This window comes from Burkholderia crassaminum (assembly GCF_964265005.1).
Lineage (GTDB): Bacteria > Pseudomonadota > Gammaproteobacteria > Burkholderiales > Burkholderiaceae > Burkholderia.
The window spans coordinates 1,316,933-1,374,603 of the sequence record NZ_OZ183799.1 but is presented as its reverse complement, the minus strand read 5'-3'; the positions used below and the strand labels follow the sequence as shown (position 1 = coordinate 1,374,603).

Genomic DNA, 57,671 nt, shown 5'->3' with positions numbered 1-57,671 from the left:
CACGCCGCCGAAATAGCCGACGTCCTGCCCGAACACGACCACGTCGCTGTCGCGCCCGAGCATCACGTCCATCGCCGAGCGCAGCGCCTGGATCATCGTCATCGGCTGCGTTGCCGTGCCTGTCTCATGTTGCGCCATGATCATGCTCCCAGTTCCTGGCGCTGACGGCGCAGGTGCGCGGGCAGCTCCTTGTAGACGTCGTCGAACATCGAAGCCGGCGACGGAATCCGGTCGTCGGCCAGCGTGCCGAATTTTTCCGCTTCCTTCTGCGCGGCGATCACCTCGGCCTCGAGCTCGGCCGTCAACGCTTCATGCGCGCTGTCCGACCAGATGCCCTTGACGATCAGGTGGCGCTTGAAGCGTTCGACCGGATCGCCGAGCGGGAAATGGGACCAGTCGTCGCTCGGCCGGTACTTGGTCGGATCGTCCGACGTCGAGTGCGCGCCCGCGCGATAGGTCACCCACTCGATCAGCGTCGGGCCGAGATTGCGGCGCGCGCGTTCGGCCGCCCAGCTCGACGCCGCGTAGATCGCGAGGAAGTCGTTGCCGTCGACGCGCAGCGACGCGATCCCGCAGCCGACGCCGCGCCCCGCGAACGTCGTGCCTTCACCGCCCGCGATGGCCTGGAACGTCGAGATCGCCCACTGGTTGTTGACGACGTTCAGCACGACCGGCGCGCGGTACACGTGCGCGAACGTGAGCGCGGTGTGGAAATCGGATTCGGCCGTCGCGCCGTCGCCGATCCATGCGGACGCGATCTTCGTGTCGCCCTTGATCGCCGACGCCATCGCCCAGCCGACCGCCTGGATGAACTGCGTCGCGAGGTTGCCGGAAATGGAGAAGAAGCCCGCGTCGCGGTCCGAGTACATCACGGGGAGCTGGCGGCCTTTGAGCGGGTCGCCTTCGTTCGACATCAGCTGGCAGATCATGCGCTCGAGCGGCACGTCGCGCGCGATCAGGATGCTCTGCTGGCGGTAGGTCGGGAAGCACATGTCGCCGTCGCGCAGCGCCATCGCATGCGCGGTGCCGATCGCCTCTTCGCCGAGGCTCAACATGTAGAAGGAGATTTTCTTCTGGCGCTGCGCGATCATCATGCGCGCGTCGAAGATGCGGGTCTTGAGCATCGCGCGCAGGCCGGCGATCAGCCGCGCATCGTCGAGATCCGGTGCCCACGGGCCGACGGCCTTGCCGCTGTCGTCGAGCACGCGCACGAGGCTGCGGGCGAGATCGGCGGTGTCCGCCGCGGCAACGTCGATGGGCGGGCGGCGAACCGCGCCGGCCGGCGATAGATGCAGATAGGAAAAGTCCGTCTTGCAGCCCGGGCGCCCGGTGGGCTCCGGCACATGCAGACGCAATGGCTCTGACAGGCTCATCGTGTCGTCTCCACGCTCGATTGTGTCTCACGCTGATTAGGAACGCGCGACCGGTTGCCGGCCTGCGCGCGAGCTGGCGTGCGGATAGGCACGTCAACCTTGGAAATTTATGCCCTGTGGCGGCGGACGTCGATGACCAAGGCGCTCGATTGCGGTGAGCAGATTTGCCATGATGGGTGCGGGAGGGCCGCCAGGCGGGCACCGGCCGGTGCTCCGGCGTTGCCGTGCCGGTGCGAACCGGGGCCTGACGGGAAATCGCGGATGCCGCCATGGCCGCTGCCGGGCGAGGGCCGGCATGCCGTGTCCGGTCGGGTGGCAGTCGATATCAGGGGGATGTCGGGCACGGACAAGCGCGGCCCATCGATGTGACCCATTCGATCACCGTGCGAATGCGCAGCGCGGCGAGTCGGCCTCGCGCGCTTGCCGGGAGATGCGTCCCCGCATCCCCCGGGCACCTTCGAGCGTCAGTGGCTTTGCCCGGGCGTGAATACGCCGCGAAAGCGCATCTTCCCGGACGCGAGGCGGTCATAGGCTTCAGTCGCCTGGTCCAGCGAGAACGTCTCGACGATCGGTTTGACCTTGCCTTTGGCGGCGAGGTCCAGCACTTCGCTCAGGTAGCGCAAGCCGCCGTGCGTGGAGCCGACGACCTGCTGGCGCATCATGTGAAACGGCTTGCGCTGCGACGCGATCGAGAACGGCTTGCTGAAGTCGAGCCCGCACAGGATTACCCGGCCGTCGACTCGTACGCCCATCATTGCCTCCTCTGCAGTACTGAACTCATTGGTTGTGACCATCAGGACATCCGCGCCGCCCAGGTCGCGAAGCTCCGCACCGTTTGCGACGACCCGGTCCGCGCCCAGCCCGATGGCGAGGTCGCGCTTGTCGGCCGAATGCGTGATCGCGATGGTCTCGAAGCCGCACGCGCGGGACAGTTGCAGCGCCACGTGCCCCAGTCCGCCGATGCCGAGCACGGCAACCTTCTCGTGCGGTTGCGGCGCCGCGTCGCGCAAGCCGCTCCACGTCGTGTAACCCGCGCACATCATCGGCGCGGCATCGACATAGGCCAGCGCATCGGGCAACAGCACCGTGCCCTCGGCCGCAACGGCGATGTACTCCGCGTGCCCGCCCTGCGACGCGAATCCGGTGGTCCGCGGCGCATCGCAGTTCACGGCAGTCTGGCCGGAAAGCGGACGATGCTCGCGACAGTACGGACAGCGCCCGCACGCGGACTGCACCCACGTCGTGCCGATCCGGTCGCCCACCCTGCGCGCATGCACGCCCGCGCCCACTTCGACGATTTCGCCGACCACTTCGTGGCCGGGTGTCTGCGGGTAAATGTCGCCGCCGAAACCTTGCGTGGCCCAGACGTCCGTGTAGCACATCCCGGACGCGTGAACCTTCACCAGCACCTGCCCCGACCCGGCTACCGGTACCGGCACTTCCTGCACTTCCCAGGGCCGATTGGCACCGGTCATCACGATCGCCTTCATCTTCATTGCCTGCTCCTTGTTCAACCGAACGCAGGGCCTAGTCTAGAAAAGGCGCATTATCATGACAATCTCGCCAATCTTTACGTGACGATGAATTCCACTCATCAATTGAAAACCGGCGATCTCTTCTCGCTCAACGTGTTCCTCGCTGCGGCCACGCACCTGAGCTTTCGCGCGGCATCGGTCGAGCTCGACGTCACGCCGTCGGCAGTCAGTCATTCGATCAAGAGCCTCGAGCAGCGCCTGGGCGTTCGTCTGTTCAATCGCACCACGCGCAGCGTGTCGCTGACCGACGCCGGCGAACGGCTCGTCGACAAGCTCCGTCCGGCGATCTCGTCGGTTGCGGAGGCGATGCTCGCCGTCGACGGGATGCGCGACACGCCCAGCGGCACCGTGCGCATCAACGCCAGCGAAGGGGCGATCCGCCTCGTGCTGAAACCGGTGCTCGCGCGCTTCCTGCGCGACTACCCGCAGGTCCACCTCGACATCGTGACGGACGGCAAGCTCGGCGACATCGTCGCCGGTGGATTCGACGCGGGGATTCGGCTGGCCGAAGCCGTGCCGCAGGACATGATCGCGGTGCGCGTGTCCGATCCGGTGCGGTTCGCCGCCGTCGCCTCACCCGCCTATTTCGCCGCGCATGGCCGCCCCGACGTACCGCAGGATCTGGATCGGCATGACTGCATCCGCTTTCGCTTCGATAGCGGTGCGATCTACCGCTGGGAGTTCGAGCGCCGCGGTGTCGTCGAAACGGTGAATGTCAGCGGCCCGCTCACGCTGACCGACCAGCCGCTGATGGTCGATGCGGCGATCGACGGCATCGGGATTGCGTTCGTGCCCGATCATCTGGTTCGCGATGCACTCGAAGACGGACGGCTCGAACGCGTGTTGGCCGATTGGTGCCCGGTCATGCCGGGGCTGTGCCTGTACTACCCCGGTCATCGCCATGTTTCGGGCGGGCTGCGGGCGCTGATCGACATGGTGCGGATTCACTCGCCCGATGCCAATCGAGCGGCGTCGCAACCGGCGCAGCGCCGCAAAAGCAGGAAACCCGCGAGCGACTGATTTTCCGCGGGCTTTCGGACCGTCGCCGAATCACACGGCAAGCCATCTGCGGCGCGTGCTGATTCAGTGCGTTCCGCCAGCATCCAGCGATTCACACGCATGGCGCCGCAGCATCCAGATGTGAGCCCTTGCGCCGCCCTGCTTGCATCGCATGCTGACGAATGGCTGCAATGAACAGCACGCATACCTAACGATGACCGACATCCAGCATGTAGCCTTCCCCGCGAATGGTGCGAATCAGTCGCGGCTCCTTGATGTCCTCGCGCAACTTCTGACGCAAGCGTGATATCTGGACATCGATGCTGCGGTCGAACGTGTCGATCGACTTGCCGCGAGCGGTATCCATCAGGTATTCGCGGCTGAGTACACGCCCCGGCGCGTCGAGGAACGCGTTGAGCAGGCGAAATTCCGCATTCGACAACGGAATGACCGTGTTGTCGGCAGCAATCAGGTGGCGGCCGATCTGGTGCAGCCGCCAGCCGGCGAAGCGGCTTTCCTCCTGCGCCCTCGTCCGGCCTTGCGTTTGCGCGCGCACGCGGCGCAGGATCGTCTGGATGCGCGCGACCAGTTCACGCGGCTCGAACGGCTTGACGATATAGTCGTCGGCGCCCAGTTCCAGCCCGACGATCCGGTCGGTCATCTCGCCGCGCGCGGTCAGGATGATCAACGGAATCTCCGACGTCGCACGAATCTCGCGGCAGAGATTGAGGCCGTCGTCGTCCGGCAGCATCAGGTCGAGCACCACGAGATCGAAGCCCCCCTCCCCGAGCGCGAGATGCATTTCCGCGCCGGTGCCGGCTTGCGCGGTCGTCATGCCGAAGTCTGCAAGGCAGTCGCACAACAGGCTGCGAATCTGCGAGTCGTCGTCGACGACGAGAATACGAATCGCTTTGTTCACGGCGTCTTGTCTCCGATGTTGCGGCGGTGAGATGTGCCCCACACTCATTATTGCCCGTCAATATAAGGGCTTTTTGCACGAATTGTTGCAGCGTTGAAATAATTGCGCCTGCACCTTGCCCCACAAGGTCATCCGGAGAAATCGGGACGCCTGATGAGCGTTCACGTCATGGATAACCCGCCCGGTATTTTCCCGAAGAGACGCTCGTGTGCATCGTCCGCTTTCGCCGCCCCGTCTCGTTTCGCGCGTCCTGTCACCACATTGCCTAACCGGAAAGCCTTTGTATCAGTGCAGATACAAAGCCGATATGAAACAGAAATGCCCGGGTCTTAACGTGGCTCCCAGGTCATATCGAGGCAGGAGACACGCGGGACATGAACTACGCACAACCCAAGCCACCTGTCCGGCGCATTGGCGGCATCGCCTTCGTGGTCGGATTGCATGCGGTGATCGTCTACGCATTGCTCACCGGTCTCGCGACGAAAGTCGTGGACGTGATTCGTCAGCCGATCGAGACGCGAATCATCGAAGAGATCAAGCCGCCGCCCCCTCCACCACCCCCGCCGAAGCAAATCGCACCGCCACCGCCGAAGCACGTCGCGCCACCGCCGCCGTTCGTGCCGCCCCCGGAAGTGCGCATCCCGGCACCGCCGTCGCCGAACGCGATCGCCGCGCAGTCGACCACACCTGCGCCGTCGGCACCCGTCGCGCCGCCAGCACCGCCCGCCGCTGCCGCGCCCGTGTCGACGAGCGTCGGCGTGGTGTGTCCCAACTCGACGCAGGTCCGCGCCGCCATTCGCTATCCGCGTGAAGCGCTCAAGGACAACCTGACCGGCGACGTCGTCGTGACGTTCGTGGTCGGCACCGACGGCAACGTCAAGGACCTGAGCGTGACCCAGTCAGCCGCGCCTGTTCTCGACAGGGCTGCGGAAAACGCCGTGCGGCAGTTCCACTGCGTCGCACAGGGCGAGGAAGTCCGCGTGCAGGTGCCCTTCTCTTTCAAGCTCGATTGAGGCTGCCCTCGACAGTCGTTCCTTTTCTACTTGCCAACGCATTTCAGGAGACGTTCATGATCAACCGTACCCGCAAGGCCGCCCTGGTGACGGCTCTGTTCCTCGCGGCCAGCGCCGCCCACGCCGCCACCGATACGGTGACGAATCCCTACGGCCTCGATGCGCTCTGGAAAGGCGGGGATTTCATCGCACGCGGCACGTTGCTCATTCTGGTCGTCATGTCGATGGGCAGCTGGTACATCATCGTCGCGAAACTGCTCGAGCAAACGCGCGTGCTGCGCCGCGCGAAGGCGGCGGAGACGGGTTTCTGGAAAGCGGGCAGTCTCAGCGAAGGCACGCGTCAACTGGATGCCGGCAGCCCGTTCCGCTTCATCGCCGAAGCAGGTCTCGCGGCATTCGACCATCACGAAGGCGCGCTGGTCGAACAGGTCGACCTCAACGACTGGGTTGCGGCGGCCGTCGAGCGGGCGACCACGTCGGTCTCGAGCCGCTTGCAGGACGGCCTCGCGTTTCTCGGCACCGTCGGTTCGACCGCGCCGTTCATTGGCCTGTTCGGCACGGTGTGGGGCATCTATCACGCGCTGACTGCGATCGGCATCGCGGGCCAGGCCTCCATCGACAAGGTCGCGGGGCCGGTCGGCGAAGCGCTGATCATGACCGCGATCGGTCTGGCTGTCGCGGTGCCCGCCGTGCTCGGCTACAACTGGCTCGTGCGCCGCAACAAGGCGGTGATGGAGCGCGTGCGCGGGTTTTCGACGGAATTGCACATCGTCATCCTGACCGGCACGACCACGGCCGGGGCCGCCGCCGCGACCAAGGCCGCTGCCCTCACTCGCGTGGGGTGAACCATGGCCATGACCGTAGGGCCCCGCGACGGCGACGATCACGACGAGACCATGTCGTCCATCAACACGACGCCACTGGTCGACGTGATGCTGGTGCTGCTGATCATCTTCCTCATCACGATTCCGGTGGTATCGCACACCGTGCCGGTCACGCTGCCCAAGGAAGCCGTGCAGCCGCTGCAAACGACTCCGCAGAACGTGATTCTCGCCGTGACGAAAGAGGGGGACGTGTTCTGGGACGAACGGCGCGTACCTGACGCGGCAACGCTCGTCGAGAAACTCAAGGCGGTTGCCGTGCAATCGCCGCAACCCGAAGTCCACATCCGCGGCGATCTCGACGCGCGCTACGCCGCGATCGGCCGGGTCGTGTATGCGTGCCAGCGGGCGGGCATCGTCAAGGTCGACTTCATCACCGAACCGCCACCGCGCCAATGATCCCGCCACACCGACAAGGAGACCCGAGATGGCAATGACGATGCCCACCGGCAACGCCGACGAAGCCGACGTGATGATCGAGATCAACACCACACCGCTCATCGACGTGATGCTGGTCCTGCTCATCATGCTGATCCTCACCATTCCCGTTCAGACGAACGCGGTCAAGCTGGACATGCCGACCGGCGCGCCGCCGTCGCAACCGCAGACACCGCCGGTGGTGCAGATCGATATCGCGGCCGACGGCACCATCGCATGGAATGGCGAGCGACTGAGTTCGCGCGAGCAACTGGAAACGCGATTGCACGACGTCGCGGCCAACCCCGCGCCAACGGAACTGCATTTGCGGCCCGACAAGGCGGCGCCTTACCGCGCCGTCGCCATGGTCATGGCATCCGCACAGCGGCTCGGCGCGAACCGCATCGGGCTCGTGGGCAACGAGCAATTCATGCAGTAACCGCCTTCTCATCACGGAGCCCTCATGTTCGACTCCAACCCCGACTTGCTCGCCCCCGTGGCGGCCCAAAGCCCGCCATCGGATTCACCCGCCGGACCACTCGCGTGGTTCGGCCTGGCGATTCTCGTGATCGTGGCGTTCTTTGCCTTCGTCGACCGTCAGATGCTGATCCTGCTGACGGAGCCCATCCGCCACGATTTCGGGCTGACCGATACTCAAATCGGCCTGATGCAAGGCGCAGGCATCGCCCTGTTCGCGGGCGTGGCTTCGTTGCCGATCGGCTGGGTCGCCGATCGCGTGGATCGCCGTGTGGTGCTGGTCGCGTGTGTCCTCGTCTGGAGCGCTGCCACCGCGATCTGCGGCATGACCACCCACTTCTGGCAATTGTTCATCGCCACCGTCGGGCTGGGGATCGGCGAAGCCGGACTGGTGCCGGTGATCTACGGCCTGATTCCCGACCTCTTCCCGGCGCGCCAGCGCGTGCTCGCCAATGCGATCTTCGCGCTCGCCAACCTGTTGGGCGCAGGTGCGGGGATGGCGCTCGGCGGCGCACTGATGCACGGCATTGCGGCGGTGCACGGCGCGTTGCCAGCCGGGCTCGCCGATCTCGCGCCGTGGCGGCTCGCGTTTTTTGCCGTTGCCCTGCCTGCCCCCGTGTTGGCCGTGCTGGTTCTCCTCATTCGCCCCGGAAAGCACGGCGACACGGAAGCATCCGCCGCGCGTGACCGGACTTCCGCGCCGTTGCCGTCCGCACCGGTCTACTTCCGGCGCGAAGCCGTCATGATGCTCAAGTTCTTCGGTGCCATCGGACTGGTCAACCTGTCGTTCGGCGGTGTCGCGACGTGGATGCCGGTCGTGGCGGTGCGAACCTTCGGCGCCACGCCGGCTGAAGCCGGTGGCGGCATGGGCGTGGCGGCGATGGCCGGTGGTATCGCGGGTTGCGTGCTCGGTGGACTCGTTGCCGGCCGCATGAGAGCGCGCTTCGGCGTGCTCGCGCCACTGCGTGTCTGCGAATGCGGCGCGCTGGTCGCCGGCGGCCTGTCGTTCCTCTATCTGGCCGTGGGCTCGCTTACGCCGGTCTACGCGCTCTTCGGCGCACAGCTCGCCTGCATGGTCGCAGGCATGGTGCTGTTTCCCACCATCATGCAGACCATCTGCCCTGCCCACCTGCGCTCGCGTGTGGCGGCGATCGGCGCGCTGACGTCGATCGTCGTGCAATCCGGCAGCCCCGTGTTCATCGGTTTCATGTCGGATCGTCTGCACGCGTTCAACCAGGGCTTGCTGTGGTCGATCGTCTGCGTCGCGGCGTTCGGCTTCTTTGCCGCCTGCATGTTGATGCGTGCGGCCGGCCGTGGTGTCCGCGAGGCAATCGAACGCTATGCGTAACACTCTTCTTCCGCGCTCTCCCATGTCACCCCGCACGCTCTCACTCTCGCTGCGCATCGAACGGTGGCCGTTGGCTGCCCCGTTCCACATCACCGGCCACGTCATCGACGCCGCTCGCCTCGTGAGCGTTACCGTCGACGACGGCCACCACGCCGGCAACGGCGAAGCATCCGGGGTCTTTTACCTGGGTGAAACGCCTGAATCCATCGCCGCGCAAATCGAGCACGTCCGACCATCGATAGAAGCCGGAGCCACACGCGCGCAGTTGCTCGACGTATTGCCGCCCGGCGGCGCGCGCAACGCGGTCGACGCGGCGTTGTGGGCGCTCGAATCACAACGGCAAGCCATGCCTGTCTGGCGCATGGCGGGCCTCTCCGCGCCACGCCCGTTGCGGACCACGATGACGATCGGCGTGGATACGCCGAATGCAATGGCCGGGGCCGCACGGAGACTGCCCCACGCCAGGGCGCTGAAGGTCAAGCTGGACGGTAGCGCCGCCGACGCCGCACGCCTCGCGGCAATCCGTGAGGTACGCCCGGCCGTCACGCTCGCCGTCGACGCGAATCAGGGCTGGTCGCGCGCGCACTTCGACGCGATGCTCCCCGTGCTGCAACAGCTTGATGTCGGCATGCTCGAACAGCCGTTTGCGATCGGTGCGGACGCCTGTCTCGAACATATCGATTGTCCGATCCCCCTCGCGGCCGACGAATCGTTTCAGGATCTCGGCGACCTGTCCGCCGTCGCGCGCCGCTACGACATCGTCAACCTCAAGCTCGACAAATGCGGCGGCCTGACGCGCGCGTTCGACCTCGCCGCGCGTGTACGCGAAGCCGGCCTGTCCGTGATGGTCGGTTGCATGGCCGGCACCTCGCTGGCGATCGCCCCCGCGTTCCTGCTCGGGCAACAGTGCGATCACGTCGATCTCGACGGACCGATCTTCCTCGCCCGCGATCGCGCGCCGGGCGTCGCCTACATCGACGGCCTGCTGCACTGCGCGCCCCACATCTGGGGCCACGCGGACGTCACGGCTTCCTCTCGCTGAGCGATCGACATGACATCGGATTCAACCACCACGACGAAACTCGACGCGCTGTTCGCGTGTTATCGCCACGCCGATGCACCCGGATTGATCGCCGGCATCGTCCATCACGGGCACCTGCTGTATCGGCGCGGTTTCGGCATGGCCAGCCTCGAACACGGCATCGCCAACACGCCGGCCACCCGCATGCGCATCGGCTCGGTCAGCAAGCATTTCACCTGCCTCGCCGTGCTGCTCCTGTGCGAGCGCGGCGCGCTCGACGCCGACGCCCCCATCGGGGCGTATCTGCCGGAGCTACCGTCGGCCGCAGGCCGGCCGACACTGCGGCAGTTGATGTCGCATCGCGGCGGGCAGCGATGCGCACTGGACCTCGCACTACTGACGCAGGGTCTCGCCATGTCGCCGCCTGGCGCGTTCCTGGCTTCGCAGCAACGTCAACGCGACGAAAATTTTCCGCCGGGGGAACGCATGATGTATTCGAACGGCGGCTATCACCTGCTGTCGCTCGCCGTCGAACGTGCGAGCGGGATGACGTTCGACGCATTCCTCACGACACAAATCTTCAACCCCATGCGCATGCACGACACCGCGTGCGTGCCCAACGACATGACGATCGAGCGCCGCATCGCGACGATGCATGTTCCTGACGGCATGGGCGGATACCGGCGCGGGATCTTTCCGACGTGGGCGCTGCTGGGTGAAGGCTCGATCGTCTCGACCGTCGACGACATGCTCAGATGGACCGCGCACCTGCGATGCAGCGACAAGATCGTCGGCAACGCCGACACCTGGCGCCAGATGCTGGCGTTGCCCGTATTCTCCAGCGGTCTGCGCAGCCAATACTCGCTCGGTCTGACGCAGAGCAGCTATCGCGGTGTCGAGCTGATGCACCATTCCGGTGGTGTGGTCGGCGGGACTTGCCAGATGCTGATGTCGGCCGCGCACGGGCTTGACATCGTATTGCTCAGCAACGGCGCGCTCGGCGCACCGCTCGAACTGTCGAAGCGTGTGGTCGACATCGTGCTGGCAGGTGAGTTGCGCGGCGATGGCCCGCCTGCCGCAGCGCGCGCCGCCGATCATGCGGCGCGCCTCGGCAGCTACCGGTCGCCCGGCACCGGCGCCGTGTATGCACTGGAAGATCACGAAGGTGCGCTGGTGTTGGCGGGCCCCCTTTGCCCCAGACGCTCGATGACGCTCTACGACAGCACCGATGAACTGAACGACGTCGAGCTCGAAGCGAGCGGCGACGGCCTGTTGGCGCTGCGGTGGGGATCGTCTTGCACGCCGAGCGATCTCTCCAGCCTGCGCATCGTGCATTGCGGCCATGTCGAAACGTTCGCGCGTCTAGGCGAAGCGCCCGCGATGACGCCGCATCTCGTCGCCTCGATGTCCGGCACATTCGCAAGCCACGACGCCCACGCCCACGCGATCATTCGGCTCGACAACGAAGCGCTCGTACTTCGCCTGCGCGGCGCGGTGGGCCATTGCGACTACCGCCTCACGCCGCTGGCCCACGATGCTTTCGAACTGGTGCCGATCGATCCAGTGAACATCACGACCGGAATGCTTACGTTGACGCGCGACGCAACGCGCGCCGACATCACCGGCTTTCGCGTCGATACCGCGCGTACCCGGCATCTGGCCTTCACACGGGTACACACCGATGCCTGATGCTGGCCGGCGCCGAACAGCGCCGGCACGTATTCACCGCGACGACGCAAACGGATTCGACACGCGCGGCCAGTAGTCGAGATCACGATGACGATAGTCCAGCTCGGCGAAGCTCATCGTGAGCGCACCTGGCGCGGCGATATGAAAGACGGCCTTCGAACGCGGCGCGAAATCGGTTTGAAAATGCTGCGTCGATTTCACGACCACCAGCTTCTTGTCGGCAAAGTCGATGCCAAGGCCAGTGAACGCGTCCACGCCGAGCACCTGGGTTCGAACGGATATCAGCGCGATGTCGAGCCCGTTGTCCGCTTCCACCCACACGGCCCGGCCCAGCGGTTGCTCGAGACCCATGATGCTTTGCGTATGCCGCTCGACCACGTTGCGCACGGTGACGCGCAGGTCCACCGGTTCTCCGGAGTACACACTGCACTTACCGCCGATGCGCAGATCCAGCGTGGCTCCGACACCCGCGTCCTTGCAGATCTGAATGGCGCCGAGATCCCAGAAGCACCCGATCGCCACATTGGCAATCCGTCGCTCGACCACGCGACGCAGAATGAACGTGCTGTCGCACGGCGCGCCGCCGCCGGGATTGTCCGCGACATCCGCCAGGATGACCGGGCCACCGTCGACCGCCAGCGCTCGATCCAGTCCGGCATCGATATCGAGCCATGCAGGGCGTGTCGCGTCGCGCAGCTCCCAGAACTCGCGTGCCAGTTGCGCCGCCAGCGCCTCGGCCCTGGCGGGATCGCTGTCCGTCACCACCCAGAGTTTCGCGCCGGCTTCCGGCACGTCGCCCCACGGGAACCCGTGGCCGAGCGACACCGACAGCACACCGTCACGCCCTTCGAACGACTGCATGCGCCGGACGAACCCCGCCATCGGTTCGCTGGTGGTGTGCCACGCACCGACCATCCGGCAGTCGAACACGCCGGTCGTCGGACGGATGCGTCCGGCAGCCATGTCGAGCGTCAGCCGATAGGCGTCGCGCGCCCGATCGACGGCGTCGATATGCGGATACTCCTTGTAAGCGATCAGGACATCGGCCGACGCCTTCATCAATTGCGTGAAATGGCAGTGCGGGTCGAGCGTGACCGAGATGGGAACGTCGGGGCCGACAATCGCGCGAACGCCGGCGAGCAGATCACCTTCACAATCGTCGTAGCCCTCTGCCACCATCGCGCCGTGCAGCAAAAGAATCACGGCATCCAGCGGCAATGCCGCCTTGATGCCATCGAGGATCTCGTCCCTCAGGGATTCGTAGACCGCGCGAATCGTGCGGCCGGACGGCTGGGCTTCGGCACACAGACCTTCGACGATGTCGTGACCGTCACCCTCCGCGAGGCGCCGCACTTCCGCGAGCACGTGCCCCACGCCGTCGGGCTCGCGCACACTCGCGTCGCCATGAAAAATCGTGAACTCTTCGAAGCCGCCCCATCCGGTCGGGCACGGGGCAAAGGTATTGGTTTCCGTCGAAAGCTGAGCCGTATATATCTTCATGACGAGGTCTGCCGAGTCGGGTTGAAGGACGTGAAACGACTATAAGCACGCGCTATTTCCGCTTTGTGAGCAATCTGTATCAAGCGTGAAACAGAGCAGCGCCAACGGTCGATCCGTCCGCCCGCCCTATCGACGCGGTAACGTGACCTGCGCCACCAGCCCGCCTTCCGGACCGTTGCGCAATACCAGCTCCCCGCCGTGACGCTTCACGACGTCGTTCGCGATGGCAAGGCCAAGCCCCGTCCCGCCCGTGTTCCGGTTGCGAGAACTCTCCACCCGGTAGAACGGCTCCAGGGCCCGCTCCAGTTGCGCCTCCGGGATGCCCGGTCCGTGATCGGCAATCTGGATCCGCACACACGACGCCGCGTCGATCAGGTGGATGTGCGCGTCTTCACCGTACCGAATCGCGTTGGCAACCAGATTCGTCAGGCAGCGTTTGAGGCCGAGCGGTTGAGCCGAGATCGGCGGCACCTCCCCGCTGATCGTCACCTTTTGGCCGTGTTCGGCCGCATCTTCCGCGATGGCATCCACCAGTGCATTGATATCGACCGGACTGAACGCCTCAACCACTTCTTCATTGCGCAAAAACGACAGGGTGGCCTCCAGAAGCTGCGTCATCTCGTCGATATCGTCTCGGAGCCGATCACTCAATTCGGCATCCTGAGCGGACCGAAGGCGCAGCTTCATGCGCGTCAGGGGGGTGCGCAGATCGTGCGACACGGCGGCGAGAAAGCGGTTGCGCTCACTCATTTGCCGCCGCAACGACGCCTGCATCGTGTTGAACACGCTGGCGGCCTGACGCGCCTCGACAGGGCCGATTTCCCTGATGGGCGGCGCATCGATATTCCTCGACAGTTCAGCGGCCCCTACGGCCAGCGTGCGAAACGGGGCGGCCAGCATGCGTGCGCCGATCCAGGACGAGATCAGTGCCGGCATCACCTGGATCATCACCGCGGCGCACCACTGCAACGATGCGCTCATCCCGGGAGGCGGTTTGAAGGGAGCGGTGCTGTAGAGCTTGAAGAGCAGCAGGCCGGCGCTGATCTGCATCACGAGGATGATCGAGATCATCACGAAGAACAGGCGATAGAAGGCTGAATCGAAGCGGGGTTTGTGCATGGTCCTGGCCGACAGCGAGCGATGGCGTCGATTATCGCCCGTGAATGTAGGGGTCATGTGAGCCGTTTATTGCAAACCCGAAACATGTCTGCGTCCCGCGTCCATCTCGCCTGCCCGCGTGGCCGCCCTTCACCCTCACCAATCGTTTGTATCGCCGACGATACAAACGCCACATGAACCAGAAATAACCGGCACTTACCGTTCCCCCTGAGTTGCGCTACACGGCATCGCGTTCAGTCGATCGCACAATCAGGAGGAGACAATGATGAAGGTGAAGAACCGGACGAAGCACCCGGCGGTTTCGGCAACGCTACCGCTGCGACACGGCGGACGTTACGCCCCGCTCTTCGTCGGACCGGTATTCGGGTTGGCATCGTTGGGCGTGCACGCGCAGGAACAGGCGCAAACACCCATGCAGACTCAGCAGGTCGCCGCGCCTGATGCGGCGTCCGCTGCGACACCTGCCGCTGCGTCCGGCGCCGCGGTGCCGAATGTCCCTCCGGCGGAGGTGACGAAGGCGAAAGGCAAGGATGGCGCGACGCTCAATACAGTGGTGGTGACCGCGACACGCCGACGTGAGCCGGCTCGCGAAGTCCCCATGCAGGTCAACGTACTGTCGGCCGACGAACTGCAGAAGAGCGGCGCGAAAACGATGTCCGACTTTCTCTCCTCGGAGCCGGGTGTCGACTTGAACGCCAGCGGCGGCAGCGGGTCCGGTCAGGTCAGTATCCGCGGCGTGACGACGGGTGTTCAGACCGGGCCGACGGTCGGCATGTATGTCGACGATGTCGCGTTCGGCGGCAGCACGCTGTTCTCCCAAAGTGCGACGTTCGCGCTCGACATGAGCCTGCTCGACCTCAACCACGTTGAAATCCTTCGCGGTCCGCAGGGCACGTTGTATGGCGCGGGCGCGATGGGCGGCTTGCTGAAATACGTGACCAACGAACCGGACCCGAGCCAGTTTTCCGGGCAGGTCGGCACCGGCGTGTCGGGAACGGCGCATGGCGGGGTGAGCGGGACGGCCAACGCCGCGCTGAATATCCCGCTGAAGACCGACGTTGCCGCGCTGCGTGTCTCCGTGTTCGGGCAGCACGATGGCGGGTATGTCGACGCAGTGGGCCCCCAGGCGGACTCCCACATCGATCGCGGCGACACCTACGGTGCTCGCGCGTCGTTGCTGCTGACGCCGACCCGGGATTTGACGGTCCGGCTAACCGCGCTCTCGCAAAACATCAATCGCAACGATCCGAACTACGTTGAATATGGCGCCGACGGCAAGCCGGTCTGGGGAGACCTGACCACGCGACAGTTCGCCCCGCAGCCCTTTCATCAGAACATCCAGCTCTACTCGGCCGGGATCGAATACGAACTCGGCTGGGCGCGCCTGAACTCGATCACGTCGTATCAAAGGGTCAACACGAGCGCGCCGCAAGACCTGACCGGCGTCTATGGGCCGCTATTCGCCGCCCAGGGGCTGGACCTGGGTTCGGTGGTCGCCAAGGATGTGGCGACCACGAACAAGGTGACCCAGGAGTTTCGCCTGACGTCGCCGGGCAACCAGCGACTCGAGTGGCTGGCCGGACTCTTCTATACGCACGAGCGCAGCAATATGAGCCAAGGCTTTCTGACGACGTTGCCCGATGGCTCGCCCGGCCCGAACCTGTCGGAGCTCCAGGCGCCCAGCACGTACGACGAGTACGCGGCATACGGCGACCTGACGTATCACCTCACGCCGCGCCTTTCGCTGACCGGCGGCGTCCGGATCGCCCACAATACCCAGACCTACGAACAGACGACCTACGGTACGCTCGCCGGCCCGACGCAGACCATCTCGGCCCCGTCGTCGGACACCAGCAAGACCTACATGTTCACCGCGCGCTATGCGCTGACCGCCAACAGCAATGCGTATGTCCGGGTCGCCAGCGGATACCGGCCCGGTGGGCCGAATGCCCTGCTGATCGATCCGCTCACCGGCATGCGCGCAGCGGGTAGCCCGACCTTCGCGCCCGACACGCTGTGGAGCTATGAGGCGGGCTACAAGGCCGACCTGCTCGACAAGCGGCTATCGCTGGAGACGTCGGTCTACGACATCGAGTGGAAGAACATCCAGCAACTCGGCACGGTCGATGGCGTCAACCAGGTCATCAACGCCGGCAACGCGCGAATCAAGGGCCTGGAGTTCGCCGGCACGTTCCGCCCCAACCCGCATTGGAATTTCAGCGCCAACCTGTCGCTCATCGACGCCAGCCTGACGACCGGCAATGCGAGCGCGGGTACGACGGCGGGCGCGCCACTGCCGAATTCGGCGAAGTTCGCCGCTACGCTCTCGGGCACCTACCTGTTCAGCGCACACGGATATCCGTCGTATGCGGGTATTACACAGCGATTCGTCGGCCGACGTCATAGTGGGTTCGACGCCAGCTCGGGCCGGCCGGATTACCCGTTGCCGGGCTACGCGATCACGGATCTGCAAGCGGGCGTGGACTTCAGGAAGTTCAGCCTGGCGTTCTATGTTCGCAACCTGTTCGACCGTCGCGCGTTGATCGCGGCCGGCACTTCGCTGATACCGATGGGCGGCCCGGCGCTCGTCAGCGTGATTCAGCCGCGCACGATCGGCGCGGCGCTTACCGTTCCGTTCTAAATCATATGGATAACTTAAAATGACACAAGAATCTCACGACGTCGTCAAGCAACTGGATGCCCTGTTCGAACGCTTCAACAAGTGCGATGAACCCGGCCTCGTCGTGGCCGTCGCGCATCGCGGCGAAGTGCTCTACCGGCGAGGCTTTGGCATGGCAAGCCTGGAACACGGCGTCGCCAATACGCCGGCCACACGCTTGCGTATCGGCTCGACGAGCAAACACTTCACCTGCCTCGCCGCACTCCTGCTCGCCGAAGACGGCAAGCTCGACATCGACGCCGGAATTCGCACGTACCTGCCTGAACTGCCGCTTCTAGCTGGCGACCCCAGCTTGCGCCAGCTGATGACGCATACGGGCGGCTACCGCTGCTATCTCGATCTCACGCTGCTTGCGCAAGGTGTCGCGACGTTGCCGCGCGGTGGCGTGCTGGCGGCCGAAGTCCGGCAACGCGACGTCAATTTCCCGCCGGGCGAGCGGATGATCTACTGCAACGGCGGATATCACCTGCTGTCGCTCGCGATCGAGCGGGTCAGCGGCATCCCCTTCGAGACCTTTCTGAAGGAACGCATCTTCGACGTGATGGGCATGGTCGATACGGAGTCGGTCGCCGACGACATGCGCATCCGCCCGCGCATGGCGACCCAGCATGTGCCCGACGGAAAAGGCGGATTCATGCGCGGCCTCTTTCCGTCGTGGGAAGTGCTCGGTGAAGGCGGGATCGTGTCGACGGTCGACGACATGCTGCGCTGGCTCGCGCATCTGCGCGGCCCCAAGCGTGTCGGCACCGAAGCAAGCTGGCGCCAGATGCTGACCAAACCGCGCTATTCGAGCGGCGCGGAAGGCGTCTACACCCTCGGGCTGATGCGCACACCCCATCGCGACGTGGAGACGCTGCATCACGCCGGCGGTGTGTTCGGTGGCACCTGCCAGATGTTGACCGTGGCCGAGCACGCACTGGACGTCATCATTCTCACCAACGGCGCGGCAGCCAATGTGGTTGAGCTGGCTACTCAGATCGTCGATATCGTTCTGGGCGATGCCATCCTTGGCGCAAAACCTGCCGCGCCCCTGCAAACTGCCGGGCACGAAACCTTGCTCGGCAAGTACCACTCGCGTGCGTCCGGAACGTATTGCGTGATCGACGATCACGACGGGCAAGTCAACGTGAGCTTGCATAACGCCAGACAGATGCCTCAGCCGCTCATCGAGACGGAGGCCGGATTGCGCGTCGAAGAAGGGGCAGGCGGAACGCTGCTGATCAAACCTTGCGCGTCGACGGCCGCGGCTCGTGTACCAGCGATCGAACTGGTGGACTGCGGTCACGTGGAGACGCTCGAGCGCTTGCCCGATCACGCCCCATCGCTCTCCGATGCGTCGGCCGGTCTGGCGGGCACGTATCACGGTCACGATGCTGCGGCACGCGCAACGATCGCCGTGACGAACGGTGAACTCACCCTGACCATGCACGGCGTCGCAGGCTGTGTCGGCTACCGGCTGGAACCCGTGGCCGACGACATTTTCACGTTCGACCCTGCCGGTCAGATGGCCGTCATGCGTGGCGTCCTGACGGTGGAACGCTCGGGTAACGAGGTGACGCGCTTTCGCATCGACACGTCGCGCACGCGCAACCTAACCTTCATGCGCGAGCGGTGTGCTTCATAGACATCACGTCACTTCAGGGTGCGACGTTTGCGTTGCGTGGTGGAGATTGCGGCTTCGGCAGGACATGCGCGTTCCACCACGCGCCGGTGATGGCTCGGCGTGACGCCGCCTGAGACCGGCCTGCCGGTCGACTTGATGCGTCGCTGACGACGGTGGCTTCGCCGTTCGGTCGACGGCAACCACACCCGATACAACGCCACAAAAACAAAAAACCCGCGAGTGCATTGCTTCTCGCGGGCTTTCGTCCCTTCATCGAATCGCGCTGAAAGCGATCATGGTGCCGGGGACCGGACTCGAACCGGCAAGCCAATTAAGGCGGCGGATTTTCGTCACACTGCTTCTTTCAAAGCCGGCGTCGCGTGCGCGATGCCGTTCGTGCGCTGGACTATGCCTTCACCGTCGCGCGCGGGCGTGCCTGCTCTGCCCGTGCGCCTTAGGCGCCCCCCGTCTAGTCTCTACACCTTCCTCGCGGGTACCGCGAGGCTTGGCTCGGCGTTGCCTCGATGCGCGCATCAGGGGTTTCGCCGAATTTGAAGGGTTCTGCACCGACCGTTTCCGGCCAGGCACTCAATCGTTTAAGTCCGCTATGTTTACCAATTTCATCACCCCGGCAAGAGGGCGGACGCGATTCTACCACTGCTTGCAGATGCGTTCCCTTATTCTGCGGCGCCACATGGCGACACCCCCCAACCCCGTACGGATTCATCCTTCGTAATCGACACCGGCACGTCGCCGCCAACGATATCCTCCCGCGCCGCAACATCCCCGATACAATCGAGTCCGCGTCATCCGGCGGCCCTATCCGTCAGACGTTTGTATCGCGCTTTTTGCGAAACAAGCGTCGCCAGCGTCATCGCGCAGTCACAAACGTTTTCGATAATTTTCCGGCCGAAAACGTTTACATCGCGCTACTTCATGACCTCGACCATCAAGGATGTCGCTGCCCTCGCGGGCTTCTCGATCGCCACTGTCTCACGCGCGATCAACGCACCGCATACCGTCAGCCCCGCCACGCTGCAGACCATCCGCACCGCGATCGACACGCTGCAGTTCCGCCCGAGCCCGCTCGGCCGGCAGCTGCGCGGCGAGCGCACGCGGCTCGTGGGCGTCGTTCTGCCGACGTTGTCGAACCCCGTGTTCGCCGACTGCCTGCAAGGCATCGACGAACTCGCGACCGCGGCCGGCTTCAAGCTGATCCTGATGACGACCGAATACGATGCGGCGCGCGAGCGCCACGCGATCGAGACGCTGCGCGAGCAGCGCGTCGAAGGGCTGATCCTCACCGTCGCCGATGCGGACACACACCCGCTGCTCGACATGCTCGACCGCGACGGCCCGCACTACGTGCTGATGCACAACGACACGCAGCGCCGCCCGTCGGTATCGGTCGACAACCGCAGCGCCGCCTATGACGGCGTGCGGCTGCTGACCGCGCGCGGTCACCGCCGCGTACTGATGCTGGCCGGCTCGCTCGCCGCATCCGATCGTGCGCGCCAGCGTCATCTCGGTTATGCGCAGGCGCTCGAGGAAAGCGGCGTCGCCACGCTGCCGCCGGTCGAAGTCGACTTCAACGCACCCGAGCTGCCCGATGCGGTGCTCGCGCATCTCACCGCGCACGCAACGCGCCCGACCGCCCTCTTCTGCAGCAACGACCTGCTCGCGATGGTCGTGATGCGCGGCCTGCGCCGTGCGGGCTTCTCGATCCCGGACGACCTGTCGGTACTCGGCTTCGACGGGATCGCGATCGGCGAATTGCTCGCGCCGCCGCTCGCGAGCGTCGCGACGCCGAACCGCGACATCGGCCGCCACGCGTGGCAACGTCTCGTCGAATGCATCGGCGGCGCAGCAATCGAACGCACGTCGCTGATCCTGCCGCACGTGGTGCGCGACGGCGCGACCGTCGCACCGCCGGCCACCGACCTGCAACTGCGCAAGGCCTGAACACGCGCCGCACCACCCCGCACACCACCACCCCAGCGCCTCACCCTCGCCCGGAGACCTACCGTGTCCTTTCGCCTGACCTCGCTGCTGCGTGCGCTTGCAGCTCCCGTAGCCTGCGCCGCGCTCATCGCCGGCGCGCCCGCCGCCCACGCCGATGAAACGGCGATCTGCTACAACTGCCCGCCCGAATGGGCCGACTGGGCCGCGCAGATCGCGGCGATCAAGCAGAAGACCGGCATCCGCGTGCCGTTCGACAACAAGAACTCGGGCCAGTCGATCGCGCAGCTGATCGCCGAGCAGAAGAGCCCGGTGGCCGACGTCGTCTATCTCGGCGTGTCGTCGGCATTCCAGGCGAAGGACAAGGGCGTGATCGCACCGTACAAGCCCGCGCACTGGAACGACATTCCCGCGAACCTGAAGGACCCGCAAGGCTACTGGTTTGCGATCCACTCAGGCACGCTCGGCTTCTTCGTGAACAAAGACGCGCTCGACGGCAAGCCGGTGCCGCGCTCGTGGGCCGATCTGCTGAAGCCGGAATACAAGGGCATGGTCGGTTATCTCGACCCGTCGAGCGCGTTCGTCGGCTATGCGGGTGCGGTGGCCGTGAACCAGGCGCTCGGAGGCAGCCTCGACAACTTCAAGCCGGCGCTCGACTGGTTCCGCAAGCTGAAGGCGAACGCGCCGATCGTGCCGAAGCAGACCGCGTATGCGCGCGTGCTGTCGGGCGAGATTCCGATCCTGCTCGACTACGACTTCGATGCGTATCGCGCGAAGTACAAGGACAGCGCGAACGTCGAGTTCGTGATCCCGAAGGAAGGCACGATCGCGGTGCCGTACGTGATGAGCCTCGTGAAGGGTGCGCCGCACGACGCGAACGGCAAGAAGGTGCTCGACTTCGTGCTGTCCGACGAAGGCCAGAAGCTTTGGGCCAACGCTTATCTGCGACCGGTTCGCGCGCAGGCGCTTGGCGCCGACGTCGCGTCGAAGTTCCTGCCGGCGAGCGAATATGCCCGTGCGAAATCGGTCGACTTCGGCAAGATGGCGGCCGGCCAGCAGGCATTCGGCCAGCAATACCTGCAGGTGATGCAGTAAGCGGCAGGACCCAACCGATGCTCGACCTGACTTTCCCGCTGCGCTGGCGCGTCGCGCTCGTCGCGCCGGCGCTCGCGGTGTTCGCCGCCTTCTGGCTGCTGCCGATGGCGGCGCTCGTCCAGGTGTCCGCCGACGGCGCGTTCTTCCCGCACTACGCGGCGCTGCTCGGCAATGCTCGCTACATGAAAAGCCTTGGCGAGACCGTCGCACTGTCCGCGGGCGTCACGCTCTCGACGCTCGTGCTGTCGACGATCTCGGGCCTCCTGCTCGCGCGCCGCGAATTCACGGGCAAACGCGTGCTGCTCGCGCTGCTCACGTTCCCGCTCGCGTTTCCGGGTGTCGTCGTCGGCTTCATGGTCATCATGCTCGCCGGCCGGCAGGGGTTGATCGGCATGCTGTCCGCGAAGCTCACGGGCGACAAGTGGGTATTCGCGTACTCGGTCGCGGGGCTGTTCGTCGGCTACCTGTATTTCTCGATTCCACGCGTGATCGTCACCGTGATCGCGGCGGCGTCCAAGCTCGATGCGTCGCTCGAGGAAGCCGCGCGTTCGCTCGGCGCGTCGCCGTGGCGCATCTTCGTCGACATCGTGCTGCCCGCGCTCGCGCCGGGCCTGATCGCGGCGGGTGCGATCTGCTTCGCGACCGCGATGGGTGCGTTCGGCACGGCATTCACGCTCGCCACCGACCTGAATGTGCTGCCGATGACGATCTATACCGAGTTCACGCTGAACGCGAACATCGCGACGGCGGCCGGCCTGTCGATCGTGCTCGGGATCGTCACCTGGGCCGTGCTCGCGCTCGCGCGCCGCTTCACCGGCCACACCGCCGCCGCCGCGGCCTGAGGATTCCTGCATGCAATCGCTTTCCGGCTCTTCCACGCCGTCGCCGGCACCCGCTCCCGTGCAGGCGAACGGTGTCGCCCGCCGCGCGCCGCGCGTCACCGGCGCGCGCACGATCGCCGCGCTGCAATGGGGCGTCACGCTGCTGCTGTGTGCGTTCCTGATCGTGCCCGTCGTGATGTCGGTGCTCGCGGGTCTCACCGTCAACTATTTCCGCGGCCTGTCGAGCGGCCTCACGCTGCGCTGGCTGGAACAAGTGTGGCAGCAGTATCACGGCTCGGTCGCGCTGTCGCTCTACGTCGCGTTCGCGACGCTCGCGATCGTGCTCGTCACCGGCGTGCCGGCCGGCTACGCGCTCGCGCGCAGCAAGAGCCGTGTCGCGCGGGCGATCGAGGAGGCACTGGTGCTGCCGGTTGCGCTGCCCGGCCTCGCGTCGGCGCTCGCGCTGCTGGTCGTCTACGGCGGCTTCACGGCGTTCCGGATGAGCCTGTGGTTCATCGTCGTCGGCCATGTCGTGTTCACGCTGCCGTTCATGGTGCGCGCGGTCGCGGCCGTCGCGGCCGGTGCCGACCTGCGCACGCTCGAGGAAGGTGCGGCCAGCCTCGGCGCATCGTTCGTCACGCGCTTCGTCACGATCGTGCTGCCGAACCTGCGCCCCGGCATCGTCGCGGGTGCGCTCGCGGTGCTCACGCTGTCGATCGGCGAATTCAACCTCACGTGGATGCTGCATACGCCCGACACCAAGACGCTGCCGGTCGGGCTCGCCGATACCTATGCATCGCTGCGCCTCGAAATCGGCAGCGCATACACGATCCTGTTCCTGCTGATGACGCTGCCGCTGCTCGTCGCGATGCAGTGGCTCGGCGTCGATCCGTCCGGCACGCGCGCGCTCAAGAAGCGCTCGCGCTGAATTTCTCGCAGACATGAAACTCGATTCCACCCCCATCACCCTGACCCGCTGCGCGAAGACGTTCCGCGGCACGCGCGTGCTCGAACCGCTCGACCTGTCGATCGGCGCGGGCGAAACACTCGTGCTGCTCGGGCCGTCGGGCTGCGGCAAGACGACGACGCTGCGCCTGATCGCGGGCCTCGACACGCCGGACGCCGGTGGCACGATCGCATTCGGCAACGACGACGTCACCGCGCTGCCGATCGAGCGCCGGCAGGTCGGCATGGTGTTCCAGAACTACGCGCTGTTTCCGAACCTGACGGTGCGCGGCAACGTCGGCTACGGGCTGAAGATCCGCAAGACCGAGCCGCGCGCGCTGCGCGAGCGCGTCGACGAGCTGCTCGCGATGATGCGGCTCGACGCGCATGCGGACAAGCCGATCGACCAGCTGTCGGGCGGCCAGCGCCAGCGCGTCGCGCTGGCTCGCGCGCTGGCGGTGCGCCCCCGCGTGCTGCTGCTCGACGAGCCGCTGACCGCACTCGACGCGAAGCTGCGCGACACGCTGCGTCGCGAGATGAATACGCTGCTGCGCGAACTCGGCGTGACGACGGTCTACGTGACGCACGATCAGGCCGAAGCGATGGAACTCGGCGACCGGATCGTCGTGATGGGCGCCGGCCGCATCGAACAGATCGGCACGCCGCGCGACATTTACTACCACCCGGCCAATCGCACGGTCGCGCAGTTCATCGGCACGCTGAACCGGCTCGCCGGGCAATGGCGCGACGGCACGCTGGTGACCACGGGCGGCGCGATCGCGACGCCGCACGCCGCCGACGAATGGTTCTTCCGCCCCGAGGATGCGCAACTCGCCGATCCCGGCGAGGCGCCGCTGCGCGGCGCCGTCAGTGCGTGCGCGTTCCTCGGCGAGCGCACGCGGCTCACGATCGAGCACGCGGCCCCCGACGCGCTCGTGATCGACGTGCCGGGCCGCATCGCGCTCGCCCGTGGTACGGCGGTCGGCCTCACGATCGCGCCGGAAGGCCTGATCGCGCTCGGCGCGTAATCCGTCATTCGGGCATCATTCATGCAGCACCCCACCGCGGCGCGCAACGACGCCGCGACAACAATCAGACGATTCCGAGGAACGACGATGCTGCTTGCTCAAATCAGCGATCTCCACATCAAGCGTCCGGGACAGCTCGCGTACCGGCGCGTCGACACCGCGGCCGCGCTCACGCGCTGCATCGAAAAACTGAACGCGCTCGTGCCACGCCCCGACGCCGTGCTCGTCACCGGCGACCTGACCGATTTCGGCCACGATGAAGAGTACGGCAACCTGCGCGGGCTGCTCGCGGCGCTCGAGATTCCGTACTACCTGATGATCGGCAATCACGACGACCGCGCCGGGCTGCGCCGCGCGTTTGCCGATCGCACCGAGCTGCAGGAAGGCGAATTCGTGCAGTACGCGCTCGACGTCGGCGCAGTGCGCGTGCTCGCACTCGATTCGCAGGTGCCGGGCGCAAGCCATGGCGACCTGTGCGATGCACGGCTCACCTGGCTCGCCGAGCAGCTCGACGCCGCGCGCGACCGGCCCGTGATCGTCGCGCTGCATCACCCGCCGTTCGCGGCGGGCATCGGCCACATGGACAAGCTGCGCCTCGCCCCCGCCGCCGCCGCGAAACTCGACGCGCTGCTGCGCGGTCATCCGAACGTCGAGCGCGTGCTGTGCGGCCACGTGCATCGCACGATGTTCACGCGCTTCGGCGGCACGCTCGCGGCCGCGGTGCCGTCGCCCGCCCATCAGGTCGCATTCGACCTGCGGACCGATGCGCCCTCCGCGTTCCGGCTCGAACCGCCGGCATTCGCGGTTCATCGCTATGTGCCCGATGCGGGGATGACGTCGCATCACGTGTATGTCGATGAAGGCGCCGGGCCTTATCCGTTCTATGAACCGACGGGCGAGCTGGTCGACTGATGGAGTGAGGAACGCACGATGACGGGCGGGGGCTGGCCGGTTTTGCCGGTCACCCCGGTCACGCCGGTTCTGCCGTTCTGCCGTTCTGCCGTTCTGCCGTTCTGCCGTTCTGCCGTTCTGCCGTTCTGCCGTTCTGCCGTTCTGCCGTTCTGCCGTTCTGCCGTTCTGCCGGTTCTGCCGGTTCTGCCGGTTCTGCCGGTTCTGCCGGTTCTGCCGGTTCTGCCGGTTCTGCCGGTTTTGCCGGTTTTGCCGGTTTTGCCGGTTTTGCCGTTCTGCCGCCCGTCCGGCAGGATTCACATCGCTCCGGTATGATCGGCAGCCTTGACCGGCACCCCGCCCGCCTGCGCACCCGACGCGTGCGCCGCGCGCCGCGCCGCCCCACTCCGTCCGCGCAGCCATGTCCACCGCCTCCACCGACCATCCGACCGACGCCGCCTCGCCCCACTATTCGCGCAGCCTGCTGTTGCTGCTCGCGACGATCGCGGGCGTGTCCGTCGCGAACATCTACTACAACCAGCCGCTGCTCGACAGCTTCCGCTCGGCGTTTCCCGACGGTGCTTCGTGGATCGGTGCAGTGCCGACCGCGACGCAGCTCGGCTATGCGGCCGGCATGTTCCTGCTCGCGCCGCTCGGCGACCGCTTCGACCGCCGCAGGCTGATCCTGATGCAGATCGCCGGCCTGTCGATCGCGCTGATCGTCGCGGCCACTGCGCCGTCGCTGGCCGTGCTGGCCATCGCGAGCCTCGCGATCGGCGTACTCGCGACGATCGCGCAACAGGCCGTGCCGTTCGCCGCCGAGATCGCGCCGCCGGCCGAACGCGGGCATGCGGTCGGCACCGTGATGAGCGGCCTGCTGCTCGGCATCCTGCTCGCACGTACGGCCGCCGGCTTCGTCGCCGAGTATTTCGGCTGGCGCGCCGTGTTCGCCGCGTCGGTCGCGGCGCTCGTCGCGCTCGCCGCCGTGATCGTGCTGCGCCTGCCGCGCAGTTCGCCGACGTCGACGCTGCCGTACGGCAAGCTGCTCGGCTCGATGTGGCATCTGGCGGTCGAACTGCGCGGGCTGCGCGAGGCGTCGCTGACGGGCGCCGCGCTGTTCGCGGGATTCAGCGCGTTCTGGCCCGTGCTCACGCTGCTGCTTGCCGGCGCGCCGTTCCATCTCGGCCCGCAGGCAGCCGGCCTGTTCGGGATCGTCGGTGCGGCGGGCGCGCTCGCGGCACCATACGCGGGCCGCTTCGCGGACAAGCGCGGCCCGCGCGCGATCATCTCGCTCGCGATCGCGCTGCTCGCGCTGTCGTTCGTGATCTTCGCGCTGTCGGGCTCGAGCCTCGTCGGGCTCGTGATTGGCGTGATCGTGCTGGACGTCGGCGTGCAGGCCGCGCAGATCTCGAACCAGTCGCGCATCTATGCGCTGAAGCCCGAGGCGCGCAGCCGCATCAACACGGTGTACATGGTGTGCTATTTCATCGGCGGCGCGATCGGCTCGTCTGCCGGCGTGGCCGCATGGCACGCGTTCGGCTGGATCGGCATGTGCACGACCGGGCTGGTGTTCACCGCGCTCGCGGGCTGGTTCCACCACCGCGGCGGCCGGCGCGGCTGAACGCGACCGGCCACGGCGGCGTCACGCGTCGGCGCGGGGCACTGCCGGTTGGGCGGCGGGCGGCGGCGCGAACGCGGGTGCCGGTTCAGCGATGGGCGGCGATGCGAACGCCGGTGCCGGTTCAGCGATGGGCGGCGACGCGAACGCCGGTGCCGGATCGATGACCGCGGCAGGATCCATCACGGCAGCCGGAGTCGGCACGGCCAGCGGGACGGCGGAAGGCGCCAGGATCGGTGCCGCATCCGGCACCGCGATCTGCTCGGGCGCGGATGAAGGCTCCGCCGTCGACGTGGCCGCCACGGCCGCCGAACTGGCGGCGGCCGCGCGCGCCGCGGGCCGGCGCGCCGGATCGAACACGAACGACAGCCCGACGCTGCCGAGGATCGCGACGGTCGCGACCACGGTGGCCATCGTCACCGGTTCGCCCAGCAGCAACGCACCGAGCGCGACCGCGACGATCGGGTTCACGTACATGCAGCTGCTCGCGATGATCGGGCTCGTGTGGCGGATCAGGTAGCCGTACGCAACGTACGCGGCCATCGTGCAGAACACCATCAGGTACACGAACGCGAACACCGGCCCCGCCATCACGTGCTCGATGCGCTCGCCGATCAGCCAGGCGACGAGCGTCGAGATCATGCCGCCCAGGCCGATCTGCAGCGACGTGGACAGAAACAGGTCGGACGGGAGCTTGAGCCGCGTCGCGAGATGCGCGCCACCGGCCCAGAACAGTGCGCCGGCCAGCACGCAGATCGTGCCGAGTGCCGAATTCTGCGCCGCCGCGCCGCCCGAGTTCAGCACGACGATACCGACCATCCCGAGTGCGACGGCCCCCCACTCGCCTTTCGTGACCGGCCGCCCGGCGACCGCCGCGATCACGGTCGCGAACAGCGGCACCGTGGCCACCATCACCGCGGCCGAGCCGCTGCTGACCGAACTGATCCCGAGCGCGATCGTGCCGGACGACAGCGCGACGAGCATCGTGCCGACGATCCCCGCATTGCGGATTTCGAGCAGCGTCGGCCATTCGGGCTTGCGGCGCAGCGCGAAGATGAACAGGCCGATCCCGCCGAGCAGGTTGCGCAGCCCCGACAGCAGCAGCGGCGGGAACGACTGCAGCGCGAAATGCAGGCCGCTGTAGGTCGAACCCCAGACGAAATAGATGAAGACGAGCGCCAGCGCCACGCGGCCGCCGCGGCTTTGCGGCAGGCGGATCCGGAACGAGAAACGGGCGAAGAAGTCGAGGAGGCGGTCGAGCGGCGTCATCGCGCAGCCTGCCCGCACGTCGCGCCGCGTGCTCCGCTGAAAGACGCCGGCGATGCCGGCAAACGGCCCTGACGGGACCGGGAAGGCAGAGCGAACGTGCGGAACGACATGGCAGTGCGAACGGCGACGAAAGAGAACCGGCAAGCGGCGGCAGAGGGACAAAAAAAATGCGCGCAACCGCTTCGGCTACGCACGCTCGGCATTATGGCATCAAGGATTCGAAAGCATCGCGGGACCTGTCTGAAAGGATCACGAATGATGTTTCCGCGCGACATTTTTCGGCCGGCGAACGGGTGAAATCGGGGGCCGGATACGTCTCGCGCATGCGTTGCCGGTACCGACTCGCCCCGCTGCCAACGGCAATCCGTCGCGCTCGAACCCGATATCGGCCGAACGGCCAGTCCTGCACGCCGGCCACCGCTTCCCCCTTATCGTGACGGTCGGCTCACGCGCAGCCTGCCCTGCGCGACCTTCCTTCGAAACCTGCACCACTGATACAAAATTTTCTATAACCCAACCATTCTTCCGCCGAAGCCGGTTGTTTTCGTCGGCAGCGCGCTCGCCGATCTTCGCGGCTTTCCGCTGCCCGCGCGCCGCGAAGCCGGCCACCAGATCGACCAGGTGCAACGCAGCCTGGCGCCCGACGACTGGAAGCCGATGCGCACCGTCGGGGCGGCGTGCGGGAAATTCGCCTGCGCGATGCGAGCGGCGCGTTCCGGATCATTTACGTCGAGACCTTCGCCGACGCCGCCTATGTGCCTCACTGCTTCCGGAAGCAATCGGCGCGCACGACCAAGGCCGATATCGAACTGGCTGCCCGGCGCTATCGCGCGCTGACGATGGAGAGGAAACGATGACCAACGAACGTCATGCAAGCATCTGGGACGCAATCGAGGGCCAGCCGGCCGAAGCCGAGAACATGAAGCTGCGATCCGAACTGATGATCGCGCTCAAGCAGCGCATCGCGCAGCTCGAGCTCAGTCAGGCCCAGGCCGCGAAACAGCTGGGCATCACGCAGCCGCGCGTGTCCGACCTGATGCGCGGCAAGATCCATCTGTTCGCGCTCGACACGCTCGTCAACATGGCGACGGCAGCCGGCCTACGCATCGAAATGCGGGTGCGGGAATCGGGCTGACTCGCGGCGCGACACGTCCGCCCGTACCGGTCATTCGAAAGCCGTTTGGAGCTTGCCCGAAAGGCTGTCCACTGATGTTATTGCGCGCCGTCGAATATTTGACCCGATTGAATCGATTTTCCTAATGTCGCGGGTCTCGCTGCCGTATACCCGGCCATCAACCCTGTCCGCATCATGGATTCCTGTCTGACGAATACGTCGATGCGGGCCGGGACATGGCAGGTCTTTTCTCACATGGGTAGCGGGGCATGAACAAGCTGACAGGCAGCATCAAGTTCAAGATCGTGGTCGCATTCGCCGCGTGCGTGATCGTGATGATCGCAATCGGGCTGGAGGGCATACGGGGGCTCGCGACGCTGAGTTCGGACATGAGTTCGATGTACACCGACAGCACGGTGCCGATCGAGGATCTGGCGGGCACCCAGGCGGGTGCGCTGCAGATGCGCGTCAACCTGGAACTGCTCGTCACGACGCACGACGCGGCCGAAGCGAAGACGCTCGCCGAGCGCATCCGCGACCGTGAGAAGAAGATGCTGGCCGCGTGGAACGACTACTACCCGGCGAAGGTGACGGCCGCCGACGAACGCAAGGTCGCGGATCGCATCGCCGGCCAGCTCGGCGATTTCCGCTCGCTCGCGTCGAGCGCGCTCGGCGCAGCGCAATCAGGCAACGCCGACGCGATCGCAGCGGCGCTGGACAAGGTCCGCCCGCTCGGCAGCGCGCTCGCCGACGGCATCGACGAGGACATCGCGATCAACGCGAAGCAGGTCAAGGATGCGGCCGACCAGGGCAACGACACGTTCCACATGCTGCTGTGGGCGTCGCTCGGCACCCTCGCGATCGGCGTGGCCGTCGCGACCGGCGCGTGGCGGTACCTGCAGCGCGCGATCACCCAGCCGCTCGGCATCGCGATGAACACCGCGCAACGCATCGCCGACGGCCATCTCGAGAACGGGATCGAGACCCGCTCGAACGACGAGTTCGGCCATCTGCTGGACGCGCTGCGCCAGATGGACACGCAGCTCGCGCGCGTCGTGCGCGGGATCAAGACGTCGAGCGACTCGATCCTGACCGCGTCGAGCGAAATTGCCGCGGGCAACATGGACCTGTCGTCGCGCACCGAGGAACAGGCCGCGTCGCTCGAGGAAACCGCCGCGAGCATGGAAGAGCTGACCGCGACGGTCAAGCAGAACTCGGAGAACGCGCGCCAGGCGACGACACTCGCGACCAACGCGTCGGACGTCGCCGACACCGGCAGCGAAGTCGTCGAGCGGATGCTGTCGACCATGCACGAGATCACTGCGAGTTCGACGAAGATCGCCGACATCACCGGTCTCATCGAGAGCATCGCGTTCCAGACCAACATCCTCGCGCTGAACGCGGCGGTCGAAGCCGCGCGCGCCGGCGAACAGGGGCGCGGCTTCGCGGTCGTCGCGGGCGAGGTGCGCAGTCTCGCCCAGCGCGCGTCCAGCGCCGCGAAGGAAATCAAGGATCTGATCCAGCAATCGGTCGAGACGGTGCGCGACGGCTCCGAGCAGGCGGAAGCAGTCGGCCGCACGATGGGTGACGTGCGCCAGGCGATCCGCCGCGTCGCCGACATCAACGCCGAGATCTCGGCCGCGTCCGACGAGCAGAGCCGCGGCATCGAGCAGGTCAACGTCGCGGTCGGCCAGATGGACGAAGTCACGCAGCAGAACGCGGCGCTCGTCGAACAGGCGTCGGCGGCCGCGCAATCGCTCGAACAGCAGGCGGCCGAGCAGAAGCGCGCGGTCGCGGTATTCAAGCTCGCCGGCGACCCGGCTGCGGCTGCCGCCGCGCCCACGCACGGCACGCCGAAGGCCGCGCGCCGCCCTGCCCCCGCACGCGCCGCCGCGCCGCGCACAACGGCTGCCCCCGTACTCGCGATGGCGGGCACGTCGGGCCGCGACGACTGGGAAACGTTCTGATCGCGCGTAAGCGGCCCGCGTGCGGGCCGCTTACGACCCGCCGAACCAGTTGTATCCCTGGTCGACCCAATACCCGCCCGGATACGTGTTGGTGACGAAAATCTCCATGATGTGCTTCGGGTTCTTGTAGCCGAGCTTGGTCGGCATCCGCAGCTTCATCGGGAAGCCGAATTCCGCCGGCAGCCGGTGGCCGTCGTAATCGAACGCGAGCAGCGTCTGCGGATGCAGCGCCGTCGGCATGTCGATGCTCTCGTAGTAATCGTCCGCGCACTTGAAGCCGACGTACTTGGCCCGCGTATCGGCGCCGGCGCGCGCGAGAAACGCGCCGAACGGCGTGCCGCCCCAGCGGCCGATCGCGCTCCACCCTTCCACGCAGATATGTCGCGTGATCTGCTCGGCGTGCGGCAGCGCATACAGTTCGTCGAGCGTCCACACGCGCTTGCCCGTCACGCGGCCGGACAGCACGAGCCGGTACGTCGACGCATCGACGTGCGGCACGTCGTCGATCCCGTAATACGCGTTGAACGGGAACGGTCGCGTGATGTCGGCTTCGGTGTAGGTCGGTGCGAGCCGTTCGCCGCTGAACAGCCAGGCCTGCACGCGGTCGTTCATGCGCGACACCGTCTCGAGGAACGTGTTGACCGACGCGTCGTCCTTCAACGTGCAGCCGGTCAGCATCGTCAGGCCGCCGAGCGTCAGCACGCGCCGGTTGAAAAGCCGCCTCGACGGCATCTCGAGCTCGCGGCGCACGTCGAGTTCGAGCGACTTCCGGTCGAGCGTCCAGCGCGAACCCTCGCGCTTGTATTCGGATTCCGACATGATGATTTCCTTCGCCCGCGGCTCGCGGGTCAGCGGCCGCGCAGCATCGCGAGCAGCGAGCGCGGCACCAGCAGCGCCATTGCGACGTGGACGACAAAGAATGCGACGAGCAGCGACATCGCCCAGAAGTGCACGACACGCGCGTTGTCGTAGCCGCCGAACAATTCGCGCAGCAGCGGGAATTGCACGGATTTCCAGATCGTGAGCCCCGACAGCACCAGCACGACGAGATCGATCATCGCGGTCAGGTACGCGGCACGCTGCACCGCGTTGTAGACGCTCAGGTCGTCGTGTGACAGCCGCCCGCCCAGCGCGGCACGGATGTCGCGCCATATCGATGCCGGCGTGACGGGCAGCATCTTGCGCGCGAGGCGCCCCGTCACGATCGACATCGTGAGGTAGAACAGCCCGTTTGCGACCAGCAGCCACATGGCCGCGAAATGCCATTGCAGCGCGCCGCCGAGCCAGCCGCCCAGCGTGATGCCGTGCGGAAACACGAACGGCGGATAGATCGGCGACGCGTCGTAGATGCGCCAGCCGGACAGCGCCATCAGGATCGCCGCAAGCGCGTTGAGCCAGTGGCTCGCGCGCACCCACAGCGGATGAATCGGGCGCGCGGGCGGCGTGGCGGCCGCGCGGCCGGTAGCGGGAACGGTTTGCATGATGAAGACTCCCGGAATGGGTCGACGAGACGCAATGCGGGCGGGCGGCCGTCGTGCGACGCACGCGCCGGCCGCGCCGCGTCTGCCTCCGTCAGTTCGACGGCGCCATCTTGTCGCCCGACGGCTTGCCCATCTCGTCGTGCGACATCGCGTCCTTCTTCATCGCGTCTTTCTTCATCGCATGCTTCTTCATGCCGTCCTTCTTCATCGCGTCGTGGCCCATCGCATCCTTGGCCATCGCGTCGTGGCCCATCGCGTCCTTCGACATCGACGAACCTGGCTGCGACATCGCATCGTTCTGCGCATACGCGCCCGTGGCGATCGTGGCGAAAGCGGCGACGCAAGCGGCAATCAGTACTTTTTTCATGACATCTCTCCAAAACATGGGTTTAAGGAGCCGAATAGACGGACGACGTCGCGGGAAATGACAGCCGCTGCGAAAATTTTTTTTAGGTTGCGCGAAAGCGCGTCATGTTGCGCCGCTTCGCCGCGGCCGGCCAAGCCGTGCGGCCATGCGGCGGCGACGCGCGCTGCCATTTCGACGGGCCATCGCACCGCCCGCCATGCTGCGGCCGCACCGGGATGGCCGATCCTCTCCCGGTTGAAACCGCCGCCAAGCCAGTGTATCGTGTGCGCTGCTAACGCGGGGGTCCTGCAATGCGTTCGGTCAAACAACCGGCATTGCGGGTGAGAAATACCCTTTGAACCTGATCTGGATAATGCCAGCGCAGGGAAGCGTACGGATTTCGCCGCCATCCTTCTGACGAAATCCGCCGCCTCACCAAGCCTCGTCTCCTGCTTAGCTCGAGCCCCACATACGTCAAGGGCTCCGGGCAAGCGCCGAAGCGCCTGTCCGGCGCTCACACAGGAGATTGCATGAACGCCAATCCGAAGTTTCTGTCCGCCGACGCTCATGTCGATGCCGCGGCCGTCGCCCCGCTGCCGAATTCCCGCAAGGTTTATGTAACCGGCTCCCAGCCCGACATCCGCGTGCCGATGCGTGAAATCACGCAGGCCGACACGCCGACCGGCTTCGGCGGCGAAAAGAACCCGCCGATCTACGTGTACGACACGTCGGGCCCCTACACCGATCCGGAAGCGAAGATCGACATCCGCGCGGGCCTGGCCGCACTGCGTCAGGGCTGGATCGAGGCACGCGGCGACACCGAAGTGCTCGGCGGCCTGTCGAGCCAGTACGGCCTCGAGCGCGCGGCCGACCCGGCCACCGCCGACCTGCGGTTCCCGGGCCTGCACCGCAACCCGCGCCGCGCACAAGCCGGCAAGAACGTCACGCAGATGCACTACGCGCGTCAGGGCATCATCACGCCGGAAATGGAATACATCGCGATCCGCGAGAACCAGCGCCGTGCCGAGTACCTCGAAAGCCTGAAGGCGAGCGGCCCGAACGGCGCGAAGCTCGCCGCGATGATGGGCCGCCAGCACCCGGGCCAGGCGTTCGGCGCAACGGCCTTCGGCGCGAACGCGCCGGCCGAGATCACGCCGGAATTCGTGCGCTCGGAAGTGGCGTGCGGCCGCGCGATCATCCCCGCGAACATCAACCACCCGGAATCCGAGCCGATGATCATCGGCCGCAACTTCCTCGTGAAGATCAACGCGAACATCGGCAACTCGGCCGTCACGTCGTCGATCGGCGAGGAAGTCGACAAGATGACGTGGGCGATCCGCTGGGGCGGCGACACGGTGATGGACCTGTCGACCGGCAAGCACATCCATGAAACGCGCGAGTGGATCATCCGCAACAGCCCGGTGCCGATCGGCACGGTGCCGATCTACCAGGCGCTGGAAAAGGTCAACGGCAAGGCCGAGGATCTCACCTGGGAAATCTTCCGCGACACGCTGATCGAGCAGGCCGAGCAAGGCGTCGACTACTTCACGATCCACGCGGGCGTGCGCCTGCAGTACGTGCCGCTCACCGCGAACCGGATGACGGGCATCGTGTCGCGCGGCGGCTCGATCATGGCGAAGTGGTGCCTCGCGCATCACAAGGAAAGCTTCCTGTACGAACACTTCGAAGAGATCTGCGAGATCATGAAGGCGTACGACGTGAGCTTCTCGCTCGGCGACGGCCTGCGCCCCGGCTCGATCTACGACGCGAACGACGAAGCGCAGCTCGGCGAACTGAAGACGCTCGGCGAACTCACGCAGATCGCATGGAAGCACGACGTGCAGGTGATGATCGAAGGCCCCGGCCACGTGCCGATGCAGCTGATCAAGGAGAACATGGATCTCCAGCTCGACTGGTGCAAGGAAGCGCCGTTCTACACGCTCGGGCCGCTCACCACCGACATCGCACCGGGCTACGACCACATCACGTCCGGCATCGGCGCCGCGATGATCGGCTGGTTCGGCACCGCGATGCTCTGCTACGTGACGCCGAAGGAACACCTCGGCCTGCCGAACAAGGACGACGTGAAGGAAGGCATCATCACGTACAAGCTCGCCGCGCACGCCGCCGATCTCGCGAAGGGCCACCCCGGCGCGCAGGTACGCGACAACGCACTGTCGAAGGCACGCTTCGAGTTCCGCTGGGAAGACCAGTTCAACATCGGTCTCGATCCGGACAAGGCGCGCGAATTCCACGACGAAACGCTGCCGAAGGATTCGGCGAAGGTCGCGCACTTCTGCTCGATGTGCGGCCCGCACTTCTGCTCGATGAAAATCACGCAGGACGTACGCGAGTTCGCGGCGCAGCAAGGTGTGTCGGAATCCGAAGCGCTGAAGAAGGGGATGGAAGTCAAGGCGGTCGAGTTCGTCAAGACCGGCGCCGAGATCTATCACCGTCAATAAGCACGCGCGGCGATCCCCACCGGATCACGACGCGATGTACGAAGCCCGCTTTCGAGCGGGCTTTTTTTCGTATGTAGCGTACCCGTAGGCACACGGGTAAACCACCCGAAACAATTCATTACGAAACCGCGTGAGCCTTAACAAGTCCTTACAGCAGCGTCGGGGGGCGGCGCGTAGATTGGGTTCATGCGCGGCCGCCGGCCGGTCGCGTGTCCTCCGTTCACAACCGCAAGGACAACGATCATGAATTCGATACGGCGTATGGGAATTTGCGCGCTGCTCGTCGCGACCGTGGCCAGCCTGTCGGCCTGTGACTCGATGACGAGACGCCAGCGCGACACGGCAATCGGTGCAGGTGTCGGCGGCGTCGCCGGCGCGGCGATCGGCGGCAGTGCGCTGTCGACGCTGGGCGGCGCAGCGGCCGGCGGCATCATCGGCAACCAGGTCGGCAAGTAAGCGGCGCAGCGCGCCGCGACAGTCAGCCAGGCGGCGTTTTCGCGGTGCGAAAGCGCCGTTTTCACATGCGGCACCGCAACGTGACCGGCAGCCTGCGCGGAAATGATCCGTTACCGTTTTGCACATCGTGTCATCGGCGCGCGGCCTAAGCTTAAGCATCTGCCGATTGCCGGCTCCGCCGGAGAGACATCATGAACAGGATCCTCGTCGCCGCGGCGCTCGCCTGCGTGACGCTCGCCGGCTGCTACTACCCGTACGGCTATTATCCTGGCGGCTATTACGCGGCTGCACCGGTGCAGCCGGCCCCCGTCTACGTCGATCCGGGCCCCGCCTATTACTATCCGGCACCTGCCTATGCCCCCGCATGGGGCGGCTATTGGGGACCGGCGCTTTCGCTCAATTTCGGCTTCGGCGGACGCGGCGGCTGGCGCCACCATTAATCAGGTGTGACCGCCGGCACGCGGCCGTCCCGTGCCGGCAACCGGCGACATTCCCGTTTCTTGCCATTTCATCGAATCGTGAAACGACGGCGTGGTAACGAGGTGTAAGATCCTCTGCATCCCTTCCCCCGCCCTTCTCGATCGATGTCGCCCAAGAACGCCCTCCTGCTGACCGTGCTCGCTGCCCTGTGGGGTGCGTCGTTCCTGTTTATCCGGATCGGCGTCGTCGATCTCGGCGTCGCGCCGCTGATGGCATTGCGGGTGGGGATCGGCGCGCTGTTTCTCACGGGCTTCGCGCTGACGCGCTTCAAACCCGCCGATCTCGGCGCCCGGCTGCGCCGTCATGCGTGGCCGTTGTTCGTCGTCGGCGCACTGAACTCGGGTATCCCGTTCTGCCTGTTCGCGTTCGCCGAGCTGACGCTGTCGGCCGGCGTGACGTCGGTGATCAACGCGACGACGCCGCTCTGGGGCGCGCTCGTGGCCTACCTGTGGCTGAAGGACAAGCTGTCGCTGCCGCGGGCGCTCGGCCTCGTGATCGGGTTCGCCGGCGTGCTCACGCTCGTGTGGAACCAGATCGCGAATGCGCACGGCGAAACGGGCGCCGCCGCGACCGCGCTCGCTGCCGCCGCGGCACTCGGCGCGACGCTGCTGTACGGCATCGCGGCCAATTACACGAAGCGCAAGTTGACCGGCGTCGATCCGCTCGTCAACGCGACCGGCAGCATGATCGGCTCGACCGTCCTGCTGCTGCCGTTCGCAATCGCCACCTGGCCGGTCGCACCGGTCAGCGCGCACGCGTGGGGCTCGGTGCTCGCGCTCGGCGTCGCCTGTACGGGCATCGCGTATTTCATCTATTTCTACCTGATCGCGCACATCGGCCCCGCCCGCGCGATTACCGTGACGTTCGTGATCCCCGTGTTCGGCCTGCTGTGGGGCGCGCTGTTCCTCGGCGAACACGTGTCGGCCGTGATGATCGAAGGCTGCGCGATCGTGCTCGTCGGCACCGCGCTCGCGACCGGCGTGATCAAGCGGATCCCCGGGGTCCGGCCGCGCAGCGGCGAAGCGACCTGACGATTCGTCCGGGCGCACGCGTCGCCATCGGCCGGGCCGTGATTCGTGACGGCCGGGCGGCGCCTGCCCACCGCCGCGCCGTGGCGGGTGCCGCAACGCTGCCGGCATTCCTCTGACGGCGACATTCGCTTGACGGCGATGCCGGCCGTCGGGATTTCCCGCCTCACCGCGTGCGATGCCGCCGGATTGTCATGTGCGGCGGCGACGCCCTTCGCTTCGCGGCTGTCATGCGCGGCGCGCATGCGAGCGGCGCCGGCCGCGGCCGCATACCCGGGTGCGTCTGGAGTTTCCCTGATACGCGAGCGGCCCCATTCCCGTTACACTCCGAACACTTACCCGCAGAAGGCGGTCTCGATGTCCCACGTCCTTTCGCGTCCGCCGGCGCGTGCGACTGCTTCAGCGCGGCGGCGCGCTGCCGCGCCGCCCCGGGCACCGTTGACATGAAGCCCGCCCGCGACCTCTCGCTCGACTCCCTGCTCGAACGTCTCACCCCGACGCCCGGCGGCTGGATCGCCACCTATCGCACCACGACGCTGCGCAGCGTGTTCCAGCCCGTGCTGTCGATCACGCACAAGCGGGTCGTCGGTTACGAGGCGCTGCTGCGCGTCGTCGACGCGAACGGCACGCTGATCTCGCCCGCCGCCCTGTTCGACAAGACGCGCGCCGATGCCGATGCGCTGCTGCTCGACCGGCTCGCGCGCTGCCTGCATACGGCCAACTTCGTCGCGCAGGGCATCGGCGACGGCTGGCTGTTCCTGAACGTCACACCGCGCGTGCTCGACTCGGGCCTCGTGCAGCGCGAATTCGTCGAGGCGCTGGGCCGGCATTTCGCGCTGCCGCCGAACCGGATCGTGCTGGAAGTCGTCGAACAGCCAGCGCGCGACGAAGCCGCACTCGCCCGCACGATCGACATGATCCAGCATCGCGACTTCCTGATCGCGATCGACGATTTCGGCACGGGGTTCTCGAACTTCGACCGCGTGTGGCGCGCGCGCCCCGACATCGTCAAGCTCGATCGCTCGCTCGTCGAACGCTCGACCGGTTCGTCCGACGATCGCCGCATCATGCATCACCTCGTGTCGATGCTGCATCAGGCCGGTGCGATGGTGCTCGCCGAGGGCGTCGAGAACGACGACGCGCTGCAGGCGCTGATGGAAGCCGACATCGATTTCGTGCAAGGTTTTCAGTTCGGCCAGCCCGACGCATCGATCGCACATGCCAGCGCGGCGGCACCCGCGATGCTCGATGCCGCGTGGCAGCGCTTCATCGCCCGCCGGCACACGCCGGTCATCGCCGAGCAGCCGGGCTTCGACGCGATCGAGCGGCTCGTGCTGACCGGCGCAGCCGCGTTCTCCGCGAGCGGCAACCTGCAGGACGCCGCGCAACGCGTATTCGCGGTGCCGGCCGCACGCCGCGTGTTCGTCACCGACGAAACCGGCGAGCAGTTCCTGCCGTCGATCGGCGCGCGCGCCGACGACGGCCAGGCCGCCGTCACCCGCCTCGCACCGCTCTTCCCGGAAACCCACAGCAACTGGTCGCGGCGCCCGTATTTCCAGCGCGCGATCGCCGCGCCCGGACGCGTCGCGCTGATGGGCCCGCACTTCTCGCTGACAGAAGGCCGCGACTGCTATACGGCCGCCGTCGCGATCCGCGCGCAGAGCCGGCTCGTCGTGTTCTGCGTCGACTTCGTACTCGACAGCGCCGGGACCGTGATGCGTTAACCGGCGCGGCGGCGGGCAACCGGCAGTCGTGCCCGTCGTTCGCCCGTTCATCCATTCGTCAGTCGCTCACCTTCCCTCTTCCCGACTTCACCGCGCTGCGGCGCGACTTGTGCTCGAGCCGCCGCTCTTTCGACGCACGTGTCGGCCGCGTGGCAACCCGTGCGCGCGGCGTGAACGCAACGCCGCCGATCAACGCATCGAGGCGCGCCAGCGCGGCCTCGCGGTTCTTCTCCTGGGTGCGATATTCCTGCGACTTGATCACGACGATGCCATCGCGCGTGATGCGCTGGTCGGACAGCGCGAGAAGCCGCTCCTTGATGACAGGCGGCAACGACGACGCACGGATATCGAAGCGCAGATGGATCGCGCTCGACACCTTGTTCACGTTCTGCCCACCGGCGCCTTGCGCGCGCACGGCCGTCCATTCGACCTCGGCCGGATCGAGCGTATAGCGGATCATCATCGCGCAGCCTCCATGCGGCGCCGTGCAAGCGCTTCGTCGACGCGTGCCGCGAGCCCCGAATCGCGCTGCGTGCGCGTCGCGACCGCCTGCGCCAGCACGCGCCGCGGCCCGATCACCTGCACGCGCGTGCGCGCACGCGTGACGGCCGTATAGACGAGTTCGCGCGTGAGCACACGGCCGAACGATGCCGGCAGCACGAGCGCGGCTTCGTCGAACTCCGAGCCCTGCGATTTGTGGACCGTCAGCGCGAACGCGGTTTCGTGCGGCGGCAGCGCGGCCGGCGACACCGCGCGCGCGGTGCCGTCCGCACGCCTGAACCACACGCGCAGCACGCTGTGCGCGTCGGGCAGCGCAATGCCGATATCGCCGTTGAACAGCCCGAGCGCATAGTCGTTGCGCGTCACCATGATCGGCCGCCCCGTAAACCAGTGCGCGCCGACCGCGAGCGGCACGCGCGCCGCGTGGCGCACGTGCGCGGCCACGAGCGCATTGACGTGCTCCGCGCCGCGCAAGCCGCTGCGGGTCGCGCACAGGATCCGGAACCGGTTGAGCGCGTCGAACAGCGGCAACGGATCGGGCACCGGCGTGGCCAGCGCGTCGCGCAACGCATCGAGGTAAGCACCGAACCGCCGCGCGAGGCGCTCGAGCGTCGACGACGCGAGCGACTCGCCCGCATCGTCATGGAACGACGCGGCGGCCGTATCGTCGGCGGGCAGCGCGTCGAGCGCGGCCTGCACGTCGCCGCTGCGGATCGCGAGCGACAGCCGCCCGATCGGCGAATCGAGACCGAAGCGGTAATTGCGTTCGAGCCAGACTACGCAGTCGGCGAGTGGTGCCGGTGCGGATGCCGCTGCGGGCGTGGCGGACGCGGCGGCGGGTTCGTCCGGCAGTATCGATGTGACAGACGCAAGCGCCGCATCGCCTGCGTCGAACGGTGGCAGCTCGACGGCGTCGAGCCACGCGAGTTCGTCGACCTCGATCCACGCGGGGGCTTCGCCTGCATTGCCTGCATTGCCTGCATTGCCTGCATTGCCTGCATCGCCGGTTTCGACCGGCACGGGAGCGGCGGCGAGCGGCGACACGACGTCGGGCGACGGCATTTCGTCATCCTGCGGTTCGTCGTCGAAGAGTGACGCCTGTCGCGCATCGGTCTTCCGTCGCGATATCGGTTTGCGTGCGGCGGCCGGTGCCGGTGCCGGTGCCGGTGCCGGTGCCGGTGCCGGTGCCGATGCCGATGCCGACGCCAGTGCCGATGCCGGTGCGCGGGCCGCGGCGTAAACCGGATGCGCAGCGGGAACTGCCGCGGTCGCGGCTTCGTCCTGCACCGGCAACGCCGCGACGAATGCCGCCTCGTCGATGCCGAGCGCCTGCGCGATGCGTGTGCGCGCCGCGGCGGTAAACGCCGGCCGCGCGCTCAGCTCCGCGAATACGGCGCCCGCCTCGACCGCGGCCAGTTGATCCTTGTCGCCGAGCAGCACGAGCCGTGCGCCCGGCGCGAGCGCATCGAGCAGATGCGCGGCGAGCGCGACGTCGATCATCGACGCCTCGTCGACGACGATCAGGTCGTACGGCAGCGGATTGTCGCGATGATGCCGGAAGCCGGCCGCCCCGCCGCCGCCCAGCAACCGGTGCAGCGTGTACGACGTATCGGGCAGGCGCGCCGCGAGTTCGGGCGGCAGGTCGCCGGCCCGCGCATGCAGGGCCTCCTGCATGCGCTGCGCGGCCTTGCCGGTCGGCGCGGCCAGCGCGACGCGCAGCCCCGAATGCGCATCGAGCAGACAGGCCAGCACACCGACGACCGTCGTCGTCTTGCCCGTGCCCGGGCCACCGCTGACGATCGTCACGCGGCCGGTCAGCGCGACGATCGCCGCGACACGCTGCCAGTCGACTTCGCCGGTCGCCGGCCCGAAGTAACGCGCGAGACTGTCGCGCAGCCGGTCGGGTTCGAGACCTTCGTCCGGCGCGGCCGCACCGGCCTGCGCGACGAGCGCATCGGCAAGCCGCCGTTCGTAATCGAAATAGCGCGACAGGTACAGGTGGTCATGGCGATCGACGATCAGCGGCCGCTCGTCGCCACGCGCGAGCGTGCCGAACGCGACCACGCCGCTCGCGGCAAGCGCCGTGCGAACCTCGTCGAGCGGTGCTTCGTAGCGTTGCGCGAGCGCGCCGAGCGCGACGCACACGTGGCCGCCCGCGGTCGCACGACTCGTTGCGAACGCGGCACGCGCCGCCCATCGCGCGGCCGCAGCCGGCGCGCCGGCGCGGCGAGAGAAGTCGCCGATGCGGCGCGCGAAACCTTCCGCGAGCGCGATGCCGAAATCCGCGGGCTCGGGCAGCCGCGCGACGAGGCCGCCGGTAAATTCGAGCGTATCGTCCTGCGCATTCATGCGCGGCCCCCTTCCATCATCCGGTCGAGCGCGTCGACAAGCGCGCGCGCGGGCCGCCGCGCGTGCACGCCGGCCGGCTCGCCGCCGCTGCGCCAGCCGGGCCGAACCCCACGCACGAACAGGTACAGGTAGCCCGCGATATGCGTGTCGTAGTCGTAGTCGGGCAGCCGCCCGCGCAAGTAGCGATGCAGTGCGACCGTATAGAGCAGCGCCTGCAGGTGATACGCGTGGTCGGCCATCGCGGCGTCGAGCGCACGCGGGCCATAGGCATCCGGCGTCGTGCCGAGATGGTTCGACTTCCAGTCGACGATCCAGAAGCGGCCGTCGTGTTCGACGATCATGTCGATGAAACCCTTGATGAAACCGGCGAGCATGCCCGCCTCCAGTGCAACGTCCGGGTAGCCGTGTGCGACCAGCAGGCGGCGTAGCGCCATCAGGTCGAGCGACGGCGCCGGGAACAGGAAACCCATTTCGTCGAGCCGCTTCGCGGGATCGAGATCGGCGAGCCGCATGCCCGGCACGAGCTCGGTGCGCACGACGTCGTCGACCAGTTGCACCATCATCGCGGGCAGACGCGTCGCGAGTTCGGGCACGGCCTCGACCGGCCGGTCGTGCAGCGCGCCGAGCGCGGCCTTGGGCCACGACTCGGGCTCCGTGAACCGGCTGAGTTCGAACAGACGGTGCAGGCACTCGCCGGCCGCCGCGCCGCGCGGGAACACGAGGATGTCGTCTTCCGGCGGGTCGGACGCGACCGTATCGGCCAATAGCCACTCGCCATCCGGCGCCACCGCGGCAAGCGCATCGTGATCGGGCCGCAGTTCGTCATCGGGCACGGCTGCAACGCCCGCCTCCTCGCGCGCCATCGACGCGGTCAGCGAACTGAAGCTGGCCATCCGCCAGGCATCGCGCAGCACGCGCGTCGCATGGCGCGCCGCGAACGTCTGCGATGCGTCGTGCCCGGCCGCGAGACGCTCGGGTCGCGCGGGCGCCGGCAGTGGCGCGACGCTCACGGGGCCACCCGCGAGCGCATGCCACGCCGTATCGAGCGCGGCTTCGTCGGGCGGCTCGTCGAGCCATGCATCGAACGACTGGCCGGCGCCGGCGACGAGCCAGTTGAGCACGCTGCGCCGCGCTTCACGCGTCGAGCGCGACGACAGGTACGGCCCGGCGACGACATAGCAGCGATAGACCGCGCGCGTGAGCGCCACGTAGACGAGCCGCGCGCGCTCCGCGGCCTGCTCGCGCAGCGCTTGCCGCGCCGCATGCGCGGCCGCTTCGTCGTCGCACCCGTAGTGCAGCACCGCATCGCCCGCATCGTCGTGATATTCGCGCGCATCGGGCAGCGCGGACGCGGGCGGCTCGCGCAACCCGCCGTCGTTCAGGAACGGACAGAACACGATCGCGTATTCCAGGCCTTTCGATTTGTGCACGGTGACGATCTGCACGAGGTTGCGATCGGATTCGAGCCGCAACTGCGCTTCCTCGCCGCCGCCGTCGAGCCGTTGCGCGGCAAGCCAGCGCAGCGTCGGCGCGATGCCCGGCTGCGCGGACGCGCGTGCCTGCGTCAGTTCGGCCAGATGGTTGATGTCGGTCACGCGACGCTCGCCGTCCGCGCCGGCCATCAGCCGCTCGGCGATCCGCAATTCGCGCGTGAACGTGCGCCACATCACCGCGAAACCGCGTTCGCGCCACAGCAGCCGGTACCGCGAGAAGCGCTCGACCCAGCTCATCGCGTCGGTGCTGTCGGCCGCGGACGCTTCGTGCGGCGCATCACCGTCGCCTTGCTCCATCCGCCACAGTGCGCCGGCATCGAGACCGAACCAGTCGGATGCGAGCGCCGCGCGCAGACGCCGCAGGTCGCCCGGCGCATCGATCGCCGCCAGCACACGTTCAAGCTGCTCCGCGTCGCCGGTCGAGAACACCGATGCCTGCGCCAGTTCCACGCTGCCGATGCCCCACGTGGCCAGCACGCGCTTCACGAGGCTGCCCTGCCGGTGCGTCTGCACGAGCACCGCGATATCGCCCGGCGACAGCGGCGACTCGCCGAGCCGCACGCGCCTTTCGCGCGCACCGCGCATCAGCCGCGCGATCTCGGCGGCACAGGCCTGCGCGGCCTGCGCCTGCGCATCGCGCTTGAGCAACGTGCCTTCACCGCCAGGCAACGCCCACACCCGGAAATCGCCGGCCGGGCCCGGATCGGTTTCGTCGACGAACGGCGCGCGCACGCGCGTGCCGGCGCGCACCGCGTAATAGTCGAGCCCGTCGAGTACGAATGCCTGCGGATTCGACATGAAGAAGCGGTTGCACGCGTCGACGATCGCGGGCGTCGAGCGCTGGTTGACCGCGAGCGTGTAGCACGCGCTCGCCCGTGCGCGCGCGGCGAGATAGGTATGCAGATCGGCCGCGCGGAAGCTGTAGATCGCCTGCTTCGGATCGCCGACCAGAAACAGCGGGCCGCCCGGCGCGAAGATCCGGTCGAAGATCGCGAACTGCAGCGGGTCGGTATCCTGGAACTCGTCGATCAGCGCGGCCGGATAGCGCACGCGCAGCGTCTCGGCGAGCCACGGATGCGCATGCAGCGCGTGATACAGGTTCGTGAGCAGATCGTCGAACGAGACGACGCGCCGCGTGCGCTTGCGCTCGGCCAGTTCGCCCGGCGCCATGTCGAGCCATTCGGCGATCAGCGCGAGCCAGCGCGCGCGCTGCGCGGCCTCGGCGGCCGCCACGGCCGCTTCGAGCGCGTCGGCCACGTCGAAGAACGCATGCTCGGGCGTCGCGCCGCCTTTTTTTGTCGCCTTCACGAGCGCGGTGCGCGTGAGCTTCAGCGCGGCTTTCGGCAGCGCAGCCGTCGCGTCGCCCTGCGTGAAATGCGCAGCCCATGCGGCAAGCGCATCGGCAACCGCTTCGGGTTTGTGCGAGCGCTGGTTGAGCGCGGGCTGCGCGGTGCGCAGCAACGCATCGATCGCTTCGCGCTCGGCCGCCCACATCCGCCCGGCCTCGGCGAAGCATTCGGCCGCAGCGGCTTCGGCCGATTCGTCGGGCTCGGTCACGCCGTCCCAGCGCAGCGCGGCGAGCGGCTTCTTCAGCCGGCGCGCGAGCTGCGCATCGAGCGCGGCCGGCCCGGCACCCGACTCGACGAGCCAGGTCGCAAAGCCCGGCCAGCGCGCGGCCGCCGGTTCGACACGGGTGCGCCAGAAATCCGCTGCGAGTTCGAAGCGCAGCGACGCGTCGTCGGCCTCCATGTCGAACGCGAACGGCATCGCGGCCGCGAACGGCGCTTCCTGCAGCGCGCGCTGGCAGAACGCGTGGATCGTATGGATGGCAGCCTGGTCGAACGCGCGCAGCGCACGCCGGATCCGTTTCGCGGCCGTTTCAGGGTCGAGCTCGCCGCCTTCGCCGAGCGTCGTCTCGAGCAGGCGCTCGATGAACGGATCGCCGCCGTCGTCACCCGTGTCGAGCGCATGCGCAAGCTGCGCGAGCCGGCCGCGAATCCGCTCGTGCAGCTCGGCAGTCGCTGCTTTCGTGAAAGTCACGACGAGGATTTCGTCCGCTCCGAGATCCTTTTCCAGCAGCAGGCGAACATACAGTGCGCAGATGTTCCAGGTCTTGCCGGTGCCGGCCGACGCCTCGATCTGGTTGACGCCATCGAGCGGACACGCGAACACGTCGAGTTCGAGCGCCTGCTGCGGCTGCGACACGGCGCTCATGCGACCTCCTTCAGATGCTCGACGAGCGGATCGAACACGAGCCGCGCGAGTGTGGCGAACGGCTCGTCGAGCGACGCATGCGCACCGCGCCACGCGATCGCGATGGCCGGATCGTCGGCTTCGCTCACGACCCGCTCGTTGATCCAGACACTCGCGGCCTTGGCCTCGCCGTCGGACACCCGTGCCCACGCGCTGCGCGGGAAAAACCGCAGCGGCATGCGCCGCCCCGCGCGAAACAGCGCGGCAAGCGGTGCGAGCTGCTCGAGCGGCGCCGCGACAGGCGTCAGCTCGAATGCACCGCCGCTGCCGAACCACAGCGTGCGGCGCGGGCCGCCAGGCTCGATCGCGCAGTAGACGAGATGTGCGAGCCACGCGGACAGATAATCGCGCGCACTCGGCCTCGCATAGCGGTAGATGATCTGCCCGGCAGGCGTCAGCCGGTTCAGCGTGCCGTGCAATTCAAGCGGCGCGCTCACCGCGTCGCCCGACAGCAGCGCGTCGTGCGCGCCGAACAGCGCCTGGTCGGTGTCGGGCCAGGCAGGCACGACAGTGAGCAAGAACGGCCGCCGCTCCATCCCGTCGGCCAGCGCGCGACGTACGTTCGATGCAAGCTGCGTCATCGAGCCAAGCGCCTGGTCGCGCCACACGGCGCCCGTCGCGCCGCCTGGCAGTTCGGGGCTCGCGTCCGCGATGCGCAGCGCGTGATCGTGCACGCCGCCCTCGTCCGATTCGATCAGCAGCGGCAGCACGCGCTCGGCCAGCGCATCGCTGCCGGCGAAGTCGAGCGCGAACGGCTCGGTGTCGAGCAGTTCGGCCTGTGCGTCGGCGAGCACAATGCCGAGCCGCGCGCGCAGCAGCGAGCGCGCGGGATGGCGCCAGAAGCGTTCGAATTCGCTGAATGCGACCGGCTCGACCGGTTCGGCCGGCAGCGGCTGCGCGAAGAACGGCAGCTCGCGCGGCCCGTCGCGCGACGCCTCGGCGGCCAGCAGCGACGCGAGCGTCGCACGCTCGGCGTCATAGGAAACGAGTGGGCTGCCCGGCTGGAAATACGCGGCCGCGAACGGTTGCAGCGGATGCTCGACGACGAAGGCGCGCCGCGCGGCATCGACCGCGTCCGGCGCGGCGTCGGGCCCGGCCGTGACAAGCGCGAGATGGTCGAGCAGTTCGTCGACGAGTGCCGCAGGCGGCAACGGCGCGTTGTCACGAATGCTGCGGCCCGTGTAGGCAATCAGCAACCGGTCGCGCGCGGCGAGCAGCAGGTCGAGAAACAGGTTGCGCTCGTCGTCGCGGCGCTGGCGGTCGCCGAGCTTCGGCATCACGGCCATCAGGTCGAATTCGTCCGCACGCGCGAGACTCGGCAGCACACCGTCGTCCATCCCGAGCAGGCAGACGACGCGATACGGCAGGCCGCGCAAGCTCGTCAACGACGAGAACGTGACGCCGCCCCAAGGCACCCCGCCGCGCGCCGGATCGTCGAGCGCGGCGGCCAGCCCGGCCCGGACGACGGCCGCCGGCAACGCTTCGTCGGGTGCCCCCTCCGTCATCGCGGCCAGCATCGCGTCGAGTGCATCGCGCACGCCCGCGAGCGCATCCGCATACGCGGCGCCCGAATCGAAGAAACGTGCGAGCGTGTCGGCGAACAATTCGCTCCAGCCCTGCGGCGTATGCGATTCGGCCAGCCGCCGCGCAAAGCCGTCGAGATCGTCGGTGAAGCGCGCGAGCCGGCCGAGCAGTTCGGCCTCGCTGCCGGTGGCCGCCTCGATCGGCAGCCATGCACCGACCGGCGCCGCGCCCTCCGGCATCGCATAACCGAGAAAGAGCCGTGCGAGCGCATCGGAGAACGTATGACGCGGCGACGGCACGGCCGCGTCGTCGTTCGCGAGCGGCGACAGCCCGCGCCGCGCGCCGGCGGCCGCGAGCCAGGTCTGCACCGTCTCGAGCGCCGCCGCATCGATGCCGTAGCGTGCTGCCACCGCGTCGACGCGCAGCCATTCGACCAGCTCGGGCGCACCGACCTGCCGCTCCGGCAACGCAAGCCAGTCGAGCAGCACGCGCGCGACCGGGTTCGCCTGCGACGGCGGCAGGCCGGTGATCCGGTAAGGCACGCGTGCACCGCCGGTGCCGGCCGTGCCGAACACCGCGTCGATCAGCGGCCCGGCCGCCGCGAGATCGGCCACCGCGACGAGCACGTCGGACGGCTGCAGGCTCGCGTCGGCATCGAACCACGCGAGCAGCCGGTCGTGCAGCACCTCGAGCTGGCGCGCGAGGCTGTGGCACACGTGCACCTCGATGCCGCGCTCGGCCGGTGCATCGCCGGCTTCGGCCTCCGGCTGCAGTTCGAGGATCGCGTTCTGCACGCGCGCGAGCCACGTGGACTCGGGATTCTCGACGAAGCGCGACGCATCGCCTGACGCGGCGCTTTCGGTCAGTTCGTGCAGCATGTGCAACTGCGCCTGCGTCTGCCTGCCCCACTCGGCGAGCAGCGGATGGCCGACTTCCTGGTAGTCGAGCCGCCCGGCCGCGTCAAGCGCCTCGGCATGCGCGGCCGTGACGATGTCGAACCAGAATTCGCGGCACGGGTTCAGCGCATAGACGCGCACGTCGATCCAGCGCGACAGCTCGCGCAGCAATGCGACATGCAGCGGCGGCATCGTCGGCAGCGCGAACACGCTAACCGATTCCGGCCAGTGCGTGCGCGCGCGCGCGACGGTTTCAGGATCGAGATTGCGCGCCTCGACGAGGAAGCGGTGCGCCGGCGGCGTGCCGCTGTCGCTCAGCTCGGCGAGCAGTGCGCGCCACAGCGCGGCCTGCCAGCGCTCGTCGTCGCGCGCGGCGTCGCTGACTCCGCGCGGCGCGCCGTCGCCCGCGAGCACGGATTCGCCGGCCTGCCATGCGGCCAGCCACTCGGGACGATAGGTCAGGTAATGATCGAGCACGGCCGCGACGCGGTGCGCCAGCTCGTAGCGCATCGCATCGTCGGACGCGGACAGATACGCGGCCAGCCGCGGCGACGCGAGCCACGGCGCACCATCGGATGCCTGTGCAAACAGCCGGTAGCAGCGCCACACGAGGCGGTCGGGTGCAAAGGGCGAACGCGCGGGCACCGTCAGCACGCGGCCGATCTGCGCCCACAGCCATTGCGCGAGATACGTGAACTCGACGTTCGCGCATACGCCGTTGCGCGCGGCGATGTCGAGCTCGAGGCGACGGCGCAGCGCCGCACTCGGCACGATGACCTGTTGCGGCGCCCACGGGCCGTTGCGGGCCGGGAACGCAGCCAGATCCTCGAGCAGCGCGTCGGCCAGCGTTTCGTGACGGTTCGAATAGAAGAGATGGAGCATGAAGCAGGCGTCGGAACCTCGCACCGGCCGGGCCGGGCGAACAGGATCATCAAGGATAGCAAATGGACCGCCGCCGCGAACCTCGTCCGGAAAGCCAGGTTTTGCGGACCGCGAAATACGATAGACTCGTCGCCAGTCAAGACGCCGCCCCCGGGCGTCTTCGTCTGCCATTCAGCCCATCGATGCGCTATTCGGTCGAAATCAGAAAGTTTTTCTACAGCCAGTACTTTTTCGGTGGCCTGCGGATCGCGGTCGGCGTCTCGCTGCCGGCCGTGCTGTGCCTGATCGTGTTTCACAACCGTGAGCTCGGCTTCACGATCTCGACGGGCGCGCTCGGCGCATGCGTCGTCGACATGCCGGGCCCGCTCAAGTACAAGCACAACGAAATGCTCGCGTGCAGCGTGATCGGCTTTCTGGCCGCGCTCGCAACGGGCCTTGCAACACCGAACATCTTCGTGCTGTGGCTCACCATCGTGCCGCTCACCTTCGTGCTGTCGCTGATCGTCGTCTACGGCAACCGCTGGCCGCAGATCAGCTTCGCGACGCTGTTCATGATGGTGATGACGCTCGAGGAGAATTTCACGCCGCTGCAGGCGTTCGTCAACGCCGGCTGGATTCTCGCGGGCGGCCTCTGGTACACCTACTGGGCCACGCTCGTGTCGCAATGGCAGGCGCGCCGGATCGAGCAGCAGGCGCTCGCCGAGAGCCTGTTCGCATGCGCCGACTACCTGCTCGCGCGCGCGCAGTTCTACGACCTCGATGCCGATCTCGACGAATGCTACCGCAATCTCGTCGCCAAGCAGATCACGGCGGTCGAAACCCAGGAAACCGCGCGCGACATCGTGCTGCGCAACCTGCCGAAGCTGCGCCGCGGCAAGCTCGATCCCGGCCGCACGACGATGTACAACCTGTTCATCAACAGCGTCGACCTGCACGAGCTGTTCGTCGGCGCGCACACCGATTACCCGCTGGTGCGCAACACGTTCGGCGGCTCGGACCTGATCATCTTCTATCGCGACCTGATCCGCAAGGCGGCCGCCGATCTCGAGGAGATCGGCCTCGCGGTGCTCGAAAACCGCGCACCGCATTCGCGGAACAGCGTGAAGGCCGAGCTGCGCGCGATCGAGTACGAGATCGAGCTGATGCGCAAGAAGAATTTCCCGGCCACCAACGCGGAGGCGTATGCGGCCGTGCTCGCCACGTTCCGGCGCATCTGGAGCGCGACGCGGCTGATCGACCGGATGCGCCGCAACCTGTCGGGCCACGCCGATCCGCAGCAAACCGAACTGAAGATCGACAAGGCGCTCACGCGCTTCCTGCAGCGCCGCCGGATGTCGCCGCTCCTGATCTTCTCGAACCTGAACATGCGCTCGCCGAGCTTCCGCCACGCGCTGCGCGTGACGATCGCGGTGGCGGTCGGGTTCTGGCTCGGCCGGCTGCTGCCGCTCACGAACGCGTACTGGATCGTGATGACGACCATCATCATCCTGAAACCCGGCTACTCGCTCACCAAGCAACGCAACGCACAGCGGATCATCGGCACGCTGATCGGCTGTGCGGCCAGCATCGCGCTGATCTACACGGTGAAGGAGCCGCACCTGCTGATCGCGATCATGTTCGGGTCGATGGTGATGAGCTACAGCCTGCTGCTGTTCAACTATGCGGCGAGCGTCGTGTTCACGTCGTCGTACGTGCTGCTGATGTTCCACCTGCTCGCGCCGGGCAGCATGCGGATCATCGGCGAGCGCGCGATCGACACCGTGGTCGGCTGCATGATCGCGATCGCCGCGAGCCGGCTGTTCCCGTACTGGGAATACCGGCTGATGGGCAAGCAGGTCGCCGACATGCTCACCGCTACCCGCAAGTATTTCGAGGCCGTGTGGCGCGCCGGGCGCGGCATGTCGCCGCCGCCGGTGCCGGCCGCCGACGGCGCGGCCGTCGTGCCGGTCGTCGCCGCGGCCATCGAGGCGCCGGCCACGACCCTCGACGACGACTACCGCTACCGCCTCGCGCGCAAGGACGTGCACATCGCGTTCGCGAATCTCGGGCAGGCGTTCCAGCGGATGATGATCGAGCCGAAGGCGCACCAGCGCTTCGTGCCGGAACTGAACGACCTGCTCGTGCAGACCCACGTGCTCGGCGCGCAGATCACGGCCGCCGCGCCGCTGATCCGCACGGCTTGCGCGGCCGACGGCAGCATCCTCCACGACGACGCGCTGCATCGCGGCCTCGCCGCCGTGCTCGACAATCTCGAGAAGGCCGAGGCCGGCGAGCCGCCGCCCGCCGATCAGCTCGACGCGTCGAAGCAGATCACGCGCGACCTCGACGCAATGGTCGTGTCCGCGGAGAAATCCGACGCGGTGGGTGCCGAGCTCACGCACGACCTGAAGGTGCTCGCGCACCAGTGCAAGCAGATGCTCGCGTCGTCGCTGCTGATCCGCAAGGATGCGAGCGTGATCCGCCTGCCCGCCTGAGCGCGGCTTTACCCCGCCGGTGGCCGGCCCGCGCAAGCCGCGGATCGGCCGCCGGCGCTCCCCGATTCAGCGATCCCCGAAGCATGACCCGAGCGTTCCACGCGGCCTGCGCCTTCCATGCGCGACCGCCCATCCCCCTATTGCGCCCGTCGCGCCAGTCAGGGAATACCCGATTCCGGTCACCCGGCCCGACTTGTTATCATTCGTTCACATTTAAGTTGTATATACAACTTGAGCCAATCGGACCGGCCCCGCTCGCCCGGTCCGTCGCATAACGATATCGGAGACACGATGAAAAACTTGCAGCGCCACCTGAGCGCGCGGCACATCCGCTTTCTCGCGCTGGGTTCGGCGATCGGCACGGGCCTGTTCTACGGCTCGGCGTCCGCCATCCAGCTCGCGGGCCCGGCCGTGATCCTGGCGTACATCCTGGGCGGCGCGGCCGTCTACATGGTGATGCGCGCGCTCGGCGAGATGGCCGTGCGCGAACCCGTCGCCGGCTCGTTCGGCCACTACGCGACCGAGAACCTCGGCCCGTTTGCGGGATTCGTCACCGGCTGGACCTACACGCTCGAAATGGTGATCGTCGCGATCGCCGATATCACCGCGTTCGGCATCTACATGGGCTTCTGGTTTCCGGATGTCCCGCAATGGATCTGGGTGCTCGGCGTCGTCGCGATCATCTGCGGGCTGAACCTGTGCCACGTGAAGGTGTTCGGCGAGCTCGAGTTCTGGCTGTCGATCATCAAGGTCGGCGCGATCGTCGCAATGATCGGCGGCGGCGTGGCGATCCTGCTGACCGGCATGCACTTCGGCCATTCGGCCGACGTGCCGACGTTCGCGAACCTGTGGAACCATGGCGGCTTCCTGCCAAACGGCGTCGGCGGGCTGGTCGCGTCGCTGTCGGTCGTGATCTTCGCGTACGGCGGCATCGAGGTGATCGGGATGAGCGCCGGCGAGGCAAAGGATCCGGAACGCGTGATTCCGCGCGCGATCAATGCAGTGCCCGCGCGCATCCTGCTGTTCTACGTGCTGACGATGGTCGTGCTGATGTCGATCAGCCCGTGGACCGGTGTCGGCAACGACGGCAGCCCGTTCGTGCAGATTTTCTCGGCGCTCGGCGTGAAGTCGGCCGCGACGATCCTCAACCTGGTCGTGATCAGCGCGGCGATCTCAGCGATCAACAGCGACATCTTCGGCGCGGGCCGGATGATGTTCGGGATGGCGCGGCAGGGCCAGGCGCCGCGCGTACTGATGACGACGTCGCGACACGGCGTGCCGTGGGTCACGGTGCTCGTGATGGCGGTCGCGCTGCTCGCCGGCGTGCTGCTCAACTACCTGATGCCGAAGGACGTGTTCCTGATGGTCGCGGCCATCGCGACGTTTGCCACCGTGTGGGTCTGGCTGATGATCCTGCTGTCGCAGGTCGCGATGCGCCGCCGGCTGTCGAGCGCCGAAGTCGCGGCGCTGAAGTTCAAGGTGCCGTTGTGGCCGGTCGCGCCGGCACTGACGATCGCGTTCATGGGCTTCGTGATCGTGATGCTCGGCTGGTTCGAGGACACGCGCGTCGCGCTGTATGTCGGCGCGGCCTGGCTCGCGCTGCTTGCGGTCGTGTTCTACGCACGGATCCGCCCGAAGTTCGCCCCTGCGTCACGTTGACGCACGGCTGATCTGCGTACGCGGCGCGCCGGTTCCGGCGCCCGCTTCGTTCCCGGCTCCGCGCGGCATCTGCCGCGCCGACAGCCGGGACTCATCCCCTTCACGTCCCCGCCACATGCGCGGCCCGCCGGGCCGCGCATCGGCACGTCAGTGCGACGCCGCGCTCGCGGACTCGGCCGGATGGGCCTCGTCGTACGCGTGCTTCTGCGAAATCGCGTTGTACAGGATCGTCCCGATCACGAGCAGCACGGCCACGACGATCAGGATGCTCACGTTGCGGACAGGGTTCTTCTTGCGCTGATCGTTCATGGTCGGGGCGACTCCGTCAAATTCATCGAAGCGGGCATTCTACGCGCTTGCGCCCCTGCTGCGACGCCCCGTTTCCGCTCCCCTTCCCCCATCCTCTGCCTGCCCGCCATCAGCTTTCATTTGATAATCGTTCCCATTTCGATCTAGAATCCGGAGTCTTTCATTTTGTAATGTTCCGGATCGCTCGCGCGGCAGGCGCGCCCCGGAACGCTCCCTACGTCCACCTGCCCCTCCGGAGTCTTCATGTCGAATCCGCGCACCCGCCTGCTGCCGCTTGCCGGCGCCCTCGCCCTTGCCGCCGCCGCATTCGCGCCGCTGGCCCACGCGGCCGAGGAAGTCAGCCTGTACACCACCCGCGAACCGAAGCTGATCCAGCCGCTCATCGACGCGTTCACGAAACAGAGCGGCGTCAAGGTCAACACGGTGTTCGTGAAGGACGGCCTGCTCGAGCGCGTGAAGGCGGAAGGCGCGCAGTCGCCGGCCGACGTGCTGATGACGGTCGACGTCGGCAACCTGCTCGATCTCGTCGACGGCGGGCTCACGCAGCCGGTGCGCTCGAAGACGCTCGACGACGCGATTCCCGCGAACCTGCGCGGCGCGAACGGCGACTGGTACGCACTGTCGCTGCGCGATCGCGTGCTGTACGTCGAGAAGGACCTGAAGATCGATGCGTTCCGCTACGAGGATCTCGCCGATCCGAAATGGAAGGGCAAGGTCTGCATCCGCTCGGGCCAGCATCCGTACAACACGGCGCTCGTCGCGGCGATGATCGCGCACGACGGCGAAGCCGCGACCGAGAAATGGCTGCGCGGCGTGAAGGCGAACCTCGCGCGCAAGGCGACCGGCGGCGACCGCGACGTCGCGCGCGACATCCTCGGCGGCATCTGCGACGTCGGCCTCGCGAATGCCTACTACGTCGGCCACATGAAGAATGCGGAGGCCGGCAGCGATGCGCGCAAGTGGGGCGACGCGATCAAGGTCGTGCGGCCGACGTTCGCGAACGCGAAGAGCGGCGGCACGCACGTCAACATCAGCGGCGCGACGGTCGCGAAGCACGCGCCGCACAAGGCCAACGCGGTGAAACTGCTCGAATACCTCGTGTCGCCGGAAGCGCAGGCGCTGTATGCGCAGGCGAACTACGAATACCCGGTACGCGCGAACGTGAAGCTCGACCCGGTGATCGCCAGCTTCGGCACGCTGAAGATCGACCCGCTGCCGCTGGCGGACATCGCGAAGCATCGCAAGCAGGCGAGCCAGCTCGTCGACAAGGTCGGTTTTGACAACTGACGCAACAAGCGCCGGCGCGCGCCGCGCGCCATGCCGGCCGCGCCTGCTGCCACGCGCGGGCAGCCTGTGGCTGATCGCGGCGCTGGCGATCGCCGCGGCGGTCGCGGCGCCGCTTGCGGTGCTCGTGGCCGCCGCGTTCGACGCAGATCTCGCGCACTGGCGGCATCTCGCCGAATTCGTGCTGCCACAGGCGCTCGTCAATACGCTGCTGCTGCTCGCGGGCGTCGGCGCGATCGTGTCGGTCGTCGGTACCGGTTGCGCGTGGCTCGTCACCGCCTACGACTTTCCCGGCCGCCGCGTGCTCACCTGGGCACTGCTGCTGCCGCTCGCGGTTCCCACCTACATCGTCGCGTTCGCGTATCTCGACCTGCTGCACCCGATCGGCCCCGTACAGGGCGCGGTCCGCTGGCTGCTCGGCTTCGACAGCCCGCGCCAGTTCCGCCTGCCCGACCTGCGCTCGCTGCCCGGCGCGATCTTCGTGCTCGGCTTCGTGCTGTATCCCTATGTGTACCTGAGCACGCGCGCGATGTTCGTCACACAGTCCGCGAGCCTGCTCGAAGCCGCGCGCACGCTCGGCGCGGGACGCATCGCCACGTTCTGGCGCGTCGTCGTGCCGCTCGCGCGGCCCGCGATCGCGGTCGGCGTGAGCCTGGCGCTGCTCGAAACGCTGAACGATATCGGCGCATCGGAATTCCTCGGCGTGCAGACACTGACGGTATCCGTCTACACGACATGGATCACGCGCTCCGATCTCGCCGGTGCCGCACAGATCGCGCTCGCGATGCTCGCGATCGTCGTCGGCATGATCGTGCTCGAACGCTACGGGCGCCGCCGCCAGCGCTACGCGCATGGCCGGCGCATGCGGCCGATCGCGCCGCGCCGCCTGACGGGCACGGCCGCATTGGGTGCCGCCGTGCTCGGCTGGCTGCCCGTGCTGCTCGGCTTCGGCGCGCCGGCCGCGTACCTCGCGGTCGAGACGGCGAAGCGGCTGCATCTCGTCGGCGGCGTGTCCGCGCAACTGATGACGGGGCTCGCGAACACGCTGACGATCGCCACCGCCGCCACCGTCGCGACACTCGCGTGCGGGCTCGTCGTCGCATGGGCCGCGCGCGCGCAACGCGACAGCGCACGTGCGGGCCCGGCCCGCGTGTGCGCGAGAATCGCGAGCCTCGGCTACGCGGTGCCGGGCACCGTGCTCGCGATCGGCCTGCTGATCCCGTTCGCGGCGGCCGACCGGCTGTTCGGCGCGGCACTCGGCCGCGACGGGCTGCTGCTGATGGGTTCGACGGCCGCACTCGTGATTGCCTATACCGTGCGTTTTCTCGCGATCCCGGCCGGCAGCATCGAAGCCGGCCTCGCGCGCATCCCGCCGTCGCTCGAACAGGCGGCGCGCTCGCTCGGCGAAACGGCCGGCGGCGCGCTGCGCCGCGTGCACCTGCCGCTGCTGCAGCCCGCGCTCACGACGAGCGCGCTGCTGGTGTTCGTCGACGCCATGAAGGAACTGCCGGCGACGCTGCTGCTGCGTCCGCTGAACTTCGACACGCTCGCCACCTGGCTGTATGCGGAAGCCGCACGCGGCACCTACGAGGAAGGCGCCATCGCCGCATTCGCGATCGTGCTGGCCGGGCTCGTGCCCGTGATCCTGCTCGCCCGCACCCGCCACAAGATCGGAGCCTGACACCGTGAACCTGCTCGAACTCGATGACCTCTGCCTCGCCTACGACACGCCGCACGGCCGCCGCTCGGTGGTCGACGGGCTGAGCCTCGCGCTGCCGCGCGGCGACATCGGCTGCCTGCTCGGCGCGTCGGGCTGCGGCAAGACCACCGTGCTGCGCGCGATTGCCGGCTTCGAACCGGTGCGCATGGGGCGCATCGTGCTGGACGGCACGCCCGTCGCGGCGCCGTCGCTCGACGTGCCGCCCGAGCGGCGGCGCATCGGCATGATGTTCCAGGATTACGCGCTGTTCCCGCACTTGAGCACCGCGGACAACGTCGCGTTCGGCCTGCGGCGCATGCCGAAGGCCGAGCGGCGCATGCGCGTCGCCGAGATGCTCGAACTCGTCGGCCTCGCCGAGTCCGGCGGCGCGTATCCGCATGAGCTGTCAGGCGGCCAGCAGCAGCGCGTCGCACTCGCGCGTGCGCTCGCGCCGTCGCCGGAACTGCTGCTGCTCGACGAGCCGTTCTCGAATCTCGACGTCGATACGCGCGAGCGGCTCGCGTTCGAGCTGCGCGACATCCTGAAACGGTCGGGCCACACCGCGATCCTCGTCACGCACAACCAGGCCGAAGCGTTCGCGATTGCCGACCGGATCGGCGTGATGAAGGATGGCCAGCTCGCGCAATGGGATACGCCATACGCACTGCATCACCATCCGGCCAGCCCGTTCGTCGCGGATTTCGTGCGCCGCGACGCGCTGGCCGACGAACGCGCGCGCGCACTCGCGCGCGGCCGCTGAACCCGCAGGCGCGATGCGCGCCCGCGCCGTTTCAGTGCCGCGCTACGCCGGCTCGGCAAGATCGCGCACGGGCAGCGCGGTCGAATACTTGATCTGCTCCATCGCGAACGACGAGCTGACGTCGAACAGCGGCACCGCACGAATCAGCTGCTTGTACACGCGGTCGTAATCGTCGATGCCGGCCACCACGACGCGCAGCAGGTAATCGGTCTCGCCGCTCATCCGGTACACCTCGACCACTTCCGGCATGTCGCGCACGGCCTGCGTGAAACGCTGCGCCCACTCCTCGGTGTGCTGGTTCGTACGGATCGCGACGAACACGGTCGTGCCGAC

Annotated in this window: 46 protein-coding genes, 1 pseudogene and 1 riboswitch (2 of these 48 running past the window's edge); of the genes and pseudogenes, 31 read left to right on the top strand and 16 right to left on the bottom strand. The window is 67.4% G+C overall.

Translation table 11 applies throughout. The features are described 5' to 3' along the window. From ACPTTF_RS06325 to ACPTTF_RS06315, 3 genes are all read right to left on the bottom strand, one after another. A protein-coding gene (locus tag ACPTTF_RS06325; protein ID WP_166957915.1) for an alpha-ketoacid dehydrogenase subunit beta crosses the window boundary here: on the bottom strand, nt 1-138 show its start. 903 nt of this gene lie to the left of the window's left edge; 138 of the gene's 1,041 nt are visible here — the first part of the coding sequence; the start codon lies at nt 136-138; the stop codon falls past the left edge of the window. 2 nt (nt 139-140) lie between these two features. Then, a complete protein-coding gene (locus tag ACPTTF_RS06320) occupies nt 141-1,373 on the bottom strand; it encodes a 3-methyl-2-oxobutanoate dehydrogenase (2-methylpropanoyl-transferring) subunit alpha (protein WP_027787930.1) in 1,233 nt (410 codons plus the stop codon). Between the two features lie 464 nt (nt 1,374-1,837). Then, nucleotides 1,838-2,755, bottom strand: a complete 918-nt coding sequence (locus ACPTTF_RS06315) for an alcohol dehydrogenase catalytic domain-containing protein (protein WP_423370597.1) — start codon at nt 2,753-2,755, stop codon at nt 1,838-1,840. 198 nt (nt 2,756-2,953) lie between these two features. On the opposite strand from ACPTTF_RS06315, the gene ACPTTF_RS06310 reads away from it, so the two are divergent. Next, nucleotides 2,954-3,928 (top strand): LysR family transcriptional regulator, encoded by a 975-nt coding sequence (locus ACPTTF_RS06310; RefSeq protein WP_423371848.1) that lies wholly within the window; start codon nt 2,954-2,956, stop codon nt 3,926-3,928. Nucleotides 3,929-4,115: 187 nt separating this feature from the next. Here the strand turns inward: ACPTTF_RS06310 and ACPTTF_RS06305 are convergent, their stop codons facing one another. After that, nucleotides 4,116-4,826: a response regulator transcription factor gene (locus ACPTTF_RS06305; protein WP_347814761.1), complete on the bottom strand. Its 711-nt coding sequence runs from the start codon at nt 4,824-4,826 to the stop codon at nt 4,116-4,118. A 374-nt stretch (nt 4,827-5,200) separates the two neighbouring features. On the opposite strand from ACPTTF_RS06305, the gene ACPTTF_RS06300 reads away from it, so the two are divergent. From ACPTTF_RS06300 to ACPTTF_RS06270, 7 genes are read left to right on the top strand one after another with little or no spacing between them, the layout of a single operon-like run. Then, nucleotides 5,201-5,839, top strand: a complete 639-nt coding sequence (locus tag ACPTTF_RS06300) for an energy transducer TonB (RefSeq protein ID WP_166957813.1) — start codon at nt 5,201-5,203, stop codon at nt 5,837-5,839. 56 nt (nt 5,840-5,895) lie between these two features. Beyond that, complete coding sequence (locus ACPTTF_RS06295) at nt 5,896-6,684, top strand: MotA/TolQ/ExbB proton channel family protein (protein WP_423370596.1); 789 nt, start codon at nt 5,896-5,898, stop codon at nt 6,682-6,684. A gap of 3 nt (nt 6,685-6,687) precedes the next feature. Next, nucleotides 6,688-7,119: an ExbD/TolR family protein gene (locus ACPTTF_RS06290; RefSeq protein WP_423370595.1), complete on the top strand. Its 432-nt coding sequence runs from the start codon at nt 6,688-6,690 to the stop codon at nt 7,117-7,119. Nucleotides 7,120-7,147: 28 nt separating this feature from the next. Beyond that, nucleotides 7,148-7,576 (top strand): ExbD/TolR family protein, encoded by a 429-nt coding sequence (locus ACPTTF_RS06285; RefSeq protein WP_166957807.1) that lies wholly within the window; start codon nt 7,148-7,150, stop codon nt 7,574-7,576. A 24-nt stretch (nt 7,577-7,600) separates the two neighbouring features. Continuing rightward, nucleotides 7,601-8,962 (top strand): MFS transporter, encoded by a 1,362-nt coding sequence (locus tag ACPTTF_RS06280; RefSeq protein WP_423370594.1) that lies wholly within the window; start codon nt 7,601-7,603, stop codon nt 8,960-8,962. Beyond that, nucleotides 8,955-10,004 carry a dipeptide epimerase gene (locus ACPTTF_RS06275; RefSeq protein ID WP_423370593.1) on the top strand — a complete coding sequence of 350 codons (1,050 nt, stop codon included), beginning with the start codon at nt 8,955-8,957 and terminating at the stop codon, nt 10,002-10,004. The genes ACPTTF_RS06280 and ACPTTF_RS06275 overlap by 8 nt, the downstream gene beginning before the upstream one ends. 9 nt (nt 10,005-10,013) lie before the next feature. Then, on the top strand, nt 10,014-11,672 hold the full coding sequence (locus ACPTTF_RS06270; protein ID WP_423370592.1) for a serine hydrolase domain-containing protein: 1,659 nt from the start codon (nt 10,014-10,016) through the stop codon (nt 11,670-11,672). Nucleotides 11,673-11,705: 33 nt separating this feature from the next. On the opposite strand, the gene ACPTTF_RS06265 is transcribed toward ACPTTF_RS06270, so the two are convergent. Together ACPTTF_RS06265 and ACPTTF_RS06260 are read right to left on the bottom strand one after the other, a co-directional pair. Then, nucleotides 11,706-13,172 (bottom strand): M81 family metallopeptidase, encoded by a 1,467-nt coding sequence (locus ACPTTF_RS06265; protein WP_423370591.1) that lies wholly within the window; start codon nt 13,170-13,172, stop codon nt 11,706-11,708. Nucleotides 13,173-13,298: 126 nt separating this feature from the next. Further along, nucleotides 13,299-14,291, bottom strand: a complete 993-nt coding sequence (locus tag ACPTTF_RS06260) for an ATP-binding protein (protein ID WP_423370590.1) — start codon at nt 14,289-14,291, stop codon at nt 13,299-13,301. A 262-nt stretch (nt 14,292-14,553) separates the two neighbouring features. Here ACPTTF_RS06260 and ACPTTF_RS06255 point away from each other — a divergent pair, with 262 nt between their 5' ends. From ACPTTF_RS06255 to ACPTTF_RS06210, 10 genes are all read left to right on the top strand, one after another. Further along, nucleotides 14,554-16,932: a TonB-dependent receptor gene (locus ACPTTF_RS06255; RefSeq protein WP_423391153.1), complete on the top strand. Its 2,379-nt coding sequence runs from the start codon at nt 14,554-14,556 to the stop codon at nt 16,930-16,932. 19 nt (nt 16,933-16,951) lie between these two features. After that, nucleotides 16,952-18,595 (top strand): serine hydrolase domain-containing protein, encoded by a 1,644-nt coding sequence (locus tag ACPTTF_RS06250; RefSeq protein ID WP_423370588.1) that lies wholly within the window; start codon nt 16,952-16,954, stop codon nt 18,593-18,595. 915 nt (nt 18,596-19,510) lie between these two features. After that, nucleotides 19,511-20,536, top strand: coding sequence for a substrate-binding domain-containing protein (locus ACPTTF_RS06245; protein ID WP_423370587.1), 1,026 nt, complete (start codon nt 19,511-19,513; stop codon nt 20,534-20,536). 63 nt (nt 20,537-20,599) lie between these two features. Beyond that, nucleotides 20,600-21,628, top strand: a complete 1,029-nt coding sequence (locus ACPTTF_RS06240; protein WP_423370586.1) for an ABC transporter substrate-binding protein — start codon at nt 20,600-20,602, stop codon at nt 21,626-21,628. A gap of 17 nt (nt 21,629-21,645) precedes the next feature. Beyond that, nucleotides 21,646-22,470: an ABC transporter permease gene (locus ACPTTF_RS06235; protein WP_423370585.1), complete on the top strand. Its 825-nt coding sequence runs from the start codon at nt 21,646-21,648 to the stop codon at nt 22,468-22,470. A gap of 10 nt (nt 22,471-22,480) precedes the next feature. Next, nucleotides 22,481-23,377 (top strand): ABC transporter permease, encoded by an 897-nt coding sequence (locus ACPTTF_RS06230; RefSeq protein ID WP_423370584.1) that lies wholly within the window; start codon nt 22,481-22,483, stop codon nt 23,375-23,377. A 13-nt stretch (nt 23,378-23,390) separates the two neighbouring features. Beyond that, on the top strand, nt 23,391-24,422 hold the full coding sequence (locus ACPTTF_RS06225) for an ABC transporter ATP-binding protein (RefSeq protein WP_423370583.1): 1,032 nt from the start codon (nt 23,391-23,393) through the stop codon (nt 24,420-24,422). Nucleotides 24,423-24,509: 87 nt separating this feature from the next. Further along, the gene (locus ACPTTF_RS06220; protein ID WP_423370582.1) at nt 24,510-25,334 is read left to right on the top strand and encodes a phosphodiesterase; all 825 of its coding nucleotides are present in this window, start codon (nt 24,510-24,512) and stop codon (nt 25,332-25,334) included. 18 nt (nt 25,335-25,352) lie between these two features. Continuing rightward, nucleotides 25,353-25,646: a hypothetical protein gene (locus tag ACPTTF_RS06215; RefSeq protein WP_423370581.1), complete on the top strand. Its 294-nt coding sequence runs from the start codon at nt 25,353-25,355 to the stop codon at nt 25,644-25,646. Between the two features lie 85 nt (nt 25,647-25,731). After that, nucleotides 25,732-26,931 carry an MFS transporter gene (locus ACPTTF_RS06210; protein ID WP_423370579.1) on the top strand — a complete coding sequence of 400 codons (1,200 nt, stop codon included), beginning with the start codon at nt 25,732-25,734 and terminating at the stop codon, nt 26,929-26,931. A 21-nt stretch (nt 26,932-26,952) separates the two neighbouring features. Here ACPTTF_RS06210 and ACPTTF_RS06205 read toward each other — a convergent pair whose 3' ends face one another. Beyond that, the gene (locus ACPTTF_RS06205; protein WP_423370578.1) at nt 26,953-28,197 is read right to left on the bottom strand and encodes an EamA family transporter; all 1,245 of its coding nucleotides are present in this window, start codon (nt 28,195-28,197) and stop codon (nt 26,953-26,955) included. Between the two features lie 501 nt (nt 28,198-28,698). On the opposite strand from ACPTTF_RS06205, the pseudogene ACPTTF_RS06200 reads away from it, so the two are divergent. The 3 genes and pseudogenes from ACPTTF_RS06200 to ACPTTF_RS06190 all read left to right on the top strand — a co-directional run bounded on the left by ACPTTF_RS06200 (nt 28,699) and on the right by ACPTTF_RS06190 (nt 31,278). Further along, nucleotides 28,699-29,054 (top strand): annotated as a pseudogene (locus tag ACPTTF_RS06200) (type II toxin-antitoxin system RelE/ParE family toxin). Next, nucleotides 29,051-29,332 carry a helix-turn-helix domain-containing protein gene (locus ACPTTF_RS06195; protein ID WP_423370577.1) on the top strand — a complete coding sequence of 94 codons (282 nt, stop codon included), beginning with the start codon at nt 29,051-29,053 and terminating at the stop codon, nt 29,330-29,332. The pseudogene ACPTTF_RS06200 and the gene ACPTTF_RS06195 overlap by 4 nt, the downstream one beginning before the upstream one ends. Nucleotides 29,333-29,580: 248 nt before the next feature. Further along, entirely contained in the window at nt 29,581-31,278 is a 1,698-nt protein-coding gene (locus tag ACPTTF_RS06190) for a methyl-accepting chemotaxis protein (RefSeq protein WP_423370576.1), read from the top strand. A gap of 30 nt (nt 31,279-31,308) precedes the next feature. On the opposite strand, the gene ACPTTF_RS06185 is transcribed toward ACPTTF_RS06190, so the two are convergent. The 3 genes from ACPTTF_RS06185 to ACPTTF_RS06175 all read right to left on the bottom strand — a co-directional run bounded on the left by ACPTTF_RS06185 (nt 31,309) and on the right by ACPTTF_RS06175 (nt 33,126). Further along, nucleotides 31,309-32,097, bottom strand: coding sequence for a molybdopterin-dependent oxidoreductase (locus ACPTTF_RS06185; RefSeq protein ID WP_423370575.1), 789 nt, complete (start codon nt 32,095-32,097; stop codon nt 31,309-31,311). A gap of 29 nt (nt 32,098-32,126) precedes the next feature. After that, nucleotides 32,127-32,759: a cytochrome b/b6 domain-containing protein gene (locus tag ACPTTF_RS06180; RefSeq protein WP_423370574.1), complete on the bottom strand. Its 633-nt coding sequence runs from the start codon at nt 32,757-32,759 to the stop codon at nt 32,127-32,129. A gap of 91 nt (nt 32,760-32,850) precedes the next feature. After that, the gene (locus ACPTTF_RS06175; RefSeq protein WP_011351498.1) at nt 32,851-33,126 is read right to left on the bottom strand and encodes a pentapeptide MXKDX repeat protein; all 276 of its coding nucleotides are present in this window, start codon (nt 33,124-33,126) and stop codon (nt 32,851-32,853) included. A gap of 268 nt (nt 33,127-33,394) precedes the next feature. Continuing rightward, a riboswitch (TPP riboswitch) is annotated at nt 33,395-33,511 on the top strand. A 124-nt stretch (nt 33,512-33,635) separates the two neighbouring features. Between ACPTTF_RS06175 and thiC the strand changes: the two genes are divergently transcribed. The 5 genes from thiC to ACPTTF_RS06150 all read left to right on the top strand — a co-directional run bounded on the left by thiC (nt 33,636) and on the right by ACPTTF_RS06150 (nt 39,255). Next, entirely contained in the window at nt 33,636-35,567 is a 1,932-nt protein-coding gene (gene thiC, locus ACPTTF_RS06170; protein ID WP_423370573.1) for a phosphomethylpyrimidine synthase ThiC, read from the top strand. 243 nt (nt 35,568-35,810) lie between these two features. Continuing rightward, nucleotides 35,811-36,023 (top strand): glycine zipper 2TM domain-containing protein, encoded by a 213-nt coding sequence (locus tag ACPTTF_RS06165; RefSeq protein ID WP_166957766.1) that lies wholly within the window; start codon nt 35,811-35,813, stop codon nt 36,021-36,023. A 191-nt stretch (nt 36,024-36,214) separates the two neighbouring features. Continuing rightward, on the top strand, nt 36,215-36,463 hold the full coding sequence (locus ACPTTF_RS06160; RefSeq protein WP_423370572.1) for a hypothetical protein: 249 nt from the start codon (nt 36,215-36,217) through the stop codon (nt 36,461-36,463). A 144-nt stretch (nt 36,464-36,607) separates the two neighbouring features. Next, entirely contained in the window at nt 36,608-37,534 is a 927-nt protein-coding gene (locus ACPTTF_RS06155) for a DMT family transporter (RefSeq protein WP_423370571.1), read from the top strand. A 440-nt stretch (nt 37,535-37,974) separates the two neighbouring features. Continuing rightward, on the top strand, nt 37,975-39,255 hold the full coding sequence (locus ACPTTF_RS06150; RefSeq protein WP_423370570.1) for a sensor domain-containing phosphodiesterase: 1,281 nt from the start codon (nt 37,975-37,977) through the stop codon (nt 39,253-39,255). 58 nt (nt 39,256-39,313) lie between these two features. Here the strand turns inward: ACPTTF_RS06150 and arfB are convergent, their stop codons facing one another. From arfB to recC, 4 genes are read right to left on the bottom strand one after another with little or no spacing between them, the layout of a single operon-like run. Then, on the bottom strand, nt 39,314-39,718 hold the full coding sequence (arfB, locus tag ACPTTF_RS06145; RefSeq protein WP_166957758.1) for an alternative ribosome rescue aminoacyl-tRNA hydrolase ArfB: 405 nt from the start codon (nt 39,716-39,718) through the stop codon (nt 39,314-39,316). Beyond that, nucleotides 39,715-42,105, bottom strand: a complete 2,391-nt coding sequence (locus ACPTTF_RS06140; protein WP_423370569.1) for an AAA family ATPase — start codon at nt 42,103-42,105, stop codon at nt 39,715-39,717. The genes arfB and ACPTTF_RS06140 overlap by 4 nt, the downstream gene beginning before the upstream one ends. Next, nucleotides 42,102-45,812, bottom strand: coding sequence for an exodeoxyribonuclease V subunit beta (recB, locus tag ACPTTF_RS06135; protein WP_423370568.1), 3,711 nt, complete (start codon nt 45,810-45,812; stop codon nt 42,102-42,104). Before recB ends, ACPTTF_RS06140 begins: the two co-directional genes overlap by 4 nt. Continuing rightward, a complete protein-coding gene (gene recC, locus ACPTTF_RS06130; RefSeq protein WP_423370567.1) occupies nt 45,809-49,153 on the bottom strand; it encodes an exodeoxyribonuclease V subunit gamma in 3,345 nt (1,114 codons plus the stop codon). The genes recB and recC overlap by 4 nt, the downstream gene beginning before the upstream one ends. A 182-nt stretch (nt 49,154-49,335) precedes the next feature. Between recC and ACPTTF_RS06125 the strand changes: the two genes are divergently transcribed. Both ACPTTF_RS06125 and ACPTTF_RS06120 read left to right on the top strand, forming a co-directional pair. After that, nucleotides 49,336-51,627 (top strand): FUSC family protein, encoded by a 2,292-nt coding sequence (locus tag ACPTTF_RS06125; protein WP_423370566.1) that lies wholly within the window; start codon nt 49,336-49,338, stop codon nt 51,625-51,627. Nucleotides 51,628-51,918: 291 nt separating this feature from the next. Beyond that, a complete protein-coding gene (locus tag ACPTTF_RS06120; protein ID WP_166957749.1) occupies nt 51,919-53,286 on the top strand; it encodes an amino acid permease in 1,368 nt (455 codons plus the stop codon). Nucleotides 53,287-53,433: 147 nt separating this feature from the next. On the opposite strand, the gene ACPTTF_RS06115 is transcribed toward ACPTTF_RS06120, so the two are convergent. Then, complete coding sequence (locus tag ACPTTF_RS06115; protein ID WP_166957748.1) at nt 53,434-53,595, bottom strand: hypothetical protein; 162 nt, start codon at nt 53,593-53,595, stop codon at nt 53,434-53,436. Nucleotides 53,596-53,838: 243 nt separating this feature from the next. Between ACPTTF_RS06115 and ACPTTF_RS06110 the strand changes: the two genes are divergently transcribed. From ACPTTF_RS06110 to ACPTTF_RS06100, 3 genes are read left to right on the top strand one after another with little or no spacing between them, the layout of a single operon-like run. Then, complete coding sequence (locus ACPTTF_RS06110; protein WP_423370565.1) at nt 53,839-54,882, top strand: Fe(3+) ABC transporter substrate-binding protein; 1,044 nt, start codon at nt 53,839-53,841, stop codon at nt 54,880-54,882. Continuing rightward, a complete protein-coding gene (locus ACPTTF_RS06105) occupies nt 54,872-56,560 on the top strand; it encodes an ABC transporter permease (RefSeq protein ID WP_423370564.1) in 1,689 nt (562 codons plus the stop codon). The genes ACPTTF_RS06110 and ACPTTF_RS06105 overlap by 11 nt, the downstream gene beginning before the upstream one ends. 4 nt (nt 56,561-56,564) lie before the next feature. Then, nucleotides 56,565-57,338, top strand: coding sequence for an ATP-binding cassette domain-containing protein (locus ACPTTF_RS06100; protein ID WP_166957745.1), 774 nt, complete (start codon nt 56,565-56,567; stop codon nt 57,336-57,338). Nucleotides 57,339-57,380: 42 nt separating this feature from the next. Here ACPTTF_RS06100 and ACPTTF_RS06095 read toward each other — a convergent pair whose 3' ends face one another. After that, nucleotides 57,381-57,671, bottom strand: the 3' portion of a protein-coding gene (locus tag ACPTTF_RS06095) for an Lrp/AsnC family transcriptional regulator (RefSeq protein WP_011351482.1). Its footprint extends 180 nt past the window's final position; only the last 291 of its 471 coding nucleotides appear in the window; its start codon lies off the right edge, out of view; it ends in the stop codon at nt 57,381-57,383.

Excerpts from the sequence above, each read along its gene's own strand:
- ACPTTF_RS06205 (WP_423370578.1), bottom strand. The coding sequence starts at position 28,197 with ATGACGCCGCTCGACCGCCTCCTCGACTTCTTCGCCCGTTTCTCGTTC.
- ACPTTF_RS06250 (WP_423370588.1), top strand. The coding sequence starts at position 16,952 with ATGACACAAGAATCTCACGACGTCGTCAAGCAACTGGATGCCCTGTTC.
- recB (WP_423370568.1), bottom strand. The coding sequence starts at position 45,812 with ATGAGCGCCGTGTCGCAGCCGCAGCAGGCGCTCGAACTCGACGTGTTC.
- recC (WP_423370567.1), bottom strand. The coding sequence starts at position 49,153 with ATGCTCCATCTCTTCTATTCGAACCGTCACGAAACGCTGGCCGACGCG.
- ACPTTF_RS06315 (WP_423370597.1), bottom strand. The coding sequence starts at position 2,755 with ATGTGCTACACGGACGTCTGGGCCACGCAAGGTTTCGGCGGCGACATT.
- ACPTTF_RS06220 (WP_423370582.1), top strand. The coding sequence starts at position 24,510 with ATGCTGCTTGCTCAAATCAGCGATCTCCACATCAAGCGTCCGGGACAG.
- ACPTTF_RS06320 (WP_027787930.1), bottom strand. The coding sequence starts at position 1,373 with ATGAGCCTGTCAGAGCCATTGCGTCTGCATGTGCCGGAGCCCACCGGG.
- ACPTTF_RS06140 (WP_423370569.1), bottom strand. The coding sequence starts at position 42,105 with ATGAATGCGCAGGACGATACGCTCGAATTTACCGGCGGCCTCGTCGCG.
- thiC (WP_423370573.1), top strand. The coding sequence starts at position 33,636 with ATGAACGCCAATCCGAAGTTTCTGTCCGCCGACGCTCATGTCGATGCC.
- ACPTTF_RS06255 (WP_423391153.1), top strand. The coding sequence starts at position 14,554 with ATGATGAAGGTGAAGAACCGGACGAAGCACCCGGCGGTTTCGGCAACG.
- ACPTTF_RS06270 (WP_423370592.1), top strand. The coding sequence starts at position 10,014 with ATGACATCGGATTCAACCACCACGACGAAACTCGACGCGCTGTTCGCG.
- ACPTTF_RS06295 (WP_423370596.1), top strand. The coding sequence starts at position 5,896 with ATGATCAACCGTACCCGCAAGGCCGCCCTGGTGACGGCTCTGTTCCTC.
- ACPTTF_RS06245 (WP_423370587.1), top strand. The coding sequence starts at position 19,511 with ATGACCTCGACCATCAAGGATGTCGCTGCCCTCGCGGGCTTCTCGATC.
- arfB (WP_166957758.1), bottom strand. The coding sequence starts at position 39,718 with ATGATGATCCGCTATACGCTCGATCCGGCCGAGGTCGAATGGACGGCC.
- ACPTTF_RS06275 (WP_423370593.1), top strand. The coding sequence starts at position 8,955 with ATGCGTAACACTCTTCTTCCGCGCTCTCCCATGTCACCCCGCACGCTC.
- ACPTTF_RS06300 (WP_166957813.1), top strand. The coding sequence starts at position 5,201 with ATGAACTACGCACAACCCAAGCCACCTGTCCGGCGCATTGGCGGCATC.
- ACPTTF_RS06265 (WP_423370591.1), bottom strand. The coding sequence starts at position 13,172 with ATGAAGATATATACGGCTCAGCTTTCGACGGAAACCAATACCTTTGCC.
- ACPTTF_RS06230 (WP_423370584.1), top strand. The coding sequence starts at position 22,481 with ATGCAATCGCTTTCCGGCTCTTCCACGCCGTCGCCGGCACCCGCTCCC.
- ACPTTF_RS06180 (WP_423370574.1), bottom strand. The coding sequence starts at position 32,759 with ATGCAAACCGTTCCCGCTACCGGCCGCGCGGCCGCCACGCCGCCCGCG.
- ACPTTF_RS06280 (WP_423370594.1), top strand. The coding sequence starts at position 7,601 with ATGTTCGACTCCAACCCCGACTTGCTCGCCCCCGTGGCGGCCCAAAGC.
- ACPTTF_RS06225 (WP_423370583.1), top strand. The coding sequence starts at position 23,391 with ATGAAACTCGATTCCACCCCCATCACCCTGACCCGCTGCGCGAAGACG.
- ACPTTF_RS06150 (WP_423370570.1), top strand. The coding sequence starts at position 37,975 with ATGAAGCCCGCCCGCGACCTCTCGCTCGACTCCCTGCTCGAACGTCTC.
- ACPTTF_RS06165 (WP_166957766.1), top strand. The coding sequence starts at position 35,811 with ATGAATTCGATACGGCGTATGGGAATTTGCGCGCTGCTCGTCGCGACC.
- ACPTTF_RS06185 (WP_423370575.1), bottom strand. The coding sequence starts at position 32,097 with ATGTCGGAATCCGAATACAAGCGCGAGGGTTCGCGCTGGACGCTCGAC.
- ACPTTF_RS06115 (WP_166957748.1), bottom strand. The coding sequence starts at position 53,595 with ATGAACGATCAGCGCAAGAAGAACCCTGTCCGCAACGTGAGCATCCTG.
- ACPTTF_RS06235 (WP_423370585.1), top strand. The coding sequence starts at position 21,646 with ATGCTCGACCTGACTTTCCCGCTGCGCTGGCGCGTCGCGCTCGTCGCG.
- ACPTTF_RS06160 (WP_423370572.1), top strand. The coding sequence starts at position 36,215 with ATGAACAGGATCCTCGTCGCCGCGGCGCTCGCCTGCGTGACGCTCGCC.
- ACPTTF_RS06125 (WP_423370566.1), top strand. The coding sequence starts at position 49,336 with ATGCGCTATTCGGTCGAAATCAGAAAGTTTTTCTACAGCCAGTACTTT.
- ACPTTF_RS06310 (WP_423371848.1), top strand. The coding sequence starts at position 2,954 with ATGAATTCCACTCATCAATTGAAAACCGGCGATCTCTTCTCGCTCAAC.
- ACPTTF_RS06175 (WP_011351498.1), bottom strand. The coding sequence starts at position 33,126 with ATGAAAAAAGTACTGATTGCCGCTTGCGTCGCCGCTTTCGCCACGATC.
- ACPTTF_RS06190 (WP_423370576.1), top strand. The coding sequence starts at position 29,581 with ATGAACAAGCTGACAGGCAGCATCAAGTTCAAGATCGTGGTCGCATTC.
- ACPTTF_RS06260 (WP_423370590.1), bottom strand. The coding sequence starts at position 14,291 with ATGCACAAACCCCGCTTCGATTCAGCCTTCTATCGCCTGTTCTTCGTG.
- ACPTTF_RS06195 (WP_423370577.1), top strand. The coding sequence starts at position 29,051 with ATGACCAACGAACGTCATGCAAGCATCTGGGACGCAATCGAGGGCCAG.
- ACPTTF_RS06210 (WP_423370579.1), top strand. The coding sequence starts at position 25,732 with ATGTCCACCGCCTCCACCGACCATCCGACCGACGCCGCCTCGCCCCAC.
- ACPTTF_RS06290 (WP_423370595.1), top strand. The coding sequence starts at position 6,688 with ATGGCCATGACCGTAGGGCCCCGCGACGGCGACGATCACGACGAGACC.
- ACPTTF_RS06215 (WP_423370581.1), top strand. The coding sequence starts at position 25,353 with ATGACGGGCGGGGGCTGGCCGGTTTTGCCGGTCACCCCGGTCACGCCG.
- ACPTTF_RS06155 (WP_423370571.1), top strand. The coding sequence starts at position 36,608 with ATGTCGCCCAAGAACGCCCTCCTGCTGACCGTGCTCGCTGCCCTGTGG.
- ACPTTF_RS06285 (WP_166957807.1), top strand. The coding sequence starts at position 7,148 with ATGGCAATGACGATGCCCACCGGCAACGCCGACGAAGCCGACGTGATG.
- ACPTTF_RS06110 (WP_423370565.1), top strand. The coding sequence starts at position 53,839 with ATGTCGAATCCGCGCACCCGCCTGCTGCCGCTTGCCGGCGCCCTCGCC.
- ACPTTF_RS06120 (WP_166957749.1), top strand. The coding sequence starts at position 51,919 with ATGAAAAACTTGCAGCGCCACCTGAGCGCGCGGCACATCCGCTTTCTC.